Consider the following 41,731-nt stretch of genomic DNA (forward strand, 5'->3'; position numbering starts at 1 on the left):
CAAGTTTTCTTGGTTTTCCAATACGTTACGAACGTAATTACGATATAAAACACGATCAGCTTGAGCACGAGTAGCTCTTACCGCTGGCCCTTTACTCGAATTCAACGTTCTAAATTGAATGGCACTATGATCAATGGCTGTAGCCATCAAACCACCCAAGGCATCAATTTCTTTAACCAAATGTCCTTTGCCAATACCACCGATAGCAGGATTACAAGACATTTGGCCGAGGGTGTCAATGTTATGAGTTAACAACAATGTTTTGCAGCCCATACGTGCTGCTGCAAGTGCGGCTTCTGTTCCTGCATGACCACCACCAACAACAATTACGTCAAAAGACTCTTGATACCACATAAATTTACAATCCTGCTTGGTTAAAATTAGTTACGTTTTTATTAAAAAGTGTGCTGCAAAATTTGCAACACTCCAAAATTAGGAAACGTATTTTACCGCTTTTTTCTCTCCAAGGATACGATCAAATTCGTAAAAAAGATCGGAGTAGATCCTTAGTATATAAAAAGAGATCTTTATAAAGATCTTATTATTATTACTTATTAGGATCGTTATTTTCTGTGGATAAGTAACTTTTTATTATATTTATTAAACACTAACAGTAATGATAACCTTGTGATCAAGCTTTGATCAACCAGTAAATAAGCTTTGATCAAAAGCACGACTTATCCACAGGCCTTTTAAAATGTAATTTAATCAACTGGATAATAATAGATAAATAACCGGTTATTAACTGTTTTATCCACAAGTACAATAATTGATGGCATTAACTGTTGATAACTTATGGGTAACTGATCCCACTAGATCTAAAGTAGATCTTTATTTGTACTAATCCACTGCTGTGCAAGCTCTTCTGGATCAATATCTTCTGACATATCAAAGGTCTTAAGGGGGGTTATTTCAGTACAACCCTTTGAAATTAATAGTTTTGTTATGTCTTTGGCCGCTTTGCAATAAGTATCATAATTAGAATCACCGATCCCGATGGTTAAAAAACTAACAGTGGATAGATCTTGTTCACAATAACTAAGATCACTAACAAATTGCTGGATGTTGTCAGGGTAGTCACCGGCGCCATGTGTTGAGGTACAAACGATCCAAATAGGATTATCGGTGCAATTACTGTTGTTTTTTTGTTCTTTTTCGCTCGAGAAAGTGTTGCTGATGATGCTTTTAAGATCCGGTTTTAGGTGAATATCAACATGATGATCTAGCTCATTTAGGGTTTCTTCACAGGCCTCTGCAACATATTCTGTGCCACCAAGCATACTGCCAACAATGATTTGAATTGAGCTCATATAGGGTCTCTTTTTGATTAAATGAGGTTATTTATAAGGATATAATCGGTGTGTTATTGTATTACTTAAGCTAAGTACTGATAAGTAATTACTTTAATTACCTACTAACTTTTGTTGATATTTTAAACAATATTATTGGTATTTTAAACAATGGTATTGACAATTATTATTAATAAAAGGTCTTTATTATGAATAATACCCTCAATAATTTTACTTACTTTTAGCTCTTTTTACGGCTCAGCATCACTCGCAGAGTTATGTAATGAATAATTAGCGCAAGAGGTTGCCCAATGTTGTATTGCTAATTAATGAGGGAACACAGATCTTTTTAAGTCAGGCGAGGCTGAAAAGGTGAGGGATGTTATAGCAGAGCTTATGGGTAGTGAAAATAGCAATGAATCTATTTTGATTGCTATTAGTATGCAGTACGTTAATGATTTTGGTAATGGGTTTTCGCATAAGTAACCACATATCTGGATAAGCAAAGTTACTCAAAAAGCTATTTTAGGCGATATCAGCGTTGGTATTCCTACCAATAACCAGTTATTGGGTACGTAATACCGCCTTGTTTTCACCAAAACTATCAATATTGAGACGAATAAATAAACTTATAGCATAGGTATTTATGTTATGTGATTGATAATAAATAAGTACTTAAAAAAATTAACATTCATTATCCAGAGTTGAGGTTAAGTATGTCAAAAAATACTGTTAACCACTTGATGAAATGCTTATTGATAAGTAGAAGTAACCATCATTAGTGATTTTTATCTGATAGCAGCCTAACTTTTAGTTAGGCTGTTTTTTTGTTTTGGCTAATGATTAAAGCTATTTACCAATACAAAAAGAGCTGAATATCTTGCCCAACAGATCATCACTGGTGAACTCGCCGGTAATTTGATCTAACTCTTGCTGACAAATGCGTAATTCTTCTGCCAATATTTCTCCAGCGACATATGCTTCAAGTTGCTCTAAGCCAATTAATAAATGCTGATGGGTATTCTCTAGTGCGACTAAATGACGTCTTCTTGCCATAAAGCCACCTTCGGTACTACCTTGGTAACCCATAATGGTTTTTAAGTGCTCTTTAAGGCTGTTAACGCCTTCGCCGGTTTTAGCTGATAAGGTAATGATAGCGTGCTGTGTGCCATCGGTATCGGTAAACTCACTAAAACCGGTTTTAGCATTATTCACATCGGCTTTATTTCTGATCAGTGTTAAGCCTATATTTTCAGGTAGTTCGGCAAAAAATTCAGGGTAGTAATCTTTAATATCTTGCTCATCATCCAAGACACTGTGATCTACACTGGCATCAACCATTAACAATACCCGATCCGCTTTTTTTATTTCTTGCCAAGCACGCTCAATGCCTATTTTTTCAACAACATCATCACTATCTCGTAATCCAGCGGTATCAATAATATGTAATGGCATGCCATCGATATGAATTTGTTCGGCTAGTACATCACGTGTGGTACCGGCAATTTCGGTAACAATGGCGGTTTGTTTTCCACTTAAGGAATTTAATAGGCTAGATTTTCCGGCATTGGGGCGACCAGCAATAACTACGCGCATACCTTCACGAATAATACTGCCTTGTTGGGCCTGTTTACGAACATCTTCTACCTTACGGATAATAGCTTTTAAGTCATTGACTATTTTTTTATCGGCAAGAAAATCAATTTCTTCTTCAGGAAAGTCTATCGCCGCTTCCACATACATACGTAAATGAATAATACTTTCGACCATTTCATTGATTAATTTTGAGAAGTCACCTTGTAAAGAGTGCAGGGCAGAGCGAGCCGCTTGCTCGGAACTAGAGTTAATTAAATCAGCAATGGCTTCTGCTTGGGTTAAATCGAGTTTATCATTCAAAAAAGCTTGTTCGCTAAATTCACCGGGTTTAGCCATTATTACTTTCGGTAGCGCAAGAATTGTCTTCAGCAGCATATCTAAAATTACCGGGCCGCCATGGCCTTGAAACTCAATAATATCTTCGCCAGTAAATGAGTTAGGTCCTTTAAAAAATAGTGCAATGCCTTGATCTAATACCTGATTTTTTTCTGGTAATGTATTATCTACAAAAGGCAGGTATTCCGCTTTTCTTACTTCAGGTATTTTACCTAAAATTGCTTGAGCAACATTTTTTGCTTCAGGGCCTGATACTCTAATAATACCGACGCCACCACGTCCTGGTGCGGTTGCTTGGGCGGCGATTGTCGTTGTGTGAGAAATTGATGTCATGGCTAGGTAATTAATTTGAACGGTTGAATACGGGTATTTTACTGTATTTCAAAATTAATACCAATTCCAATAAGTTTATTCCCACTCAGCGTCCTTATCAAAATCAATAATGCAGCATGTAAGCTTTTACCTTTTATGAGGTACTCGCCCTTTGGCAGCTTTCCAGCGATTCGAGTACTGCACAGAATATCTTTCATATAGAGTGACTATATGCAGAAAAATTATATTTGTTCTCAAACCACTCGCCAGCTCTGAGTGGCAACTAACTTAATGCCGACAATAAAAAAGGCGATTACTGTTAAACAGTAATCGCCTTTTTATTTATTATTTTATCAGTAATTAGATACCGATATTAAGCTGCTTTTTCTGCTTTTTTCTTGGCAATACCAGCAAATATAATTTTCATTTGCGCAATTGAAATCAAGTTACTGACTAACCAATAAAGTACTAAACCTGATGGGAACCAAGCCATAAAGATTGAGAATACTACCGGCATATATTGCATAATCTTCTGTTGCATTGGATCTTGAATAGTCATTGGCTGCATTTTCTGCATTACAAACATACTCACGCCCATTAGTACTGGTAAGACAAAGAACGGGTCCATTGCTGATAAATCTTGTATCCAGAAGAAGAATGGCGCATGACGTAGTTCAACACTTTCTAAGAATACCCAGTAAAGTGCTAAGAAAATTGGCATTTGCAGTAATAGTGGTAAACAACCACCCGCTGGATTTACTTTTTCTTTACGATACATTTCCATAGTGGCTTGTGACATCTTTTGTCTGTCATCGCCAAAGCGCTCTTTAAGTTGCGCCATTTTTGGAGCAAGGTCACGCATTTTAGCCATTGAGGTGTATTGCGCTTTCGTTAATGGATACATACCACCTTTAACAATCAAGGTGATGATAATAATAGCCACACCCCAGTTAGTAACAAAGCTTTGTATCGTTAGTAGTAACCAGAATAATGGTTGACTGATCATCCATAAGAAACCGTAGTCTATGGTTAAGTCTAAGTTAGGCGCTATTTTTTCTAATACTTTTTGATCTTTAGGACCGACATAAAATATTGCAGAAGTTGAACCTTGCTGACCGGCATCAATAATAACGGCTGGAGACCTAAATCCAATTGAGGCTTCATGGTTTTTACTATACCTAGTATATAAATCATTAGTTTGGTCTGCAACTGGTACCCAAGCTGAAACAAAATAATGTTCAAGCATGGCAATCCAACCACCCACCGTTGGTTTTTCTAAGTTAGCGTCTTGAATGTCATCAAAGTCATATTTTTCGTAACGATCTTCAGTTGTTGAATAAGCAGCACCACGATAGGTTGGTAACATACCGCCGCCAGTATCGACCACGGTTGACTGTTTAAGTTGACCATACATTTGTACCGATACGCTATTTGCTGTGTTGTTATCTATTATGTATTCAACGTCAACGCTGTAGCTGTTTTTCTTAAAAGTAAAACGCTTGGTAACAGTCATACCAGTAACATCGTTAAAAACTAAATCAATGATTAAGCTATCATTGGTTAATTCATAATTGCTTTGTGCACTGGTATATATAGGACGGCCTTTTCCTTTACTTAAATACAGACGGTCAATGCCGTTAGCCCCTGTTAAACCACTTTCAGCAATATATTTTTGATTACCGTTTTGCATGATGGTAAATGGAATACCATTGCCTTGCTCAGTATCGTAATTAAGTAATTTAACTTCTACAATGTCACCACCTTGACTATTAATTTTTAAAGCGAATGTATCTGTAGTCACGCTTATTAATTTAGCAGAAGTATCATTTGATTTTACAGAACTTATTTGTGCAGCTGATGATTCAGGCACGAAGTCTGTATTGGCAGGTTCACCAGACTGATTTTGGCTAATACTTGTTTGCTGAATAATAGGAGCATTTTGCTCTTGCCATTGACTAAACAGTAAGTAAGTAACTACCATAAGCGCAATAAAAAGTAGACTGCGTTGGGATTCCATAAAATTTACTTCTCTTCTTTTGTGTTGGCAGAAAAATTAATTTCTGCATAAATTAAATACGATAAGTGCGTGGCATTTTAATATACGTTAGCTTGATAACCAATACTCTTTTAGTCTAGGTTGGTTATTATTCTTTTTTTATTGGTGGTACCGGATCTTCACCGCCTTCATTGAGCGGATGACATCTTAATATACGTTTGCTTGCTAACCAACTACCTTTTATCACACCAAAGCGATTAATTGCTTCCGTAGCATAGGCTGAGCAGCTTGGATGAAATCGACAATTCGAACCTAGTAACGGGCTAATAAAGCGTTGATAGCCTTTTATACCGGTTATTACTAGTTTTTGTGGCGCTGAATTATTTTTCGCCATATCTTCTCTAATTCTTGATTTATCGTATTATTATCTAGTTGATCAATGCCAGACTTTACCATAACTACTATATCGATAGCAGGTAAATTATGTTGATTTAAGCGGAAGCTTTCTCTGACCTGCCTTTTTATGCGATTACGTTGCACAGCAAGTTTGACCCGTTTTTTAGCAATAGCTAATCCTAAACGGTTTTTGGCAACTGAATTATGTTTATCAGAGACGAGAGTATGAGGTTTTTGAGTTACTAATAAAGTAAAGTGACGAGAGCCAAATCGGATCGGTTTAGAAAAAACCGCTTGAAAATGACCGGGAGTCAACAAGCGTGACTCCCGATTAAATTTGTAAGTAGTCATAGTTTGACTACCTTATATCAAAAATTGTAAACAAGGTTTGATATTATGCGCTAAGGCTTGCACGGCCTTTGGCACGGCGACGCGCTATAACAGCACGGCCGTTTTTAGTTGCCATGCGAGCACGGAATCCGTGGTTACGCTTACGCTTTAGTATGCTAGGTTGAAATGTTCTTTTCATTACGCTAATCCGTCGGTTGTTGTTGCCCTGGCAAAACAGCCCTTTGAGCACACAGGTCTAAAAAATGAGGCCGAATATTAAAACTTATTAGAGCAATTGTCAATCACTTCTGTTAGCTATTTATGCAATGATCATTACTTTTATCTTCAAGGATCGTTGTGATCTTTGTTGGGATTATTAACGATATTCACAGTTTTATCACAAAGCTGTTTTCGTCTCTTAATAACTAATTATAATAAATGATAATTTAAAGGTAAAATAGCTGATAAATAGTAGAGTTTTTTTAGTTAAATTTTTAAGTGTTTATAACTATTTTACAGCAACTTAGCTTGGTATAGATAAAAAAATATTAGAATAGTTAAAAGTCAATATTGCACTTGTGGATAACTCAATAGATAATAGCCCCCAGAAAAAATATTAACCTAGTTACTACTGGAGTTTTGGTTGGAACATTCACCTTGGCAACGTTGCCTCTCTGTTCTACAAGAAGAATTGCCTGCTCAGCAATTTAGTATGTGGATCCGACCCTTACAATGCGTTATTAATGATAATGTTATGACGTTATATGCTCCTAACCGTTTTGTTCTTGATTGGGTTAGAGATAAATATGTTAATCGCATTAACGAATTATTGACCATTAACGAAGCAAATCATTCATTACTTTTGCGTTTTGACGTTGGCAGTAAACCGGTTATTAATAATACCGCTAGTAATAACTCAGTACCGAGACACACTAGTAGTCACGCCAATATTTTTGCTAAATCAATTCCAGCACCAAAAATTGCAGAGCCTGAAAGTAATATTCCAAAAAAAGCCAATATCAGACTCAATTATACCTTTGATAATTTTGTTGAGGGTAAGTCTAACCAACTTGCTCGAGCTGCTGCCTCGCAAGTAGCGGATAATCCAGGTACTGCTTACAATCCTTTATTTATTTATGGTGGCACCGGCTTAGGAAAAACGCATTTATTGCATGCCGTTGGTAATGGTATATTACGTAAAAACCCCAATGCTAAAATTGCTTATATGCATTCTGAGCGCTTTGTCCAAGATATGGTTAGAGCACTGCAAAATAATGCCATGGAAAAGTTTAAGCAATACTACCGCAGTGTTGATGCCCTGCTTATTGATGATATTCAATTTTTCGCGGGTAAAGAACGTACCCAGGAAGAGTTTTTTCACACCTTTAACGCTCTTCTTGAAGGTAATCAGCAAGTTATTTTAACCAGTGATCGCTATCCTAAAGAAATTAATGGTGTTGATGACAGACTTAAATCACGTTTTGGTTGGGGTTTAACGTTAGCAATAGAACCGCCAGAACTAGAAACTCGTGTTGCTATATTAAAGCGCAAAGCTCAAGAAAGTCAGATTAACTTAGCCGATGAAGTTGCTTTTTTTATTGCTAAAAGACTTCGTTCTAATGTTCGAGAGCTAGAAGGTGCTTTAAACCGTGTTATTGCCAATGCTAATTTTACTGGCCGTGCCATTACTATCGATTTCGTCCGTGAAGCATTACGTGACTTATTAGCACTACAAGATAAATTAGTGACTATCGATAATATCCAGCGCACCGTTGCTGAATATTATAAAATTAAAATTGCGGATCTGTTATCAAAACGACGAAATCGCTCTGTTGCTCGACCTAGACAAATAGCCATGGCATTATCTAAGGAATTAACTAATCATAGTTTACCTGAAATAGGGGATGCATTTGGTGGTCGTGATCATACAACTGTCTTACATGCTTGTCGTAAAGTTAAATCATTACGTGAAGAAATGCATGATATTAAAGAAGATTATTCAAATTTAATCAGAACCCTTTCTTCTTAATTTTAAAAATAGAAATAAAAATAAAAGCACATAAGCAGGTATTAAAATGAAGTTTTCAGTGAACAGGGAATTATTACTTAAACCATTATTGTTGGTTTCGGGTGCAGTAGAACGTAAGAGCACCTTGCCCATTCTGAGTAATATACTTTTTGATGTTAGTGGTCGCTCACTTACCTTAACAGCTACTGATTTAGAACTTGAAATGGTTGCTTATGCTGAAGTTGATAATCAAGGTGAAGACGGAAAAATTACTATTCCAGCGCGAAAACTTTTAGATATTTGTAAAAGTTTACCTGATAATTCTTTAATTTCATTTGAAGTTAAAGATGAAACTATTAAGTTATCTTCTGGACGTAGCCGGTACTCACTTTCAACCTTACCCGCGGTCGATTTTCCAAATATCGAAGAATGGCAAGGGGACGTTGAGTTTCAATTATTAAAATCTGAATTCTTACGCTTAATTGAGAGTACACATTTTTCAATGGCTAACCAAGATGTTAGGTATTACTTAAATGGGATGTCTATTGAATGTGAAGGCAACGAAATTCGGTCTGTTGCTACTGATGGGCATCGACTCGCGATTTGTAAAATATCAAACGAATCTTTAGCACTGCCGGCAAGGCAGGTTATTGTTCCACGTAAAGGCATATTAGAAATTATTCGTCTGCTTGCCCCTGTTGACGAATCAGTAAAAATATTTTTAGGTTCTAATCATATTCGTATTATTGATAGTGAATTTTCTTTTACCAGTAAATTGGTCGATGGTCGTTTTCCAGATTACCGACGTGTATTACCTAGAAACGGTGATAAGGTTTTCGAAACTAACAAGGATGCACTTCGTCAGGTTTTATCACGTGCTTCAATCTTATCGAATGAAAAATTTAAAGGCGTGCGTTTAAATTTCTCAGAGACCAATTTAAAAATCACCGCCAATAACCCTGAACAAGAACAAGCCGAAGAAGAAATTGAAATTCATTTTCCTTACGGTGAATTAGAAATAGGCTTTAACGTAAGTTACGTGCTAGATGTATTAAGTGCTATTAAAGACGAGAATGTGAAGTTTACTTTAGCGGATGCAAACAGTAGCGTAGTTATAGAGGGTAGTAACAATGGCGAAGCGCTTTATGTTGTTATGCCTATGCGTTTGTAGTTAACAAGTATGTTTTTTAACTGATGAGTGTTGCCAGGCTTACTACGTATAATTTTAGAAACTTATCTTCGGTTACTATTGATTTACACCCTAATCTTAATTTTTTTGTTGGTGATAACGGTAGTGGCAAAAGTAGTTTACTTGAAGCTATATTTTTTTTAGGTCATGGTAAGTCATTTCGTACTAGTAAGGTAGAGTACCTTGCTAGTTATGATACTGATAACTTTGTTGTTAGTATTAAAGATGTAAATGATTTACAGCTAGGATTAAGTAAAAATTTAACTACGGGTGTCACACTCATTAAAATTAATGGTGAGCGGCATGCGCGTTTATCTGAACTAGCCAAAAATATAGCCGTTCAGATAGTCACACCAGAAAGTTTTAAACTTTTTTTTGGCGGGCCAAAAGAACGCCGTCGTTTTATCGAATTAGGTATGTTTCACGTGAAACATGATTCGTCTAAGCAATGGCGTGAATTTAATAGAGTATTAAAACAACGCAATGCTTGTATACGAAATAAGTTAGATAAATCGACTTTTACTTATTGGACTGAACTCTTTTGTCAGCTATCGGAACAGGTTGCTGAAATAAGATCTCAATACATCACTAGCTTAATTAAAGAACTACCTACTTGGTTAAATATATTATTACCGAGTATTGCAAAGCAAGTTACAGTGCAATATATTCAGGGTTGGCCGCAAAAGAAAACCTTGATAGATGCGTTAAGTGATGCTCATGAAAGAGAGCAAGCCTTTGGTTACAGTATTTATGGTGCTCATAAATTTGATACAAAATTTCTTATTGCTAAGCAACCATTGGAAAGTCAGCTTTCAAGAGGACAACAGAAGTTGTTTTTACTGGCATTAACATTTGCACAAGCAAAGCTAATTGCAAGAGTTAATCGAGTAAAACCAATTTTACTTATTGATGATATAGGCGCAGAATTAGACTCTAATTCTAGACAGTCTTTGTCAAAAGCAATAAGTAATTTAGATTGCCAAGTTGTAATTACGGCAATAGAGGAAAATGTATTACAACCCTTTATTAGTGACTCTTTAGTTACTAATAAAGAAAGTAGTGAGAAATTAAAATATCATATGTTTCACGTGAAACATGGTGGTATCTTACCTGTGAATAATTCAGTAATGATTGAGTAGGCTAAAACTATGACAGTAGAAAATGAATATAGCTCGGCGAGTATCAAGGTACTAAAAGGACTTGATGCCGTACGAAAAAGACCTGGTATGTATATAGGTGACACGGATGATGGCACTGGTTTACATCATATGGTTTTCGAAGTTTTAGATAACTCAATCGATGAAGCATTAGCAGGGCATTGTAAGGAAATTGTAGTAAAAATTCACTTAGATGGCTCGGTATCAGTAAAAGATGATGGTCGTGGTATTCCCACTGAAATTCATCCTGAAGAAGGCATATCTGCTGCTGAAGTTATTATGACTGTTTTACATGCCGGTGGTAAGTTCGGTGGTGAAGACTCTGGTTATAAAGTTTCCGGTGGTCTTCATGGTGTAGGTATCTCAGTAGTAAATGCTTTAAGTGAAAAGCTAAAGCTGAATATTCGCCGTGATGGTAAATTGTTTGAACAGTTTTATCATATAGGTGTAGCGGAAGCGCCAATTGCCGAAGTTGGTGTCAGTGATCAGACGGGTACTGAAGTACGCTTCTGGCCAAGTACCAATACCTTTACCAATGTTTTATTTCATTACGATATATTAGTTAAACGTATTCGTGAATTATCGTTTTTAAATTCAGGTATTTCAATACACCTAATTGATGAACGTGAAGAAGGTAAAGAAGAACATTTTTGTTATGAAGGTGGTATTCAAGCTTTTGTTGATTATTTGAATACTAATAAAACAGCGGTTAATGAAGAGATATTTTATTTCGATTTAGAACGTGATGACGGTATTATTGTTGAAGTTGCTATGCAGTGGAACGATGGTTTCCAAGAAAGCATTCACTGTTTTACTAATAACATTCCACAGCGTGATGGCGGTGCGCATTTAAGTGGTTTTAGAACCGCGCTGACCCGAACGCTGAATACTTATATGAATAGAGAAGGTCTGAATAAGACCAAAAAAGGTGGCAGTACCGAAACTAGTGCTACCGGTGATGATGCCCGTGAAGGTTTAACTGCGGTCATATCTGTTAAAGTTCCTGATCCTAAGTTCTCATCACAAACAAAAGATAAACTTGTTTCATCTGAAGTAAAAACGGCTGTAGAACAAGCTATGGGTGAAAAATTAGGTGAATACCTATTAGAGAACCCTTCTATTGCACGCACCATCATTATGAAGATAGTTGATGCTGCTCGAGCTCGTGAAGCTGCTCGAAAAGCACGTGAAATGACACGTCGTAAAGGTGCTTTAGATATTGCGGGTTTACCAGGTAAGTTGGCCGATTGCCAAGAAAAAGATCCGGCCTTATCCGAAATTTATATTGTGGAAGGGGACTCTGCTGGTGGTTCAGCCAAGCAGGGACGAAATCGTAAAAACCAAGCGATTTTACCATTAAAAGGTAAAATCCTTAACGTAGAAAAAGCGCGTTTTGATAAAATGATTTCTTCGCAGGAAGTAGGTACCTTAATTACAGCACTTGGTTGTGGTATAGGTCGCGATGAATATGATCCAGAAAAATTACGTTATCACAGCATTATCATCATGACCGATGCCGATGTCGATGGCTCGCACATCCGTACTTTATTACTGACATTCTTCTTTCGTCAAATGCCAGAAATTATGGAACGTGGCCATATCTTTATTGCACAGCCACCGCTTTATAAAGTGAAAAAAGGTAAGCAAGAGCGTTATATTAAAGATGATGAGGGTTTGACAGAGTACTTAACAACACTAGCACTTGATAGTGCTTCAATTCATGTTAATGAAGATGCTCCAGGTATATCGGGTGTTGCCTTAGAGACACTAGTAAATCAATATCGCAATACTATGGATATAATTAAGCGTCTTTCTAGACAGATCCCTGCGGATATTTTAGAAAAAATGATTTATAGCAGCACTATCACTGCTGAAGAATTCAATGATGAAAGTAAAGTACAGGCATGGACCAAAGATCTACTTACTCAACTAGAAAATCAAGATAATAACGGCTCAATTTATCAAGCTGAAGTAAAGCATAACCAAGAGCGTAATATCTATTACCCTAACTTTATTGTTAGACAACATGGTATAGATAAAGAATACCATTGCAGTTATGAGTTTTTACAGTCAAAAGAGTTTGCCGCCATCATTTCTTTAAACACAGCAATCAATGGCTTAATGGAAGAAGGGGCATATGTTAAACGTGGAGATAAAGTTAAGTCAGTAGAAGCTTTTGATGAAGCCTTAACCTGGTTGATGGCAGAGTCAAAACGTGGTCAATACATACAGCGTTATAAAGGGCTAGGGGAGATGAACCCTGAGCAGCTTTGGGAAACTACTATGGATCCTGACACTCGACGTATGTTACAGGTAACAATCGAAGATGCCATTGCGGCTGATCAACTGTTTACCACCTTGATGGGCGATCATGTAGAGCCACGCAGAAAATTTATAGAAGATAATGCCTTAAGGGTATCAAACTTAGATGTATAGATATTATTAAAGCTTAAATAAGATGCCCGGTCTTCATGTCCGGGCATTTTTGTAGGTTAAATACTCTAAAAAAGTTATAATCGTCAGATGTAAAAAACGCCAAATAATTCCCAGTAACTATTATTTGCTCAATTATACCAAAGGGATTCATTCTCGCTAAGTGACCAATAAATTAATCCCTTTAGTATTAACTAAGACAAAAGTGAATTAGAACACCATGACAACTTTCAATAGTAAAACTTTTCAAGGCTTAATTTTGCAATTGCAAGATTACTGGTCACGTCAAGGTTGTGTATTAGTCCAGCCTCTTGATATAGAAGTTGGGGCAGGTACCTTCCATCCAATGACTTTTTTACGCTCGATTGGCCCTGAGCCAATCAGCAGCGCCTATGTACAACCTTGCCGTCGTCCAACGGATGGTCGTTATGGTGAAAACCCAAATCGATTACAGCATTACTATCAGTTTCAAGTGATGTTAAAACCATCACCTAAGAATATTCAGGAGCTTTACCTCAACTCGTTAAAAGAGTTGGGAGTAGACCCTTTAATACATGATATTCGCTTTGTTGAAGATAACTGGGAATCGCCTACATTAGGTGCTTGGGGCTTAGGTTGGGAAATTTGGCTTAACGGCATGGAGATCTCTCAATTTACTTACTTCCAACAAGTCGGTGGCTTAGAGTGTACACCCGTTACCGGTGAAATTACTTACGGACTAGAACGTTTAGCTATGTACATTCAAAATGTTGATAGCATATATGATCTTGTCTGGACAGATGGTCCACTAGGGACTATTTATTACCGCGATATATTCCATCAAAATGAAGTAGAGCAATCAACTTATAACTTTGAGCATGCGGACGTTGATGCTTTGTTCAAGCAGTTTGATCAGTGTGAGAAAGACAGCCAAAAACTGATTGAAGCCAATTTACCATTACCAGCTTATGAGCAGGTAATGAAAGCCTCACATGCCTTTAACTTACTTGATGCTCGTCATGCAATATCTGTGACCGAACGTCAGCGTTATATCCTGCGGGTACGTACGTTATCGAAAGCAGTTGCACAAGCTTACTATCAAAAGCGTGAAGAGCTTGGCTTCCCATTATGTAAAAATAATGAACGTAAAAATAGTGAAGCCAGTGCTAACAAAGCAACAACGAAAGGAGAAAAATAATGACTACTGAAACACTCCTTATTGAGCTTGGCACAGAAGAGTTACCACCAAAATCATTAAAAACATTAGCGATAGCTTTTCATGACAACATTAAAAAACAACTTGATAGCCATGATTTAACCTATAGCGATATTAAATGGTTTGCTACTCCGCGCCGTTTAGCTGTACAAGTTTTTGATTTAGTTGATAAACAACAAGATAAAACCATAGAGAAGCGTGGCCCTGCAGTTAATGTTGCTTTTGATGAAGCGGGTAATGCTAGCAGAGCAGCACAAGGTTGGGCCAAATCTAACGGTATAGAGGTTGAGCAAGCGGAGCGCCTGGTAACAGACAAAGGCGAGTGGTTACTTCACCGAGCGACGGTTTCGGGTAAGAAGGTTACTGAATTAGTGCCAGCCATGGTAACTACGGCATTGAATAAGTTACCCATTGCTAAGCCAATGCGTTGGGGTTCAGAGCGCATTCAGTTTATTCGTCCTGTTCACACACTAACTATGCTGTTTGGTAGTGAAATCATTGCAGGAGAAGCCCTTGGTGTCACTTCTAGCAACCAAGTGCAAGGTCATCGCTTTCACCATGAAGGCTTAGTGACCATTAATCACGCTAATGATTATCAAGCCGAATTAGCCAAAGCTTACGTAGAAGTCGATTTTAACGAAAGACAAAGAAAAATTGTTGCCCAAATCAAAAAAATTGCCAATGACATAAATGCTGTAGCGCTAATTGATGATGAATTACTGAACGAAGTCACCGCATTAGTTGAATGGCCTGTTACCTTGGTGGGAACATTTGATAAAAACTTCCTAAATGTTCCGGCTGAGCCGTTAATATACTCGATGAAAGATCATCAGAAGTATTTCCCGGTAACGGATAAAAAAGGTCAATTGGTTAATAAATTTATTTTTGTTGCCAATATTGAATCTAAAGAGCCTGATACTGTGGTTTTTGGTAATGAAAAAGTGATTCGTCCACGTTTAGCGGATGCTGAGTTTTTCTTTAAAACAGACAAAAAACAGAGCTTGGAATCAAGACTAACCAGTCTTGAATCAGTACTGTTTCAAAAGCAGCTCGGTACTATGAAAGATAAGTCTGAGCGAATCGCTGAATTGTCTCAGTTCATCGCAGAGCAATTGAATGAAAATTCTAAAGATGCTTACCGTGCTGGTTTGCTAAGTAAAACCGACTTGATGACAGAAATGGTACTAGAGTTCCCACAAGTGCAAGGCACTATGGGTAAGTACTATGCATTGCATGATGGTGAAAATGAAAATATTGCCCAAGCACTGGAAGATCAATATCGTCCACGTTTTGCTGGTGATACCTTACCTGAGGCTAATATTGGCTGTGCGGTAGCCATCAGTGACAAGATTGATACCTTAGTAGGAATCTTTGGTATTAATCAAGCCCCTAAGGGCGATAAAGACCCCTTTGCGCTACGAAGAGCCGCCATTGGTAGTATTCGTATCATAATAGAAAAACATCTCGATTTAGACCTTGCAGTTCTAATTAACAAAAGTATCGAGTTATTTGGCGATAAATTGGTTAATGAAAATACTGCCAGCGATGTACTCGACTTTATTATGGGTCGCTTCCGTGCTTTCTATCAAGAGCAGGGTATTAGTGTTGATGTTATCCAAGCGGTATTGGCTAAAAAGCCAAGTTCGCCACTTGATTTTGAAAAGCGCATTAAAGCGGTAACCTTCTTTGGTGAATTGCCTGAAGCGGCAACACTTGCAGCAGCAAATAAACGTGTTGGTAATATCTTGGCTAAATTTGATGGTGAGCTTTATCAAACATTCAAGCAAGATTTAGCGTCAGAACAAGCAGAACGTGATTTAGCCGATATTTACCTAGCGATAAAATTGAAGGTTACTCCGTTAATGGCTGAAAAAAATTATCAAGCAGCACTGAGTGAATTAGCACAACTTAAAGCACCAATAGATACTTTCTTTGATAATGTTATGGTGATGAGTGATGATGAAGCAGTGAAAATAAATCGCTTAACTTTACTCAATGAAATTAGAAATAGTTTCTTTGCTATCGCTGATATATCAGTTTTACAGTAAATCCAAAGAAAACTTAAAATAACAAGGTCATGGCAACATGGCCTTTTTTTATGCCTGTAATTTTATTTTATTTTATTTTATTTTATTTTATTTTATTTTGATTGGTATGGTAATTTGAGCTAGATCAATAACAAGAATACAAACAGGCGTAAGGTGAATGTAAGGATTAATACCTACCAATAGGAGCGGTTATGAAAAAAAAAGAAATAACGATATTGTTGGAAAATAAATTAACCCAGCTAACAAAGCGTATTGCCGCGATAGAAGCAGATTTTCATAAAGGCAGAACTCAGAATTTTGCAGAACAAGCAACTGAAACCGAAAATGATGGTGTACTTAATGAAATTCATCATGAAGCAAAAAAAGAATTAACTTCAGTAAAATCAGCATTACAACGATTAGCAGAAGGGTTATATGGACATTGTGCAGACTGTGATAATGCCATTAACCCAGATAGATTATCTGCATTACCTTATACCACCAAGTGTATTGATTGTGCGCTATAAAACGGATATAACAATAACCATTGGAGAACAGAATGACTTTAGAAAAACATGACTTACACCACGAATTTCCAGATTTAACAGATGAAATACATCATTTAAAAATGAATGATAAGCACTTTACTCGACTATTTAATGAGTATCATGAAGTTGATCATGAAGTTAACCGCATAGAGCAGGGTGTTGAAAACACCAGTGATGATTATTTAGACGGCAGAAAGAAGCAGCGACTTAAACTAAAAGATGCTCTATTCACTATGCTGAAAAAAGTAAAAATACCAGCATAGTTTTATACTAGAAAATCGTGTTTTAAAATCCCCAATACCTATACCCAAGCTACTTGAAGCGGCGTGTTTCAGGACTCTTGAGCGGTTCAGGATCAAGGAGGCAACGAAGAGCATGATTTGCTCAGGCGTCCCCGCAGGGCTGGTTTAAAAACGCTTTATACTGCGTAATTGATTTCGACAAGGGAACAACCATTATCTTCAATCAATACCTTGCCTAAATACGTTTTTAATTCCAGCTGAAACCTGCATCTTCATGTAGTTTGGGTATATACAGGTTTGGGGGGTTATTATTTCTGAATATTGATATTACATGCCATAAATATCTTTAAAGAAGCGGTCAGATCGTGGCAGGTAATAATTATCATAATCAACAGAAAATGCGATGGCAGTGGCTTTACCACGTAGCTCATGGTGGGGAACAAACCCGTAAACACGTGAGTCAGCACTATGGCGTCTATTATCACCGAGCACTAAATAATGGCCCGCAGGTACGGTTACCGCAGCAAAATTACTGAGTCGATTACTTGCTGTGGTATCTATTTTTATTGGGTGTTTGATCATACCTAAGGTTTCTAATGCGGTAGTCATTTCAGCCGAACTCTGTTGGTAGGGACTATTGGCTAAATTTTTGTAGGAGAGCGGTCGACCGTTAATTACAATAACTTCATTATTCATAGCGATAACATCACCAGGTAAGCCAACAACACGTTTGATTAATCTAAGATCTGCGGCTTTTGATTCAAATACTACTATTTCACCACGTTGCGGGGTATCAATAGAAAACAGTGTTACATCGGTAAAGGGCAGACGTAAATCATAGGCTATTTTATTAACGACAATACGATCGCCTTTTTGAATAGTGGGTTGCATTGAGCCCGTAGGCACTGTGTACCAATCGGCCACAGCACTTCGAAATACAGACATTAACAAGATAAAAATAAGAAATTGTTTATTACTTCGTAAAAGACTAAGGGGTCTATTATTACTATATTTGCTCATAAGGCATTGCTCCTTGAGTTTAGCGGTCAAGGGTGAGGCAATAAAAAAAAGAGAAAGTTCCGTGTAGAAATACTTACTTACAACTTGATATAAAAAACAAAGCGTACTTCTTAAGTTTTTTTAATAACATATAAAAAAGGTAAAGTTTCTGTTTGTTTAGCGAGTAGTTCATGTTCCATAAAGCGACAAAAACTAGGAATATCTCTCGCGGTAGAAGGGTCATCACATTTTATTAATAACGTTTCACCGCTGGCAATCTTTCTAATATTAAGTCGTACCATCATTACCGGTTCTGGACAACGCAAGCCGATAGCATCGAGGGTATGATCCGTTTGTTGAAAAATAGTTAGAGGCATAAAACATACATTATTAAAATGAGTAAAAGAGAATTATACCTTATTCACTCACTTTGACATAAAAATAAAGTAAGTACGACTTTGAAAAAAATAGCTTCGGCTATACTCAAGATACCTTAATTATTTAAGACTATACCAGTCACCATTCAAGATGCATGTTTCAGAGTGCTTGAGCAATTTCAATTCAAGGCGCTGTGATGAAATAATGGTTGTTCCCTTATAAATCACAGCAACGATGAAGTGATGTTGCTCAAACGCTTCTTCGATGGGTTTAAAATAACTTTATACAGCGTTAAATAATCAAACCATAGAATGACTATGCTTAAATTATTCTCCTTGCCTAAAGTCATTTTAATTCCCACTGAAATCCTGCACTTTGATTGGTAACGGGTATATATGATTGTTTTCAGCAGAATTTTAAATGCCGACTCCCGAGGTGCCAGTGAAAAATATACTTAAGATTTTATTGTATTCAGTTTGCAGTTTGGCATCGCTAAATATGTCGCAAGCCAGTGAAAATTTGAAAATAAAGACAGATATAGGCCAGCAAAATATATTTTTAAAGGCCGAGAGATTACTAGCACAGAGTTATTCTCAACAGTACAAAAGTCTGTATAACCAATTATATTATTATCCATTACAACCCTATTTAGATCAACGGCGCCTAATAGAGACCATACAGTTATCATCGGCAGGAGAGATATCTACATTTTTAGCTAAGTACCGAAACTCGCCATTAGATTGGCCGCTGAGAAAACCATGGTTAAAATATTTAGCCAAAAAAAATAAAGGGACTCTCTTTCTCGAGTTTTATAAAGCGACTAGCAACACCGTGTTAATTTGCCAAAATCTGACGTTTTCATTAATGGCCGGAATACCGCAAAGTGAGGTGTTACCTCAAGTGACAAAACTATGGTTAGTGGGTAAATCGTTAGATAAAGCCTGCGATCCGATAATTAACCAGTGGCAACAAGCGGGCTATAGAACCGATAAACTTGTATGGCAACGTATTGCTTTGGCGGCAGATGGCGGTAAACACACTTTAATTCCTTATTTAACCAAGCTACTGCCTAAAGAACAGCAGTATTTGGGGAAGTTATGGCATCAAGTAAGGCGAGATCCTGCCGTAGTAGTAAGGTTGAAAAAGTTTATTAATAAATCAGTCAAGGAAAGTCAGATTTATAGCTACGGCATTAAACGCTTGATATGGCGCGACCCTAATAGAGCTTTGGCGAGTTATAAAAATGCGCAGAAAACGTTCACCTTTACTGTCGAGCAAACTAAAAAGATAACTGAAAAATTTGCTATCGCTTTAGCCAGTAAAAACCACCCACAAGCAAGAACTTGGCTAAATAAGCTAGATCTAGAAAATGTGGATAGCAGTATTTTGCAATGGCAATTGGCCGAAGCACTAAAGCAGCAAAACTGGCAACTGGTACTTAGAGAGTTGGCGAACATGCCCGTAGAATATAAAACACAGCTACAATGGCAATATTGGTATGCAAGGGCGCTTATTGCTACTAATGAGTTGGAACAAGGTCAATATGTAATGAATGAGTTAGCTAATAAACGTCATTACTATGGTTTTCTTGCGGCAAGTTATTTAGAAAGACCGGTTAGTTTGCAAGATTCGCCATTAACGGTGACTACTCAGGAAAAATATAGCATCTTGTTGCATCCATCAGCAAAAAGAGCTTTTGAATTCTACTACTTAGGGCGTTATGTCGAAGCCCGTAGGGAATGGCGTTATTGGCTTTCAATGTTAAGCAAGAGGGAAAAGCTAGTTGCCGCTAAGCTTGCTAATGAAAATGGTTGGTTTGACCGCGCTATTTTTACCTTAGCGCAAGTCGGTTATTTAGATGATGTTGAGTTAAGATTCCCAAAAGCCTTTGATAAAAAAATAAATCGACATGCACAAAAGCAGTCAATAAACCCCGCGTGGGCTTTTGCTATTGCCAGACGTGAAAGTTCATTTATGACAGATGCTCGCTCATCGGTTGGAGCAAAAGGCTTAATGCAATTGATGCCTAATACCGCTAAACAATTAACGCGAGGAAGTGTCAGCCGGCAATACCTTTACAATGCCGAGAATAACATCCAGTTAGGCACTAAATATTTGCGCAAGTTACTTGATAAAAGTAAGGGTAATCAGGTTATTGCAACGGCTTCATATAATGCTGGCCCCTATAGAGTAAAACGTTGGCTAAAAAACAATAGCACAATGCCTGCAGATATTTGGATTGAAACCATCCCGTTTAAAGAAACACGAAACTACGTAAAAAGTGTTTTAGCTTACCAAGAAATATACCAACATAAACCCGGGCAGGTTAGTCAGGTTTTTGAGCAAGTCCTTAATATGAATATAGGCGATTAACTAAAGTACTGCTGCTACCACGACCTTGCAAAGTTTTATGCACAGAAATAGTTACGGTAATAAAGGCGTTTCTTTTGTCAATGGTCCAGTTTCTTAGGGATATGTTATCATTAGCTAAATTTTTTATGGTCGTCTTTCGGAGACAGAATATATGACAACACTAAATGCTAAGTTGGCTAGCCACTATCCAGCCCATATTGCCCAATTACAGCAGGTGACTAAAACAGCCCTTGCTCGTGAAAACTTAGAAGGTTTAGTTATTCATTCTGGACAAGAAATTAAGGCATTTCTTGATGACAACAGTTATCCGTTTAAAGTTAACCCGCACTTTAAATATTGGTTACCATTAATTGATATCCCCAATTCATGGTTAGTGGTGAATGGCGAAGATAAACCGACGTTAATCTATTATCAGCCGGTTGATTTCTGGCATAAAATTACTCCGCTAGCTGAAAGCTATTGGGGTGAGTTTTTTAATATTAAGATTTTAACTAAAGCCAGTGATGTTGATAAGTTATTACCTTATGATAAAAAAGGTTTTGCTTATATTGGTAGCCATATTGAAGTGGCTAAAGCATTAGGTTTTGAGTCGATTAATCCAGAGCCTTTACTTAATTACGTTCATTACCATCGCGGTTATAAAAGTAAATATGAGCACGAATGTCTGCGCCAATCTAATGTTTTAGCGGTTAGAGCGCACCAAGCAGCTCGCAATGCTTTTTTACAGGGTGATAGTGAATATGATATTCAACAGGCTTACCTTAAGTCTATTGGCTATGGTACGAATGACACGCCATACGGTAATATTGTAGCCTTGAATAAAAATTGCTCAATTTTGCACTATATGACCTTGGATAAAGTGACGCCACCAGTACATCAGTCATTTCTAATTGATGCTGGAGCCAATTTCAACGGCTACTCTGCCGATATCACTCGAACCTACTCTTATAAAAATGATAAGTTTGCCGAACTGATTGCTCGTATGGATAAACTAATGCTTAATGCCGTAGCTGGATTAAAACCAGGGGTAAGTTATGTAGATCTTCATATTGAAACGCATAGAGCGATTGGCCAAGTATTACGTGATTTTAACTTTATTAACGTTGACGCAGATACTGCGGTGGAATCAGGCATTATTTCGACTTTCTTCCCACATGGTTTAGGTCATCATTTAGGTTTACAGGTTCATGATGTTGGCGGCTTTATGGCTGATGAGCGTGGTACGCACGTAAATACGCCTGCCGCACATCCATTTTTACGAACTTCTCGCACGATTGAAGCAAATCAGGTCTTTACCATTGAGCCGGGTCTGTATTTTATTGATTCATTATTAGCGGATTTAAAAGCGTCAAAAAATAGCGATCAAGTTAATTGGCAAAATGTTGATGAAATGCGCTGTTTTGGTGGTATTCGTATTGAAGACAATATTATTGTGCATCAGTCCCATAATGAAAATATGACTAGAGACCTAGGCTTAAATTAATAAGCCAGGAAAATACCAAGTCAAGTAAGTTTGTTCCCACTCAGAGGTTGTCAGCGGTTTGAGAACAAATAGAATTTCTTTACGTATAGTCACTCTATATTAAGGAAATTCTGAGCAGTTATCTAATTGCTGACAAACTCCCGAAGGGCGAGTTAAAAAGGCTTATATGCAGCGTTATTGATTTTGACAATAGAATAACTATTCTTTTCATTCAATGCCTTGCCTCTAAGCCGTTTAATTATCGCTGAATGTGAATAAAATTATTTGAATCGGTATTAATATTTATAGTGACTAAATCCTTTGCTATCGCGGTAAATAAGGTCAAAGATGAAAGCATTATTAACCGTAGTCGTTTTATCTGCTATTTACGCCCTTGTGACAGCATAGCTGAGGCAAAGCTGATGTTAAAAGAGCTACAGCTGCTTCATCCACAAGCGAGTCATCATTGTCATGCTTTTTTAACTAAATCGGCTGATGATAGCCAAGGTTATGGTTTTTCTGATGATGGCGAGCCAACAGGAACAGCTGGCAAACCTATGCTCTTGGCACTGCAAGGCGGTGGTATCGGGCAAGTCTGTGCCATTGTTGTACGTTATTTTGGCGGTACAAAACTAGGCACAGGTGGTTTACAAAGAGCATACGGTGGCAGTGTTCGCCAAGCTTTAAGTTTTTTGCAGTCAAAAATTAAAATAGCTATGGTGCACAAAACCTTAGCGTGTCAATATAGCCAGGTAGATGATGTTTTGCATTTACTTCGGCAAGTTGAAGGTCAAGTAATCACTCAAGACTATCAACAAACGGTCATCTTTACGCTTGCTATCCCGACTGAAAAGTTGCTATTAATGCAAGATAAGTTACACACTTTGTCATCAGGACAATTACAATTATACAAAATGGATCAATAAGTTAGTCATATTGGTCTTAACCACTCTCGAATAATAAACCGAACAAGAAAAATAAAACGTGCAATATAAAAATATTATCCGAATCCTAGGCATGTTGGTTGCGTTACTGAGTGTCACCATGTTACCGCCTGCATTAATATCATTAATCTACCGTGATGGTGGTGGTTTACCTTTTATTTTGGCTTTCCTTTGGTGCATATGCACCGGTTTCTTAGCCTGGTATCCTAATCGTTATGAGAAAACTGACCTTAAAGCGCGGGAAGGCTTTTTAATTGTCGTGCTCTTCTGGTTAGTATTAGCTAGCTTTTCTGCTATTCCCTTAATGCTCTTAGATCAGCCAAACCTGTCGACTACCGATGCTTTTTTTGAGTCGTTTTCGGGATTAACGACCACTGGCGCAACTATCTTAAATCATATTGATGGTTTGCCTCATGCGGTCTTATGGTATCGCCAACAGTTGCAGTGGCTAGGCGGTATGGGGATCATTGTGTTAGCCGTTGCCGTATTACCAATGTTAGGTATTGGTGGTATGCAGCTGTATCGAGCTGAAACACCAGGCCCAGTGAAAGACTCAAAAATGACGCCTCGTATTGCTGATACCGCCAAGCATTTATGGTATATCTATTTAGGTTTAACTATCGCCTGTGCGTTAGCTTACTGGCTAGCGGGTATGTCGGGTTTTGATGCCATTTGTCATGCCTTCTCAACGATTGCTATCGGCGGCTTTTCTACCCATGATGCCAGTATGGGCTATTTCAATAGTCCTGCGATTAATTTAGTTTGTGTTGTTTTTCTACTTATTGCCGGGGTTAACTTCGCCTTACATTATGCGGCGGTACAAAGTAAGTCACTTAAAAGTTACTTCTTTGACCCAGAATTCAAAGTGTTTATGGGTATCCAAGTTGTGCTGATCTTAATTGTTTTTACTGTGTTGATCAGTACAGGTACTTATCAAGACGCCGACCATGCACTCGACCAAGCACTCTTTCAATCGGTCTCAATTAGTACCACTGCGGGCTTTACCACTACTTCATTTGCCGATTGGCCAACTTTATTACCAATGTTACTTATTTTTTCTAGTTTCATTGGTGGTTGTGCCGGTAGTACCGGTGGTGGCATGAAAGTAGTACGCGTGCTGTTACTCTATTTACAAGGTCTTAGAGAGTTGAATAAATTGGTGCATCCAAGGGCTATTTTCAGCATTAAATTAGGGAGAAAAGTATTACCTGATCGCGTTGTGGAAGCCGTGTGGGGATTTTTCTCAGCTTACGCCGCTGTGTTCGTTATTTGTATGTTGTTACTACTCGCTTCGGGCATGGATAATGTTACAGCATTCACTGCTGTTGCCGCTTGTATCAATAACCTAGGTCCAGGACTTGGGGAGGTGGCCGCTAATTTCTCTTCGATTAATGATATGAGTAAATGGGTATTAATTATGGCAATGCTATTTGGTCGATTAGAGATATTTACCTTACTGGTGTTATTTACTCCAACCTTCTGGCGCACATAAATTTTCACCTCGATAAACTATCCTGCTGGTATATACCCATTACCAATCAAAGTGCTGAAACATGCATATTGATTGGTAAAGGGTATATGCGCATTCAGAGTGCGCATATACTAGCTAACTCTGAATGTGCAAACATCAATGCATTAGCGAACTACCACTTATAGCTTAAGGCAATCCAACCTTGGGTATCAGAGTTATCATTTTCTGGATTGACTTGTGCGACGCCGTAATTAATCGCTAAGTTAGTCAAGCCAGTAAAACCAAAGTCATTAGTTAAAGAGCCTTTCACACCATAACTATCAATAATGGCTTGCTCCTGCATTTCATGGCGTGTATAAAATATTTCAATAAGCCCTAGTGGTATATAGGCTTGATAAGCTTGATAGTCATTGCCTACTTGACGATAAAACGCCAATTCAGGAGCCAACTGTTTATTTAAGTGGGCTTTTTCTTGAATTAATGTTGAAGCGTAGCCTCCTAAGCTGAGTATATCGCCAGCACCTTCAGATCGTTGTGCCCATAAGTAATTAAACCCTAAGCCAAAGCCATATAAATTAGCACTGACATTAACCAGACCATTACTACCACTATAGCTGCCATCGTTACCATTAATCTCTGCCCGATCATCTTGAGCCGTGATGAGCTGGGCATTTATAGCTTGTGATATGCCCCAACTCTGTTGCTCATGAGACCAGCTTTGTTCAACACCGAGTGAAAATGATTGGCTAGAAAAACTAATGTCTTGGCTGTTCTCAAACTGAGAAGCCTGTACTTGAGCAAATACATCGACCGCAAACGTTTCTATGCTATAGGGGTAGCGAGCTTCAAAAAACAGCCCTTTTTCGGTTGTTTTTCCTAATGGTAACGCTTCACTATCTTGTCTATCGGTCTTTAAATTCAATAGGTAAGTGTGAGCAAGTAATTTAACCGGCCAGCCTTGCCAACGAATTGCTGCAGAAGCCCCTGAAATAATATTATCGAAGACATCTTGGCTAGCATTTACTTGCCAATCAAAACGAGAAAGTACATCGCCAGACTTATAACCAACTTCAAGCATGCTACTACTGGCCGAATAATAGCTTTCAGCAATTGTTATAGTGCCTTGTTGCGGACCTATGCCATAGGGTGATTGCTCGCCAATGCTTTCATCGATGGCGATACTCGCCTCGGCTAGCTTTAAACTATCAGCTAAATCAATAGTCATTGCCGAGCTTGTGGTGGTGTTGGTGATTGTTTGCATATTTGCCTTGCTCAAATCAAGCAGGTAAACATCGGGACCTTGAGCATTTATTGCTAAATGTAGTAATTTATTATCGCCGTTAATCATAGGCCAAGTAATGACTTGCTCTCCAGAGGTAAGCGCAGATAATTTTTTATTGGAAAAGTCATATTGATATAAACGAGTAGCGTCATCTAAACCGGCAACAAAATATAAGGATTGACCGTCTTTAGACCACTCAGGGAATGACAGAAATTGATAGTCTACAGGTAGGGGGATAATTTGTTCTTGTTTGCTATCAAGCTGACGAACTTTCAATTGCCACTTATTATTTAAACTCGAGCTAACATAGGCAAAGCTCTTCGAGGGATAACCATCAATGGTCGGGCGAAGTCGAGGAAAGTCGTAGACTTGTTCATAGCTCGGTGCTGTTAACTCAGTGATAACATCACCTAAAGTCGCAGCAACTAGACTTACTTTCACTAATTGTGAATAACCGACACGACTTCGTTCGGCAATGATGTATTGACCGTCACTACTGATATCAAAGCGGCGGATGTTGGCGCTTGTGGTGAGTTGCTTAACGGTATTGCTAGGTAAATGCCAAGAAAATATATCTTGATGGTAGCTATTTTTACTCGCTAAGCTACTAGCACCATAAATAAGGGTGTCATTATCAAGCCAGCGTGGATTTTTAATACCCCGGCCGTTTCTTTGATCTAAAGTAAAGGCTATTTCTCGCTTAAATACACTGGGGGTTTTATCAATAATATCTTGAGGGTCATCCGCTAATAACTCTGCAGCGCGTTTGGCAAACTCTTCAGCTTTTTTACTATTATCACTGGTTTTATAGATACGTAATTTAGTGGTGTTTTTCCCATCTTTTCTTTGGCTTTCAACGATAGCGAGGTAATCACCTTGTGGACTTAAACTGGGGTCACCAACATAACCTGATAAGTCTAACCATAACGTTGAGCTGTTATCCTGGTTACTTTGTGCACTTAATTGAGATTCATGTTTCATGGCTTTATAGGTATATTCAGCAATAAAACGTTGATATAGATTTTTAGCGGTGTCGGGAAATACGCCGCTAAAAGCCTCTTCAAAATCACGTTGTTCAACGCCAGACCAACGCGTCCATACTGCATCGAGGGTATCAATACCATAGTTTTCTTCTAGCCACTTCAAGTAGCGAGCACCAACTAAGTAAGCCATAGCGCCAGACATGAAGCTATCATCACCAGCATTTAATTGTTTATAATTAGGTAGCGCGCCTTGGCGAGCAAACTTTTGGATTATCGCTTCAACTTGATTGTTAAATAAGCGACCTCGGCCGGTGAGTTTAGACTCGAGCAACGTTGCATAACCTTCACTAACCCAGCGTTGTTCATTAATTTGTGATGCATCAAAAAGATCATACCAATTAGCGACATTATTACGCCATTTGCTACGACTTTTCTGCGCCAAATGCACTAGATGCACATATTCATGCAGTACCAATAATTGTTGCCAGCTAGATGAATTAGCGATAATACTATCTGACTGTGGCGGTGTGGCAAAAAAAGCCATATAAGGGCGATGACTTAATGGCAAAGCAAAACCATTGGCGGCATTGTAGGGATCAATGATGTAAGCATCGACTTTTTCTGTTAAAACGCGGCCTTGTTGTTCTTTAATTAATTGACGAACTACTTCCATTTCTCTGGCGCTTGATAACGCCCATTGGCGATACTCTGGAGTAAAATGCACGCGAAAATTTTCTGTTTCAAACGTTTGCCAGTTTTGCGCGCTATCAACGAGTTCAGCTTGGCTGCTAAACGTAATGCTGCTTAAAGCTAGTGATATGGCGGTGAGTATTTTGGAAGCTTTCATAAAAATCCTTGTAAATTCAGGGCTTAGATTGATGTATTTCTATAGGATGGGAGCAATCTCATGAGTTGCTCTAAATGTTACTAAAGTGTATCAGCAGAGTATTACAGCTAATTGGCCTAAGGATAAGCGATTAGCTGTAAGTATTTATTTCAATAAAAAAGGAGGAGGGGTTAGAAGTAAATGGCACTCACTTGGAAAAGTTTTTCAATATCACCAATGTAGCGTTTGTTCACTAAAAACAAGATAACATGATCTTCTTCATAAATAAGTGTGTTCGAGTGGGCAATCAATACTTCACTACCGCGGACAATGGCGCCGATAGTGGCACCGGGAGGTAGTTTAATGTTTTTTATCGCACGGCCAACCACTTTAGAAGATTTTTCATCACCTTTAGCAACAATTTCAATAGCTTCAGCCGCGCCGCCACGTAAGCTATAAACATTATCGATAGCGCCACGTCGGACATGGGTTAGTAAAGCCGAGATGGTCGCTTGTTGTGGTGAAATGGCAATATCAATAGTACTGCCATGGACTAAATCTATGTAAGCATCACGCTGGATAAGCACCATGGTTTTACGAACACCGAGTTTTTTAGCGAGTAATGAAGACATAATATTAGCTTCATCATCATTAGTAACGGCAATAAAAACATCAAATTGGTCAATATTTTCTTCCATAAGTAATTCTTGATCGGAAGAGTCACCAGTGAAAACTAAAGTATCATTGAGTTCAGACGTTAATAGCTCGGCACGCTTTTGTGAGCGCTCGATGAGTTTTACTTGATGATTTTTTTCTAGAATACGCGCTAAACCAGCGCCAATGTTACCGCCACCGGCAATCATAATACGTTTATAAGCGGGCTCTAGCTTTTGCAATTCATTCATTACCGCGCGAATATGAATACTGGCGGCAATAAAAAACACTTCATCATCGGCTTCTATGACGGTAGTGCCAAGCGGTCTAATAGGTTTACCGTTGCGATAAATTGCCGCTACTCGAGTATCGACATTAGGGATATGATCTCTTAACGCTGATAGCGCATGACCAACCAGTAAACCACCATAGTAAGCTTTTACCGCAACTAGACTTACTTTTCCATCCGCAAATTCTAATACTTGCAGTGCGCCCGGGTAATCAATTAGGCGGGCGATATCTCGGGTCACCAGTTGTTCAGGGGCAATAACATGGTCAACAGGAATATCATTTTTATGGAAAAGTTGCTCAGCATATTTTAATATTTCATTCGAGCGGATACGGGCAATTTTTTTCGGGGTGTTAAACAATGAAGAGCATATTTGGCAGGTGATCATGTTGGTAGCATCGTCACTGGTAACAGCAATAACCATGTCTGCATCTTCAGCGCCGGCACTTTTTAACACATCAGGGTGGCAACCTTGACCAGTAACGACTTGTAAATCCATCTTATCTTGCAATTCACGTAGTTTTTCACCATCTATGTCTACGACCGAAATGTCGTTGTTTTCACCAACAAGGTTTTCAGCTAACGTACCGCCAACTTGTCCTGCACCCACTATGATTATTTTCATGTGTTACGTTTCTGCTTTTTGTTATTTATATTATTTGAGTTTTAACAGTTTGGCGTAATAAAAGCCGTCCATGTTTTCAGCATCAGGTAATAACTGCCAACCGATTGCCTTGTCATCAGTATCAAGGTTGTTAGGTGTTATGGCAATTAATTGTGCATCTTGGTTTTCTTCAATAAAACGAGAAATTTGCTGATAGTTCTCTTCAGGCAAAACACTACAGGTTGCATAAAGTAAAGTACCACCTGGCTTGAGTAATGACCAAATATTGTCAAGAATCTTTTGCTGTAATATCACTAGCTTATCAATATCGTCGGCTTTACGTAACCACTTTATATCGGGGTGGCGGCGAATAACGCCAGTGCCAGAGCAGGGGGCATCTAATAATATACGGTCAAACTGCTCGCCAGACCACCAGTCTTGGCTGGCAGCATCGGCAGTTATGACTTCAGCGGTTAAGTTTAAACGCGTTAAGTTCTCATGCACACGAGTCAGACGAGCTTCCTCAATATCGATTGCTGTCATTGAAGCTATATCAGGTGTTTTCTCAAGGATGTGACATGTTTTACCGCCTGGTGCAGCACAACAATCTAACACTACATCATTTGGCTGACAATCTAATAAACGAGCTGCTTGTTGAGCTGCAGCATCTTGTACTGAAATCCAACCTTGATCAAAGCCCGGTAATTTAGCAACATCAAGTGGTTTAGCAAGTGCAATGGCTTGAGAGTGAGGTTCAATATTAGCAATTTCAATTCCAGCCTCATTGAGTAAAACTTGATATTGCGCACTAGTGTAGTGTTGTTGATTGACTCGTAGCCACATTGGTGGTCGTTGTTGGTTAGCATTGAGGATAGCTTGCCATTGTTCCGGGTAGCCTTGCTGTACTTTTTTGATAAACCAACCTGGGTGGTTGTACTTGATTGGCTCAGGTAAATTTTTATCTGTTTTATTTTCTAGTTTACTTTCAGCCTCTAGCGTACGGAGAAAACCTCTAAGCACAGCATTCACTAATCCTTTCATATGATCATTTTTTAACGTTTTTGTTGCTGCTACCGTTTCACTCACCGCGGCGTGGTCAGGTATACGCATATATCTTATTTGATAAACCCCCACTAAAAGTAAAAAGTGAAAAACTCTCTGCTTACCCTTTATCGGCTTTTGTACTAATTGACTCACATCGTTTTCTAATTCAGGCAAGTAGCGCAATACGCCAAAGCAAATTTCTTGCAGTAAGCCTTTATCTTTACCGATCAATTTATCCTGTTGTTTAGGCAATTCATCACTTAAGCTGCGCCCTTGATCGATAACGGCGTAACAACACTTTGCTGCAAGAGCTCTAATATTAATTGTCATTTTTTCTCTTAACCAAGGTTATTAATGTGGCTGCCAACAACGAACCAATCGCTGCGACCATTAAGGATATCTTTTACGGGCAATGCTTTTTTACCTGGTAATTGAAGGACTTCTAAGCGCAAAGCACCCTCAGTTGTTGCTATCACTATACCTTGTTTATCAACGGTTATTATCGTTCCCGGCGTTGCACTGCCTTGATACTCTTGCACTGACGCTTGCCAGACTCGTAACCGATGTTGTTTACCTGCCGTTTCGGTAAAGGTGAACTGGGATACAGGCCAAGGAATATAAGCACGAACTTTTCGGTGTAACTCATTAGCACTGAGCTGCCAGTTAAGCTCAGCTTCAGCTTTGTCTAGTTTATGAGCGTAAGTGGCTAAGTCGTTATCTTGAGCGATATTATGATCGCTAGCTTGATAATTAGCTTGTGCCATAAGTGCGAGTGTTTTGACTAAAGCTGTTGGCCCTAAGTTAGCGAGTTTTTCATAAAGACTAGCGCTAGTATCAGTGTTTTCTATATCGCATTCAGCCGTTAATATCATATCGCCAGTATCTAAACCTTTGTCCATTTGCATGATGGTAACGCCAGTTTTCTTATCACCCGCTTCAAGTGAACGTTGGATTGGTGCAGCACCACGCCATTTAGGTAATATTGAACCATGGACATTAATACAGCCTAGCTTTGGCGCAGTTAAAATGACTTCTGGCAATAACAAGCCATAAGCGACCACCACCATAATATCAGGGTGGTATTGAGCTAATTGTTGTTGGTCAATTTTATTTTTAAAATTAATAGGTTGCTCTACAGGAATGTTGTGTTCTAACGCGAGCAGTTTTGTTGCACAAGCGGTTAGCTTTTTACCACGGCCAGCAGGTTTATCGGGCGGACAATATACGGCGACAATATTATGTTCTGAATTTATCAGCGCAGCTAAATGTTGTGCAGCAAAATCAGGAGTGCCAGCAAAAATGATATTTAATGGAGTAACCAAAAGATGTTCCTATAATTGTAAGTGTGTACTTACTTATTTGTTAGCCTTCGCAATTCGTGCTTCTTTCTCAAGCTTAGTTTGAATGCGCTGACGTTTTAAAGGGGATAGATAATCAACAAATAAAACCCCATTTAAGTGGTCAAGTTCATGTTGTATACAAATGCTTTGTAAACCCGTGGCATTTAAGGTGAACTCTTTACCTTGGCGACCTAGTGCTTTTACCGTACAAGTATCATGGCGGTTTACTTTCGCATAAGTGTCGGGGACCGATAAACAACCTTCTTCATTGACAGAAGTCTCGTCACTGGTGGCAATAATTTCAGGGTTAATAAGTACTATCGGTTGATTGCTCTCTTCAGAGGTATCCATAACAACAATACGTTGATGAATATCGACTTGGGTCGCGGCAAGACCGATGCCTTTTTCTTCATACATGGTTGCCAACATATCGTCTATAATGATTGCAGTGGCATCAGTTAAATGAGTAACAGGCTGCGCTTTAGTTCTTAAGCGTGGATCTGGGAAACGTAAAACAGGTAATATAGTCATATTTTTTAAAAGAATTAGCGATAATTCAACTAGAATGTTATGTTTTAATTATATACTCAAGTAACTGTAACTGAAACCTGCATTTTTAAGTCATGCATTATAACTAATAGATATAGTGCGTTATAGCAATTGCACTAAAAGGAATGAGCTCTATGCTTAAAAAAATAATACTCTCGCTTTCTTTAATGTCTCTTCCATTGATAGTTCTTGCCGATCAAATAAAACTTAATGATGACGCACCTAAAACACATGTTGTGGTGAAGGGGGATACCTTATGGGATATCTCAGCCTTATTTCTTGAGCAACCTTGGTTATGGCCAAAGCTCTGGCGTTTAAATCCAGAGATAAATAACCCGCATTTAATTTACCCAGGTGATATTTTAAAGTTAGTTTATGATGAACACGGTGAACCCATGTTAGTGGTTGAACCGGTAAAACCAAGTTATAAATGGTCCCCTAAAATTCGTCAAAAGAAGAAAAAAGACTCGGCAATTACCTTATTACCTTTAGAGGTAATTGCACCTTTTATGAGATACGATCATTTATTTAGCGAAGATGAGCTAGCAGTCTTACCCTATATTATTGGTAGTGATGAAGGCTATAGAATGACGGTTCAAGATTTTAAAGTGTATGTGAATGCCGATCTTGAGCTAGCGCAAAGTTACGCTATTTACGATAAAGGTGAAGAGATTTTTGATCCTGAAACTGATGATTCATTAGGGTTTTATGTCAACTTAGTCGGTACTGGCCAAGTAATTAAACGTGGCGATATCGAAAATGATGTACCCTCAACCATGAAAGTTGGCTCGGTAAAAAGAGAAATTCATGTAGGAAGTTATGTTGTACCGGTGAATGATGGGCAATTATTGCCTGCAGTATTTTCTATGAAAGCGGCTCATGAGTCACTTAGAGGCTCTATTGTAAAAGCAATCAGTAATGGCCGTGAATTTGCCAAGTTTGAAGTTGTTATGATCAACAGGGGCTTTGAGCATAACGTAACTGTTGGCGATGTTATGGCAATAAAACGCACTAGCCCTGCAGTAGTTAATACGGGTAATGGTCCGGTATATGTTGCTGAAACCTCTCGTTGGAACCAAATTACTGGCGGTGATTATAAAATGCCAGAAGAGTCGGTAGGTGAATTAATGGTCTTTAAGGTATATCAAAAAGCAAGTATGGCACTTATTTTACATACGGATAAACCTGCTAGAATAAATGATTTGATTACCGCACCAGAGTAACCGACTGTTAAATGCTTTATCTTTCCTTTTAAGTAAGGGGAGTAAAGCTTCAAACTTGTTCTTAAGGAGAAGACAAGTAATGATTAATAGCAGTAAGAGTGATATCGAGTATTGGTTAGCCTTAAAGTTTGTCCCTCGGTTAGCCATTCACAAAAAAATAGCATTGGTTGAAACCTTTGGTTTGACCGCGCTTTTTTCGTTGAACAGCAAGTCTTCAGTACTTAGTTCTGCTAACGGTTTAAGTGTTAAACAACTCAGCGCCTTTCATCAGCCTAACTGGCAACAAATAACCCAAATGATACAAGCAAGTGAAGCTTGTAATAGCGTTATTATCTGTTTTGATGATACTCGTTATCCAGAACGGCTAAAACAAATATACGATCCGCCTTTAGTGTTATTTCTCCAAGGCAACGCTCTTTTACTGAATGCTCAGCAGTTAGCTGTAGTGGGAAGCCGATCTGCAAGTTCAAGTGGCAGAGAAACCGCATTTACGTTATGCCAACAACTCAGCCAACAGAATATCGTCATCACTAGTGGTCTAGCCCTTGGCATCGATGCAGCGGCCCACCGGGGGGCGCTTGGTGAATCTGCCGGCACTATTGCTGTGGTTGCTACTGGGCTAGATCAAGTATACCCCGCTAGGCATAGAGCTTTGGTACAAGAAATAATTTCTTCAGGGGGAGCTGTCATTAGTGAGTTTTTACCTGGTACGCCAGCTAAAGCAGGGCACTTTCCAAAAAGAAATCGTATCATCAGTGGTTTAAGCCTAGGGGTTTTAGTGGTTGAGGCCGAATTGAAAAGTGGCTCATTGATTACAGCACGCTGTGCGCTAGAGCAAAATAGAGAGGTTTTTGCTGTCCCTAGCTCCATTGGAAACCCGCTAGCGAAAGGTTGTCACTGGTTAATTAAACAAGGGGCTAAACTAGTTGAGCAGTGTGCCGATATAATAGATGAGTTCGCTTTTGCCAATAACCCTAGTCTACACTTAAAGAGTGCTATAGAAGCTTTACCGCCAAGTGAAAAAATCACTAACAAAGGAGTCGAGAGAATAAATCAAAAAGTCTTGTGCAACGATGCATTGTTGGCTAGTGTAGGATTTGAAATTACTCCCGTAGATAAAGTAGTTTCACGAAGCGAACTTCCCGTAGAGGAAGTGTTAACTCGATTAACAATGCTTGAGCTAAGTGGTCTGGTAACTGCGGTACCGGGTGGCTACATTAGAACGCAATAAAGTAATAAGGGGCTAATTATGTTTGATATCTTAATGTATCTTTTTGAAACCTATATCCAAAATGAAGCAGAGGCCATGGTAGATCATGACTTGTTAACGGACGAGTTAACGCGTGCCGGATTTCACCAGGATGAAATATATAAAGCATTAAATTGGCTAGAAAAACTTGCCGCGTTACAAGATACCGATGCTTATCCTTATCTTACCCACGTAGGCAGTAAATCTGTACGTATCTATACCCGCGAAGAAACGCAGTTACTTGATACCCCATGTCGCGGTTTTATTTTGTTTTTAGAGCAAGTTAACGTACTAGATTTTACCACGCGCGAAATGGTAATTGATAGAGTTATGGAGCTTGATACCCAGTACTTCTCTATGGATGACCTTAAATGGGTAATTTTGATGGTGTTATTTAATGTGCCAGGTAAAGAGTCTGCTTATTCACAATTAGAAGATTTAATTTTTGAAGAACAAGAGGGACCACTCCACTAATGGCGGACTTCAAGCTGGTTAATAAATAACAGAACTTATTTAGCCAGCAGCCGCAGAGCATATAGTTCAGTCAACTTTTATGGCATAATAACGTCATACTTGTCTTCACGTACAACTTTCAATAATGTCAGACTCAGATAAAGCTCTTTTTACTCATCACGAACATGCTTTAAAAAAAGAGTATCAAGTGTGCCCAGAATGTAGTTCTGAACTGACCATAAAACATGGTAAATCAGGGGCGTTTTTAGGTTGTGTTAATTACCCTAATTGCCAATATACCCGTGCCGTAGTCGAACATGAACGGGTTGAAGATAAAATACTCTCAGGCAGTGAATGCCCATTGTGCTCTCATGAATTAGCGGTTAAGCAAGGTCGCTATGGCATGTTTATTGGTTGTAGTAACTTTCCACAATGTCATCATATTGAGCAAGAGCCACAAGAAATATTACAAAACGTGGCATGCCCAAGTTGTAAAGGTGGCTGCTTACAAGAAAAGACCAGTCGTTTTGGTAAAAAGTTTTACTCCTGTGACCGTTATCCCAAGTGTAAATTTGTCGTTAATCATGAGCCGGTTGCGGGCGAGTGTGAAAAGTGCCGATTTCCATTATTACTAAAAAGAAACATGGCAGCGGGATTGAAATACCAATGTGCAGATAAAAAGTGTTCCCAAATGCAAAAGTTATCATAAATTTTTAAAGATAAAAAAAGACGCCTTTCTCTATGTGAATATGCGTCTTTTTTTTCACTAAAACCGTTCTTATTTTTGCTTTGCTAAATAGTCTTTGGCGAAACCGCTAAGATCAGGGAATGCTTTATTACACAGGATATCCGCTAAACTTTGTAAACGCTGAGCCAGTTGTAATTCATTGTCACCACTAACATTAATATGACCCATTTTACGTCCTACACGCTTACCTTTATTGTACCAATGCACCGAAGCACTTGGCACAGCAAATACTTCATTAGGAACAGTATCTTCACCAATAATATTGACCATTGCTGTTGGACGAATCAGCGCTGTACTACCTAGAGGTAAATCACAGATGGCTCTTAAATGATTTTCAAACTGACAGGTGTCAGCACCTTGTTGGGTCCAATGACCCGAATTATGTACTCTTGGTGCAATTTCATTTACCAAGAGCTGGTTGCCTACTTGGAAAAACTCAATGGCCAGAACACCAACATAGTTAAGCTTATCAGCTATAGCTTTAAATACAGAAACAGCTTGCTCTTGAAGTACAGTATTAACAGGATTGGCAACGGATACACTTAACATGCCATCCGTATGGTGATTTTCAGTCAGAGGGTATACCGCAACATCGCCATTTACGCGGCGAACACCAACAAGAGACACTTCACGATCAAAAGGCACCATTTGTTCAGCAACAATGCCTTGCTTTACTGTTGTAGTCGAAGCTTTCATAAAGTCAGCCATCTCTTGCCAAATTGCTTCGGCATCAGCGGCTATTTTTAATCGCCATTGGCCTTTACCATCATATCCTTCGAGTGCACTTTTAAAGATAATAGGTAAAGATAAATGACTAATGGCTTTATCAAAGTCTGCTTTAGAATGAACAAAATAATGTTTGGCATTGGCAGTATTGCAAGACTCAAGTAATGCTTTCTCTAACCGTCTATCGCCACCAATTTTAATGGCGGCACTCGTTGGGAAAAGCTTACCTGATTGCTCACACTCAGCAAGTATGTCATGAGCGACATGCTCAAATTCTGCGGTAATGACATCAGCATTAAGAATGCCTGCTTTTAAATCGCCATATATGTATTCCGGGGAAATAGGGTTAACAACCTTATTACTTAATACATCTAGTGCTTTAACATCCAAGTTTAAAGGTGTGCCCGCTAATTGCATCATGCGAGCTAATTGACCTGCGCCAAGTACGAGAACTTTTTTCATCATGTTGCGCTTATTCTGCCGGGTTCGGGTTAGCAAGTATGGTTTCGGTCTGTTTTTTACGAAACGCTTCTATATTTTCTTGGATCTCAGTATTATGAGTACCAATAATCTGTGCTGCAAGTAAACCTGCATTAGCAGCACCGGCATTACCAATGGCTAATGTACCTACAGCTATACCTTTTGGCATTTGTACAATAGATAATAAAGAGTCTTGACCATTAAGAGCTTTAGATTGCACTGGTACACCTAAAACAGGTAAAGAGGTATAAGCTGCAGCCATACCCGGTAGATGAGCGGCACCACCAGCACCAGCTACAATGACTTTAATGCCTCTATCTTTTGCGCTTTCAGCATACTCTGCAAGTAAGTGAGGGGTGCGATGGGCAGAAACTACTTTGGTTTCGTATTTCACACCTAAAGAATCAAGCATTTCTGCTGTATGTTGCATTGTTGGCCAATCTGATTTTGACCCCATGATGATACCGACTGTCATGATTTATACCCTATGAAGAATAAAAGGTTCTTCGAACCCGAAGAAAGTAAAAATAGAGCCGGAATTATAACCTTCTTTACCGCAATACGGAATCGAGAACTTTTTTATCGATAAATTAAGCCATCATGAGGTATTTCTAAAAGGGGTTTGGTAATATTGTTATTAATGTGAATATTTGAAGAGTGGCTTGTGAGCGAAATTAAGGTAGTAGATGTTTTTAACAGTGGTGGCATTATCGCTTACCCAACAGAAGCGGTGTTTGGTCTTGGCTGCGATCCTGATAATGAGCAGTCACTCAAGCGCCTATTAGCGTTAAAGCAAAGACCCGCTGAAAAAGGCTTAATTCTACTTGCCGGTCATTATTCCCAATTACTTCCTTATATTGATGATAGTAAAATCCCACCAGGTAAGCGTTTAACTATGCTATCGAGGTGGCCAGACGGTATTACTCAGTTAGTTCCTAAAAGTAATAATCTCTCACCATTATTATCGGGTAAGTTTGACACTATTGCCGTAAGGATTACCAGTCAGCCAGATGTAGTTTCACTGTGTAAGCAAACCAATAAACCAATAGTATCAACCAGTGCTAATTTATCTGGTCAGGAACCCGCTAAAACATGGCAATCATTAGACAGTGTCTTATCTAAACAAGTCGACTTTATCATCGAAGGCAGCACCCTAGGTCATACTTCACCATCAAAGATAATCGATGCATTGACAGCTAACATCATCAGAGATTAACTATAGTCTCTTGCGATCAATTGACAGGTAGTCAGATAATACCAATTCCAATACTTCCCACTGAACGAAGGTTTAAAAGGTTTAAAAGGCTTAGAGGCAAGGCATGGTATGAATTTACTGACCTACCTATGATCAAGATCAAAGTATCACTTACCTTTATCGTTAGCGGTAAGAACCTTGCGCTAAGTCAATGTTAAATCACCCAATACGATTATTATGCCTTTAATTATTCTAAGGATATAAAAATCATGAAAAAAACATTACTAGCTATCGCTTTATTATCAAGCTTCTCAAATGCTGCTGTAGCAAACCAAGCCGGTGACTTTTTAGTTCGAGGCGGTTTAACGATGGTTTCACCAGATAGTGGCAAAACGCCAATTTTATTAGGAGGCAGTGCGGATAATGGCATGTCACTTACCGTAGATGATAATACTCAACTAGGTTTAAATTTTGTCTATTTCCTTGATAGTAACTGGGCAATCGAACTATTGGCTGCAACTCCGTTTACCCATGATGTAACACTTCAAGACCCTAAGGGTACATTACAAGCCGATGGCATAAAGTTGGCCGAAGTAAGTCATTTACCACCAACCCTAAGTGCTTTGTACTATTTTGATACCGGGACTTCGCTTAAGCCGTATGTTGGCGTTGGCTTAAATTACACAATATTTTTTGATGAAAAATTCGAATCTGCTCCAACAGCGTTGAGTTTAAGTAACTTAGAGTTAGATGGCTCTTTTGGTTACTCCGTTCAAGTTGGTGCTGATTATCATATCAATGATAAATGGCATGTTAATGCCTCTGTTCGTTATATGGATATCAATTCAGATGCCACATTTGACGTAGGTGGCGATAGCATTGGCAGTGCAAGTATTGATATTGATCCTATGGTTTATTCAATTATGCTGGGTTATAAATTCTAAAAAACTTTGTAGAATAAAATAAAAAGCAGTAACTTATATAAAAGGGTTATTGCTTTTTTGTTTTCATTAATTGTTGATTCAGTTAGGCTGTAGCCATACGCTAACTTCTGCCGATAACTATGATAAAACAAACCCCAGACCAATATCTCGTTTACGGAAATCCGATAAAACAATCTCGCTCGCCAGACATTCATCATATATTTGCCAGTAAATGCCAACAAAACATCAATTATAAAAAACAGCTAGTGGGCCTTGATGATTTTTCTACGGCGGTTAGTGATTTTATTAGTCAAGGCGGCAAGGGAGCAAATGTCACTGCTCCTTTTAAAGAACAAGCACTTAGATTAGCCGATGTTTTGACTGAGCGTGCCTCTTTAGCAGGTGCCGTTAATACACTTACCTTTAATAAAGGTAAGATATACGGTGATAATACTGATGGTGAAGGTCTAGTCCAAGATTTATTAATGCACGGTGTTATTTTAAAGCAAAGCAGAATTTTGATATTAGGTGCCGGTGGTGCAGTCAGGGGAGTGCTTTTACCAATGCTTGCGCAAGATCCTAATGCGATCACTATTGCCAATAGAACGGTAAGTAAAGCAAGAGACCTTTGTCAGCACTTTAATGATGAACGACTTAATGCTTGTAGCTTTGATGAGACTATTGGGCAAGAGTTTGATCTGATAATTAATGCCACATCGGCTAGTTTATCTGGTGATTTACCAGCTATTCCGGCATCGATAATAACGACGTCAATGGTCTGTTACGATATGGTCTATGGTAAGAATGAAACACCCTTTCTCAAATGGGCTAAAGCGCAAGGTGCTTTTAAAGTTATTGATGGCTTAGGTATGTTGGTAGGCCAAGCAGCAGTGAGTTTTTCTGTCTGGCGCGGCGTAACACCAGATGTGCAGCCAGTAATTGATATCTTAAGAGCAGCTATTAAAGAAGGATAAGAGACCATATGAATCAAGCCATTTTGTTTAATGATGATTTGACCTTTGATAAAGGACAAGACGCTTGGTGTTTCACCGCATTACTCTCAGCGCAAGTCATCACTATTTACTTTCATTCATTTCAACTGAAGCGACTGGGAGAAATTGATAACTGTACTAAATTCGATTTAGAAGAAATAGTAGAACTCTGGCTCGAAAAAAATGAGCCAGAGGGCAGTGTTATACACATACAAATGCGTTAATAGCTTTTTCTAATGAATGAAGTACTTAGTTATTTATTCACTAAGGTAATCATTTTTGAGTTCGACATAGTTGATGGCCGATTGTTTAAGGAAGGCGGCCTCACTGTCTTTTAAAGGTCTAGCTTGTTTTACCGGGTTACCAACATACAAATAACCGCTGACTAAAGTTTTATTTGGCGGAACTAAACTGCCCGCTCCAATAAAGACATCATCCTCTACAACTACACCATCCATAATGATAGCGCCCATACCGACGAGAATACGATTTCCTAAAGTACAGCCATGCAACATGCATTTATGACCTACAGTGACATCATCACCAATAATTAACGGATTTCCTTCAGGGTTATTGGCACTTTTTCGAGTGACGTGCAAGACACTACCATCTTGGATATTAGTACGAGCGCCTATGGTAATCGTATTTACGTCGCCACGAGCAGCAACTAACGGCCAAATGCTGACATCATTAGCTAAAGTAATATCTCCGACGAGAACCGCTGAATTATCAATATAGATATCTGAACCAAGGGAGGGGAGAATACCCTTATAAGGACGAAGATTAATTATAGTCATATAGCACCTATTGCATCGCTGCAATTTAATTGAATGGCAAGTGACCGTAAAAATAACATAGACAGCTAATAAAACCACTACTAGAGCTGACTACTAGTTAAAAATATTATACGGATAAAGGAACTTATTGAAATTAAAAATCATAGAGGTGAGTGCAGATTGAACACATAGAGGTAAACTCACACAAGGGTTGTATGAAAGTTAAGCGAACGGATATTAAATGAAGATTTACTTAAAAAAATGGTTGACCTGATACTAAAACTGTCTAAAATGCGCATCCAGTTCCAAGGGGTAACCCAAAGAACTGTTTTGATAAGTTATCTACTTCCTTTTAAGGGTAATCAGTTAACTTAACGTTTAGTTTTAAAGTATTTCAAAGTAACTTAAAATAAACGTTGACATCAAAACCAGGGAGCGTATTATACGCCACCTGCTTCGGGGCAACAGCAACGAAGTCAAGCAAATAACGAATGAGATTATTTGCTTCTTAACGCTTCTCTAATAGAGAGTAGTTAAGATTTTCTTTAACAATTAGTTATCATGCAATTTGTGTGAGCACTCACATTAATGTTGTTTTACATAGTTTTCCTTTCGGGGAGAACAAAAACGCTTAATGAATGATGTTCATGCAAACAAATATAGTTACTTATCTTTAGCGAGGTAGGTAGCGACTATGTAATGCGATATCAGTTT

General features: G+C 38.5%; 37 protein-coding genes (1 of these 37 running past the window's edge). 20 read left to right on the forward strand and 17 right to left on the reverse strand.

Annotation, left to right across the window (positions count from 1 at the left end):
* The 7 genes from mnmG to rpmH all read right to left on the reverse strand — a co-directional run.
* Window positions 1-354 carry the start of a tRNA uridine-5-carboxymethylaminomethyl(34) synthesis enzyme MnmG gene (gene mnmG / locus F580_RS0116100; RefSeq protein ID WP_019028778.1) on the reverse strand. It extends 1,536 nt beyond the left edge of the window, so only the first 354 of its 1,890 coding nucleotides appear in the window; the start codon lies at window positions 352-354; the stop codon falls past the left edge of the window.
* Between the two features lie 464 nt (window positions 355-818).
* Window positions 819-1,310: a flavodoxin domain-containing protein gene (locus tag F580_RS0116105; RefSeq protein ID WP_019028779.1), complete on the reverse strand. Its 492-nt coding sequence runs from the start codon at window positions 1,308-1,310 to the stop codon at window positions 819-821.
* Between the two features lie 828 nt (window positions 1,311-2,138).
* Window positions 2,139-3,554 carry a tRNA uridine-5-carboxymethylaminomethyl(34) synthesis GTPase MnmE gene (gene mnmE, locus F580_RS0116115; RefSeq protein ID WP_019028781.1) on the reverse strand — a complete coding sequence of 472 codons (1,416 nt, stop codon included), beginning with the start codon at window positions 3,552-3,554 and terminating at the stop codon, window positions 2,139-2,141.
* A 352-nt stretch (window positions 3,555-3,906) separates the two neighbouring features.
* Entirely contained in the window at window positions 3,907-5,550 is a 1,644-nt protein-coding gene (gene yidC / locus F580_RS0116125) for a membrane protein insertase YidC (protein WP_019028783.1), read from the reverse strand.
* A 127-nt stretch (window positions 5,551-5,677) separates the two neighbouring features.
* Window positions 5,678-5,923, reverse strand: coding sequence for a membrane protein insertion efficiency factor YidD (gene yidD / locus F580_RS0116130; RefSeq protein ID WP_019028784.1), 246 nt, complete (start codon window positions 5,921-5,923; stop codon window positions 5,678-5,680).
* On the reverse strand, window positions 5,890-6,276 hold the full coding sequence (gene rnpA, locus F580_RS0116135; protein ID WP_019028785.1) for a ribonuclease P protein component: 387 nt from the start codon (window positions 6,274-6,276) through the stop codon (window positions 5,890-5,892). Before rnpA ends, yidD begins: the two co-directional genes overlap by 34 nt.
* Window positions 6,277-6,319: 43 nt before the next feature.
* Complete coding sequence (gene rpmH / locus F580_RS0116140) at window positions 6,320-6,454, reverse strand: 50S ribosomal protein L34 (RefSeq protein WP_019028786.1); 135 nt, start codon at window positions 6,452-6,454, stop codon at window positions 6,320-6,322.
* Window positions 6,455-6,898: 444 nt separating this feature from the next.
* Between rpmH and dnaA the strand changes: the two genes are divergently transcribed.
* The 8 genes from dnaA (at window position 6,899) to F580_RS0116185 (ending at window position 17,075) form a co-directional block, all read left to right on the forward strand.
* Entirely contained in the window at window positions 6,899-8,284 is a 1,386-nt protein-coding gene (gene dnaA / locus F580_RS0116145; protein ID WP_019028787.1) for a chromosomal replication initiator protein DnaA, read from the forward strand.
* 46 nt (window positions 8,285-8,330) lie between these two features.
* A complete protein-coding gene (gene dnaN / locus F580_RS0116150; protein ID WP_019028788.1) occupies window positions 8,331-9,434 on the forward strand; it encodes a DNA polymerase III subunit beta in 1,104 nt (367 codons plus the stop codon).
* 23 nt (window positions 9,435-9,457) lie between these two features.
* Window positions 9,458-10,591, forward strand: coding sequence for a DNA replication/repair protein RecF (recF, locus tag F580_RS0116155; protein WP_019028789.1), 1,134 nt, complete (start codon window positions 9,458-9,460; stop codon window positions 10,589-10,591).
* A gap of 9 nt (window positions 10,592-10,600) precedes the next feature.
* Window positions 10,601-13,045: a DNA topoisomerase (ATP-hydrolyzing) subunit B gene (gyrB, locus tag F580_RS0116160; protein ID WP_019028790.1), complete on the forward strand. Its 2,445-nt coding sequence runs from the start codon at window positions 10,601-10,603 to the stop codon at window positions 13,043-13,045.
* A 217-nt stretch (window positions 13,046-13,262) separates the two neighbouring features.
* A complete protein-coding gene (gene glyQ / locus F580_RS0116165) occupies window positions 13,263-14,219 on the forward strand; it encodes a glycine--tRNA ligase subunit alpha (RefSeq protein ID WP_019028791.1) in 957 nt (318 codons plus the stop codon).
* Entirely contained in the window at window positions 14,219-16,285 is a 2,067-nt protein-coding gene (glyS, locus tag F580_RS0116170; RefSeq protein WP_019028792.1) for a glycine--tRNA ligase subunit beta, read from the forward strand. Before glyQ ends, glyS begins: the two co-directional genes overlap by 1 nt.
* Window positions 16,286-16,476: 191 nt before the next feature.
* Window positions 16,477-16,791, forward strand: a complete 315-nt coding sequence (locus F580_RS0116180; protein WP_019028793.1) for a TraR/DksA family transcriptional regulator — start codon at window positions 16,477-16,479, stop codon at window positions 16,789-16,791.
* 32 nt (window positions 16,792-16,823) lie between these two features.
* A complete protein-coding gene (locus F580_RS0116185; protein ID WP_019028794.1) occupies window positions 16,824-17,075 on the forward strand; it encodes an HP1242/YdcH family protein in 252 nt (83 codons plus the stop codon).
* A gap of 306 nt (window positions 17,076-17,381) precedes the next feature.
* Here F580_RS0116185 and lepB read toward each other — a convergent pair whose 3' ends face one another.
* Together lepB and tusA are read right to left on the reverse strand one after the other, a co-directional pair.
* On the reverse strand, window positions 17,382-18,074 hold the full coding sequence (gene lepB / locus F580_RS0116190) for a signal peptidase I (RefSeq protein ID WP_019028795.1): 693 nt from the start codon (window positions 18,072-18,074) through the stop codon (window positions 17,382-17,384).
* A gap of 110 nt (window positions 18,075-18,184) precedes the next feature.
* Entirely contained in the window at window positions 18,185-18,430 is a 246-nt protein-coding gene (gene tusA / locus F580_RS0116195; protein WP_019028796.1) for a sulfurtransferase TusA, read from the reverse strand.
* Between the two features lie 442 nt (window positions 18,431-18,872).
* On the opposite strand from tusA, the gene F580_RS0116200 reads away from it, so the two are divergent.
* From F580_RS0116200 to F580_RS0116215, 4 genes are all read left to right on the forward strand, one after another.
* On the forward strand, window positions 18,873-20,804 hold the full coding sequence (locus tag F580_RS0116200; RefSeq protein WP_026301489.1) for a transglycosylase SLT domain-containing protein: 1,932 nt from the start codon (window positions 18,873-18,875) through the stop codon (window positions 20,802-20,804).
* 151 nt (window positions 20,805-20,955) lie between these two features.
* Window positions 20,956-22,287 (forward strand): Xaa-Pro dipeptidase, encoded by a 1,332-nt coding sequence (pepQ, locus tag F580_RS0116205; protein WP_019028798.1) that lies wholly within the window; start codon window positions 20,956-20,958, stop codon window positions 22,285-22,287.
* A 287-nt stretch (window positions 22,288-22,574) separates the two neighbouring features.
* A complete protein-coding gene (locus F580_RS0116210; protein WP_019028799.1) occupies window positions 22,575-23,192 on the forward strand; it encodes a YigZ family protein in 618 nt (205 codons plus the stop codon).
* Between the two features lie 58 nt (window positions 23,193-23,250).
* Window positions 23,251-24,702 (forward strand): TrkH family potassium uptake protein, encoded by a 1,452-nt coding sequence (locus F580_RS0116215; protein ID WP_019028800.1) that lies wholly within the window; start codon window positions 23,251-23,253, stop codon window positions 24,700-24,702.
* A 151-nt stretch (window positions 24,703-24,853) separates the two neighbouring features.
* Here F580_RS0116215 and F580_RS0116220 read toward each other — a convergent pair whose 3' ends face one another.
* The 5 genes from F580_RS0116220 to def form a co-directional block, all read right to left on the reverse strand.
* Window positions 24,854-27,793 (reverse strand): TolB family protein, encoded by a 2,940-nt coding sequence (locus tag F580_RS0116220; protein ID WP_019028801.1) that lies wholly within the window; start codon window positions 27,791-27,793, stop codon window positions 24,854-24,856.
* 170 nt (window positions 27,794-27,963) lie between these two features.
* Window positions 27,964-29,340 carry a Trk system potassium transporter TrkA gene (gene trkA / locus F580_RS0116225; RefSeq protein WP_019028802.1) on the reverse strand — a complete coding sequence of 459 codons (1,377 nt, stop codon included), beginning with the start codon at window positions 29,338-29,340 and terminating at the stop codon, window positions 27,964-27,966.
* Window positions 29,341-29,370: 30 nt separating this feature from the next.
* Window positions 29,371-30,693: a 16S rRNA (cytosine(967)-C(5))-methyltransferase RsmB gene (gene rsmB, locus F580_RS0116230; protein ID WP_019028803.1), complete on the reverse strand. Its 1,323-nt coding sequence runs from the start codon at window positions 30,691-30,693 to the stop codon at window positions 29,371-29,373.
* Between the two features lie 8 nt (window positions 30,694-30,701).
* Window positions 30,702-31,685, reverse strand: coding sequence for a methionyl-tRNA formyltransferase (gene fmt, locus F580_RS0116235; RefSeq protein WP_019028804.1), 984 nt, complete (start codon window positions 31,683-31,685; stop codon window positions 30,702-30,704).
* A 33-nt stretch (window positions 31,686-31,718) separates the two neighbouring features.
* Window positions 31,719-32,234: a peptide deformylase gene (def, locus tag F580_RS0116240; RefSeq protein WP_019028805.1), complete on the reverse strand. Its 516-nt coding sequence runs from the start codon at window positions 32,232-32,234 to the stop codon at window positions 31,719-31,721.
* Between the two features lie 152 nt (window positions 32,235-32,386).
* On the opposite strand from def, the gene F580_RS0116245 reads away from it, so the two are divergent.
* The 4 genes from F580_RS0116245 to F580_RS0116260 all read left to right on the forward strand — a co-directional run bounded on the left by F580_RS0116245 (window position 32,387) and on the right by F580_RS0116260 (window position 35,886).
* Window positions 32,387-33,475, forward strand: coding sequence for a LysM peptidoglycan-binding domain-containing protein (locus F580_RS0116245; RefSeq protein ID WP_019028806.1), 1,089 nt, complete (start codon window positions 32,387-32,389; stop codon window positions 33,473-33,475).
* 79 nt (window positions 33,476-33,554) lie between these two features.
* Complete coding sequence (gene dprA / locus F580_RS0116250; protein ID WP_019028807.1) at window positions 33,555-34,706, forward strand: DNA-processing protein DprA; 1,152 nt, start codon at window positions 33,555-33,557, stop codon at window positions 34,704-34,706.
* Between the two features lie 18 nt (window positions 34,707-34,724).
* Window positions 34,725-35,198 carry a DUF494 family protein gene (locus F580_RS0116255; RefSeq protein ID WP_019028808.1) on the forward strand — a complete coding sequence of 158 codons (474 nt, stop codon included), beginning with the start codon at window positions 34,725-34,727 and terminating at the stop codon, window positions 35,196-35,198.
* A 124-nt stretch (window positions 35,199-35,322) separates the two neighbouring features.
* Window positions 35,323-35,886: a DNA topoisomerase family protein gene (locus tag F580_RS0116260; protein WP_019028809.1), complete on the forward strand. Its 564-nt coding sequence runs from the start codon at window positions 35,323-35,325 to the stop codon at window positions 35,884-35,886.
* A gap of 69 nt (window positions 35,887-35,955) precedes the next feature.
* On the opposite strand, the gene F580_RS0116265 is transcribed toward F580_RS0116260, so the two are convergent.
* Together F580_RS0116265 and purE are read right to left on the reverse strand one after the other, a co-directional pair.
* On the reverse strand, window positions 35,956-37,113 hold the full coding sequence (locus F580_RS0116265) for a 5-(carboxyamino)imidazole ribonucleotide synthase (protein WP_019028810.1): 1,158 nt from the start codon (window positions 37,111-37,113) through the stop codon (window positions 35,956-35,958).
* 10 nt (window positions 37,114-37,123) lie between these two features.
* Window positions 37,124-37,606, reverse strand: coding sequence for a 5-(carboxyamino)imidazole ribonucleotide mutase (purE, locus tag F580_RS0116270; RefSeq protein ID WP_019028811.1), 483 nt, complete (start codon window positions 37,604-37,606; stop codon window positions 37,124-37,126).
* Between the two features lie 189 nt (window positions 37,607-37,795).
* On the opposite strand from purE, the gene tsaC reads away from it, so the two are divergent.
* From tsaC to F580_RS0116290, 4 genes are all read left to right on the forward strand, one after another.
* On the forward strand, window positions 37,796-38,347 hold the full coding sequence (tsaC, locus tag F580_RS0116275) for an L-threonylcarbamoyladenylate synthase type 1 TsaC (protein ID WP_019028812.1): 552 nt from the start codon (window positions 37,796-37,798) through the stop codon (window positions 38,345-38,347).
* A gap of 248 nt (window positions 38,348-38,595) precedes the next feature.
* On the forward strand, window positions 38,596-39,270 hold the full coding sequence (locus F580_RS0116280; RefSeq protein WP_019028813.1) for an OmpW/AlkL family protein: 675 nt from the start codon (window positions 38,596-38,598) through the stop codon (window positions 39,268-39,270).
* Window positions 39,271-39,389: 119 nt separating this feature from the next.
* Window positions 39,390-40,223: a shikimate dehydrogenase gene (aroE, locus tag F580_RS0116285; RefSeq protein WP_019028814.1), complete on the forward strand. Its 834-nt coding sequence runs from the start codon at window positions 39,390-39,392 to the stop codon at window positions 40,221-40,223.
* An 8-nt stretch (window positions 40,224-40,231) separates the two neighbouring features.
* On the forward strand, window positions 40,232-40,465 hold the full coding sequence (locus F580_RS0116290; protein ID WP_019028815.1) for a hypothetical protein: 234 nt from the start codon (window positions 40,232-40,234) through the stop codon (window positions 40,463-40,465).
* A gap of 33 nt (window positions 40,466-40,498) precedes the next feature.
* Here the strand turns inward: F580_RS0116290 and F580_RS0116295 are convergent, their stop codons facing one another.
* On the reverse strand, window positions 40,499-41,038 hold the full coding sequence (locus F580_RS0116295) for a gamma carbonic anhydrase family protein (protein ID WP_019028816.1): 540 nt from the start codon (window positions 41,036-41,038) through the stop codon (window positions 40,499-40,501).
* Window positions 41,039-41,731: the final 693 nt, after the last annotated feature.

The sequence above is a fragment of the Colwellia piezophila ATCC BAA-637 genome, assembly GCF_000378625.1.
Classification (GTDB): Bacteria; Pseudomonadota; Gammaproteobacteria; order Enterobacterales; family Alteromonadaceae; genus Colwellia; species Colwellia piezophila.

Excerpts from the sequence above, each read along its gene's own strand:
- F580_RS0116105 (WP_019028779.1), bottom strand. The coding sequence starts at position 1,310 with ATGAGCTCAATTCAAATCATTGTTGGCAGTATGCTTGGTGGCACAGAA.
- mnmE (WP_019028781.1), bottom strand. The coding sequence starts at position 3,554 with ATGACATCAATTTCTCACACAACGACAATCGCCGCCCAAGCAACCGCA.
- yidC (WP_019028783.1), bottom strand. The coding sequence starts at position 5,550 with ATGGAATCCCAACGCAGTCTACTTTTTATTGCGCTTATGGTAGTTACT.
- yidD (WP_019028784.1), bottom strand. The coding sequence starts at position 5,923 with ATGGCGAAAAATAATTCAGCGCCACAAAAACTAGTAATAACCGGTATA.
- rnpA (WP_019028785.1), bottom strand. The coding sequence starts at position 6,276 with ATGACTACTTACAAATTTAATCGGGAGTCACGCTTGTTGACTCCCGGT.
- rpmH (WP_019028786.1), bottom strand. The coding sequence starts at position 6,454 with ATGAAAAGAACATTTCAACCTAGCATACTAAAGCGTAAGCGTAACCAC.
- dnaN (WP_019028788.1), top strand. The coding sequence starts at position 8,331 with ATGAAGTTTTCAGTGAACAGGGAATTATTACTTAAACCATTATTGTTG.
- recF (WP_019028789.1), top strand. The coding sequence starts at position 9,458 with ATGAGTGTTGCCAGGCTTACTACGTATAATTTTAGAAACTTATCTTCG.
- gyrB (WP_019028790.1), top strand. The coding sequence starts at position 10,601 with ATGACAGTAGAAAATGAATATAGCTCGGCGAGTATCAAGGTACTAAAA.
- glyQ (WP_019028791.1), top strand. The coding sequence starts at position 13,263 with ATGACAACTTTCAATAGTAAAACTTTTCAAGGCTTAATTTTGCAATTG.
- glyS (WP_019028792.1), top strand. The coding sequence starts at position 14,219 with ATGACTACTGAAACACTCCTTATTGAGCTTGGCACAGAAGAGTTACCA.
- F580_RS0116180 (WP_019028793.1), top strand. The coding sequence starts at position 16,477 with ATGAAAAAAAAAGAAATAACGATATTGTTGGAAAATAAATTAACCCAG.
- F580_RS0116185 (WP_019028794.1), top strand. The coding sequence starts at position 16,824 with ATGACTTTAGAAAAACATGACTTACACCACGAATTTCCAGATTTAACA.
- lepB (WP_019028795.1), bottom strand. The coding sequence starts at position 18,074 with ATGAGCAAATATAGTAATAATAGACCCCTTAGTCTTTTACGAAGTAAT.
- tusA (WP_019028796.1), bottom strand. The coding sequence starts at position 18,430 with ATGCCTCTAACTATTTTTCAACAAACGGATCATACCCTCGATGCTATC.
- pepQ (WP_019028798.1), top strand. The coding sequence starts at position 20,956 with ATGACAACACTAAATGCTAAGTTGGCTAGCCACTATCCAGCCCATATT.
- F580_RS0116220 (WP_019028801.1), bottom strand. The coding sequence starts at position 27,793 with ATGAAAGCTTCCAAAATACTCACCGCCATATCACTAGCTTTAAGCAGC.
- trkA (WP_019028802.1), bottom strand. The coding sequence starts at position 29,340 with ATGAAAATAATCATAGTGGGTGCAGGACAAGTTGGCGGTACGTTAGCT.
- rsmB (WP_019028803.1), bottom strand. The coding sequence starts at position 30,693 with ATGACAATTAATATTAGAGCTCTTGCAGCAAAGTGTTGTTACGCCGTT.
- def (WP_019028805.1), bottom strand. The coding sequence starts at position 32,234 with ATGACTATATTACCTGTTTTACGTTTCCCAGATCCACGCTTAAGAACT.
- F580_RS0116245 (WP_019028806.1), top strand. The coding sequence starts at position 32,387 with ATGCTTAAAAAAATAATACTCTCGCTTTCTTTAATGTCTCTTCCATTG.
- dprA (WP_019028807.1), top strand. The coding sequence starts at position 33,555 with ATGATTAATAGCAGTAAGAGTGATATCGAGTATTGGTTAGCCTTAAAG.
- F580_RS0116255 (WP_019028808.1), top strand. The coding sequence starts at position 34,725 with ATGTTTGATATCTTAATGTATCTTTTTGAAACCTATATCCAAAATGAA.
- F580_RS0116260 (WP_019028809.1), top strand. The coding sequence starts at position 35,323 with ATGTCAGACTCAGATAAAGCTCTTTTTACTCATCACGAACATGCTTTA.
- F580_RS0116265 (WP_019028810.1), bottom strand. The coding sequence starts at position 37,113 with ATGAAAAAAGTTCTCGTACTTGGCGCAGGTCAATTAGCTCGCATGATG.
- purE (WP_019028811.1), bottom strand. The coding sequence starts at position 37,606 with ATGACAGTCGGTATCATCATGGGGTCAAAATCAGATTGGCCAACAATG.
- F580_RS0116280 (WP_019028813.1), top strand. The coding sequence starts at position 38,596 with ATGAAAAAAACATTACTAGCTATCGCTTTATTATCAAGCTTCTCAAAT.
- aroE (WP_019028814.1), top strand. The coding sequence starts at position 39,390 with ATGATAAAACAAACCCCAGACCAATATCTCGTTTACGGAAATCCGATA.
- F580_RS0116290 (WP_019028815.1), top strand. The coding sequence starts at position 40,232 with ATGAATCAAGCCATTTTGTTTAATGATGATTTGACCTTTGATAAAGGA.
- F580_RS0116295 (WP_019028816.1), bottom strand. The coding sequence starts at position 41,038 with ATGACTATAATTAATCTTCGTCCTTATAAGGGTATTCTCCCCTCCCTT.